Annotated in this window: 41 protein-coding genes, 8 tRNA genes, 1 pseudogene and 1 riboswitch (1 of these 51 running past the window's edge); of the genes and pseudogenes, 28 read left to right on the plus strand and 22 right to left on the minus strand. The window is 72.3% G+C overall.

Annotation, left to right across the window (positions count from 1 at the left end):
- Nucleotides 1-165: 165 nt before the first annotated feature.
- Together C3486_RS16625 and C3486_RS16630 are read left to right on the plus strand one after the other, a co-directional pair.
- Nucleotides 166-843, plus strand: a complete 678-nt coding sequence (locus C3486_RS16625; RefSeq protein WP_103833489.1) for a GntR family transcriptional regulator — start codon at nucleotides 166-168, stop codon at nucleotides 841-843.
- A gap of 58 nt (nucleotides 844-901) precedes the next feature.
- On the plus strand, nucleotides 902-1,552 hold the full coding sequence (locus tag C3486_RS16630) for a hypothetical protein (protein WP_103833490.1): 651 nt from the start codon (nucleotides 902-904) through the stop codon (nucleotides 1,550-1,552).
- Between the two features lie 199 nt (nucleotides 1,553-1,751).
- On the opposite strand, the gene C3486_RS16635 is transcribed toward C3486_RS16630, so the two are convergent.
- Nucleotides 1,752-2,516, minus strand: coding sequence for an SLATT domain-containing protein (locus C3486_RS16635; protein WP_103833491.1), 765 nt, complete (start codon nucleotides 2,514-2,516; stop codon nucleotides 1,752-1,754).
- 550 nt (nucleotides 2,517-3,066) lie between these two features.
- On the opposite strand from C3486_RS16635, the gene purD reads away from it, so the two are divergent.
- From purD to C3486_RS16655, 4 genes are all read left to right on the plus strand, one after another.
- Complete coding sequence (gene purD, locus C3486_RS16640) at nucleotides 3,067-4,344, plus strand: phosphoribosylamine--glycine ligase (RefSeq protein ID WP_103833492.1); 1,278 nt, start codon at nucleotides 3,067-3,069, stop codon at nucleotides 4,342-4,344.
- A gap of 430 nt (nucleotides 4,345-4,774) precedes the next feature.
- Nucleotides 4,775-6,679 carry a hypothetical protein gene (locus C3486_RS16645; RefSeq protein ID WP_258052815.1) on the plus strand — a complete coding sequence of 635 codons (1,905 nt, stop codon included), beginning with the start codon at nucleotides 4,775-4,777 and terminating at the stop codon, nucleotides 6,677-6,679.
- A gap of 435 nt (nucleotides 6,680-7,114) precedes the next feature.
- Nucleotides 7,115-8,593 carry a N,N-dimethylformamidase beta subunit family domain-containing protein gene (locus C3486_RS16650; protein WP_103833493.1) on the plus strand — a complete coding sequence of 493 codons (1,479 nt, stop codon included), beginning with the start codon at nucleotides 7,115-7,117 and terminating at the stop codon, nucleotides 8,591-8,593.
- A gap of 120 nt (nucleotides 8,594-8,713) precedes the next feature.
- Nucleotides 8,714-9,628, plus strand: coding sequence for a phosphoribosylaminoimidazolesuccinocarboxamide synthase (locus tag C3486_RS16655; protein WP_103833525.1), 915 nt, complete (start codon nucleotides 8,714-8,716; stop codon nucleotides 9,626-9,628).
- Nucleotides 9,629-9,681: 53 nt separating this feature from the next.
- Here C3486_RS16655 and C3486_RS16660 read toward each other — a convergent pair.
- From C3486_RS16660 to C3486_RS16675, 4 genes are all read right to left on the minus strand, one after another.
- Nucleotides 9,682-9,757, minus strand: a tRNA-Gly gene (locus C3486_RS16660).
- 173 nt (nucleotides 9,758-9,930) lie between these two features.
- A tRNA-Gly gene (locus tag C3486_RS16665) sits at nucleotides 9,931-10,003 on the minus strand.
- Between the two features lie 74 nt (nucleotides 10,004-10,077).
- Nucleotides 10,078-10,149, minus strand: a tRNA-Gly gene (locus tag C3486_RS16670).
- Nucleotides 10,150-10,344: 195 nt separating this feature from the next.
- On the minus strand, nucleotides 10,345-10,665 hold the full coding sequence (locus C3486_RS16675; protein ID WP_103833494.1) for an Lsr2 family protein: 321 nt from the start codon (nucleotides 10,663-10,665) through the stop codon (nucleotides 10,345-10,347).
- A gap of 324 nt (nucleotides 10,666-10,989) precedes the next feature.
- Between C3486_RS16675 and purS the strand changes: the two genes are divergently transcribed.
- The 6 genes from purS to purM all read left to right on the plus strand — a co-directional run bounded on the left by purS (nucleotide 10,990) and on the right by purM (nucleotide 18,148).
- Nucleotides 10,990-11,259 (plus strand): phosphoribosylformylglycinamidine synthase subunit PurS, encoded by a 270-nt coding sequence (gene purS, locus C3486_RS16680; protein ID WP_103833495.1) that lies wholly within the window; start codon nucleotides 10,990-10,992, stop codon nucleotides 11,257-11,259.
- The gene (purQ, locus tag C3486_RS16685; protein WP_103833496.1) at nucleotides 11,256-11,936 is read left to right on the plus strand and encodes a phosphoribosylformylglycinamidine synthase subunit PurQ; all 681 of its coding nucleotides are present in this window, start codon (nucleotides 11,256-11,258) and stop codon (nucleotides 11,934-11,936) included. Before purS ends, purQ begins: the two co-directional genes overlap by 4 nt.
- Nucleotides 11,933-14,182, plus strand: coding sequence for a phosphoribosylformylglycinamidine synthase subunit PurL (gene purL, locus C3486_RS16690; RefSeq protein WP_103833497.1), 2,250 nt, complete (start codon nucleotides 11,933-11,935; stop codon nucleotides 14,180-14,182). The genes purQ and purL overlap by 4 nt, the downstream gene beginning before the upstream one ends.
- 150 nt (nucleotides 14,183-14,332) lie before the next feature.
- Complete coding sequence (locus C3486_RS16695) at nucleotides 14,333-15,124, plus strand: maleylpyruvate isomerase family mycothiol-dependent enzyme (RefSeq protein ID WP_103833498.1); 792 nt, start codon at nucleotides 14,333-14,335, stop codon at nucleotides 15,122-15,124.
- 360 nt (nucleotides 15,125-15,484) lie between these two features.
- Entirely contained in the window at nucleotides 15,485-17,041 is a 1,557-nt protein-coding gene (gene purF / locus C3486_RS16700) for an amidophosphoribosyltransferase (RefSeq protein WP_103833499.1), read from the plus strand.
- A gap of 33 nt (nucleotides 17,042-17,074) precedes the next feature.
- Nucleotides 17,075-18,148, plus strand: coding sequence for a phosphoribosylformylglycinamidine cyclo-ligase (gene purM / locus C3486_RS16705; protein ID WP_103833500.1), 1,074 nt, complete (start codon nucleotides 17,075-17,077; stop codon nucleotides 18,146-18,148).
- Nucleotides 18,149-18,247: 99 nt separating this feature from the next.
- On the opposite strand, the gene C3486_RS16710 is transcribed toward purM, so the two are convergent.
- Nucleotides 18,248-18,496 (minus strand): DUF3073 domain-containing protein, encoded by a 249-nt coding sequence (locus tag C3486_RS16710; protein WP_030623483.1) that lies wholly within the window; start codon nucleotides 18,494-18,496, stop codon nucleotides 18,248-18,250.
- A gap of 323 nt (nucleotides 18,497-18,819) precedes the next feature.
- The gene (locus C3486_RS16715; protein ID WP_258052816.1) at nucleotides 18,820-19,962 is read right to left on the minus strand and encodes a Glu/Leu/Phe/Val dehydrogenase dimerization domain-containing protein; all 1,143 of its coding nucleotides are present in this window, start codon (nucleotides 19,960-19,962) and stop codon (nucleotides 18,820-18,822) included.
- Nucleotides 19,963-20,236: 274 nt separating this feature from the next.
- Between C3486_RS16715 and C3486_RS16720 the strand changes: the two genes are divergently transcribed.
- On the plus strand, nucleotides 20,237-21,073 hold the full coding sequence (locus C3486_RS16720; protein ID WP_103833501.1) for a hypothetical protein: 837 nt from the start codon (nucleotides 20,237-20,239) through the stop codon (nucleotides 21,071-21,073).
- 628 nt (nucleotides 21,074-21,701) lie between these two features.
- Nucleotides 21,702-21,908, plus strand: a complete 207-nt coding sequence (bldC, locus tag C3486_RS16725; RefSeq protein ID WP_003949541.1) for a developmental transcriptional regulator BldC — start codon at nucleotides 21,702-21,704, stop codon at nucleotides 21,906-21,908.
- Nucleotides 21,909-22,417: 509 nt separating this feature from the next.
- Here bldC and C3486_RS38560 read toward each other — a convergent pair.
- The 3 genes from C3486_RS38560 to hrpA form a co-directional block, all read right to left on the minus strand.
- Nucleotides 22,418-22,759 carry a DUF6274 family protein gene (locus C3486_RS38560; protein WP_103833502.1) on the minus strand — a complete coding sequence of 114 codons (342 nt, stop codon included), beginning with the start codon at nucleotides 22,757-22,759 and terminating at the stop codon, nucleotides 22,418-22,420.
- Nucleotides 22,760-22,977: 218 nt separating this feature from the next.
- Nucleotides 22,978-23,052 (minus strand) — tRNA-Asp (locus tag C3486_RS16735).
- A gap of 162 nt (nucleotides 23,053-23,214) precedes the next feature.
- Nucleotides 23,215-27,258 carry an ATP-dependent RNA helicase HrpA gene (gene hrpA / locus C3486_RS16740; protein WP_103833503.1) on the minus strand — a complete coding sequence of 1,348 codons (4,044 nt, stop codon included), beginning with the start codon at nucleotides 27,256-27,258 and terminating at the stop codon, nucleotides 23,215-23,217.
- Between the two features lie 155 nt (nucleotides 27,259-27,413).
- Between hrpA and C3486_RS16745 the strand changes: the two genes are divergently transcribed.
- Complete coding sequence (locus C3486_RS16745) at nucleotides 27,414-28,643, plus strand: ABC transporter permease (RefSeq protein WP_258052817.1); 1,230 nt, start codon at nucleotides 27,414-27,416, stop codon at nucleotides 28,641-28,643.
- A gap of 70 nt (nucleotides 28,644-28,713) precedes the next feature.
- On the opposite strand, the gene C3486_RS16750 is transcribed toward C3486_RS16745, so the two are convergent.
- The 5 genes from C3486_RS16750 to C3486_RS16770 all read right to left on the minus strand — a co-directional run bounded on the left by C3486_RS16750 (nucleotide 28,714) and on the right by C3486_RS16770 (nucleotide 31,454).
- Nucleotides 28,714-29,358 (minus strand): hypothetical protein, encoded by a 645-nt coding sequence (locus tag C3486_RS16750; RefSeq protein ID WP_103833504.1) that lies wholly within the window; start codon nucleotides 29,356-29,358, stop codon nucleotides 28,714-28,716.
- 114 nt (nucleotides 29,359-29,472) lie between these two features.
- Nucleotides 29,473-29,546, minus strand: a tRNA-Phe gene (locus C3486_RS16755).
- Nucleotides 29,547-29,568: 22 nt separating this feature from the next.
- Nucleotides 29,569-29,643 (minus strand) — tRNA-Asp (locus C3486_RS16760).
- A gap of 39 nt (nucleotides 29,644-29,682) precedes the next feature.
- Nucleotides 29,683-29,755: transfer RNA gene (locus tag C3486_RS16765), tRNA-Glu, on the minus strand.
- 82 nt (nucleotides 29,756-29,837) lie between these two features.
- Nucleotides 29,838-31,454 (minus strand): metallophosphoesterase, encoded by a 1,617-nt coding sequence (locus tag C3486_RS16770; protein WP_103833505.1) that lies wholly within the window; start codon nucleotides 31,452-31,454, stop codon nucleotides 29,838-29,840.
- A 367-nt stretch (nucleotides 31,455-31,821) separates the two neighbouring features.
- On the opposite strand from C3486_RS16770, the gene C3486_RS16775 reads away from it, so the two are divergent.
- The 4 genes from C3486_RS16775 to C3486_RS16790 all read left to right on the plus strand — a co-directional run bounded on the left by C3486_RS16775 (nucleotide 31,822) and on the right by C3486_RS16790 (nucleotide 36,096).
- Nucleotides 31,822-32,172 carry a metallopeptidase family protein gene (locus tag C3486_RS16775; protein ID WP_103833506.1) on the plus strand — a complete coding sequence of 117 codons (351 nt, stop codon included), beginning with the start codon at nucleotides 31,822-31,824 and terminating at the stop codon, nucleotides 32,170-32,172.
- A 288-nt stretch (nucleotides 32,173-32,460) separates the two neighbouring features.
- On the plus strand, nucleotides 32,461-33,123 hold the full coding sequence (locus C3486_RS16780) for a hypothetical protein (protein ID WP_146075007.1): 663 nt from the start codon (nucleotides 32,461-32,463) through the stop codon (nucleotides 33,121-33,123).
- Between the two features lie 452 nt (nucleotides 33,124-33,575).
- Nucleotides 33,576-35,792, plus strand: a complete 2,217-nt coding sequence (locus C3486_RS16785) for a DEAD/DEAH box helicase (protein WP_103833508.1) — start codon at nucleotides 33,576-33,578, stop codon at nucleotides 35,790-35,792.
- A 231-nt stretch (nucleotides 35,793-36,023) separates the two neighbouring features.
- Nucleotides 36,024-36,096, plus strand: a tRNA-Lys gene (locus tag C3486_RS16790).
- A gap of 89 nt (nucleotides 36,097-36,185) precedes the next feature.
- Here C3486_RS16790 and C3486_RS16795 read toward each other — a convergent pair.
- Complete coding sequence (locus C3486_RS16795; RefSeq protein WP_103833509.1) at nucleotides 36,186-38,345, minus strand: LuxR family transcriptional regulator; 2,160 nt, start codon at nucleotides 38,343-38,345, stop codon at nucleotides 36,186-36,188.
- 464 nt (nucleotides 38,346-38,809) lie between these two features.
- On the opposite strand from C3486_RS16795, the gene C3486_RS38035 reads away from it, so the two are divergent.
- The 3 genes from C3486_RS38035 to C3486_RS16810 all read left to right on the plus strand — a co-directional run bounded on the left by C3486_RS38035 (nucleotide 38,810) and on the right by C3486_RS16810 (nucleotide 43,475).
- Nucleotides 38,810-41,236, plus strand: coding sequence for a hypothetical protein (locus C3486_RS38035; protein ID WP_258052818.1), 2,427 nt, complete (start codon nucleotides 38,810-38,812; stop codon nucleotides 41,234-41,236).
- A 61-nt stretch (nucleotides 41,237-41,297) separates the two neighbouring features.
- Nucleotides 41,298-41,984, plus strand: a complete 687-nt coding sequence (locus C3486_RS16805; protein ID WP_103833510.1) for a hypothetical protein — start codon at nucleotides 41,298-41,300, stop codon at nucleotides 41,982-41,984.
- A gap of 375 nt (nucleotides 41,985-42,359) precedes the next feature.
- On the plus strand, nucleotides 42,360-43,475 hold the full coding sequence (locus tag C3486_RS16810; RefSeq protein ID WP_258052819.1) for a PP2C family protein-serine/threonine phosphatase: 1,116 nt from the start codon (nucleotides 42,360-42,362) through the stop codon (nucleotides 43,473-43,475).
- Between the two features lie 114 nt (nucleotides 43,476-43,589).
- On the opposite strand, the gene C3486_RS16815 is transcribed toward C3486_RS16810, so the two are convergent.
- The gene (locus tag C3486_RS16815) at nucleotides 43,590-44,699 is read right to left on the minus strand and encodes a DUF2332 family protein (protein ID WP_103833512.1); all 1,110 of its coding nucleotides are present in this window, start codon (nucleotides 44,697-44,699) and stop codon (nucleotides 43,590-43,592) included.
- Between the two features lie 245 nt (nucleotides 44,700-44,944).
- Nucleotides 44,945-45,114: riboswitch (cyclic di-AMP (ydaO/yuaA leader) on the plus strand.
- A 434-nt stretch (nucleotides 45,115-45,548) separates the two neighbouring features.
- On the opposite strand from C3486_RS16815, the gene C3486_RS16820 reads away from it, so the two are divergent.
- From C3486_RS16820 to C3486_RS16830, 3 genes are all read left to right on the plus strand, one after another.
- Nucleotides 45,549-46,586 carry a M23 family metallopeptidase gene (locus tag C3486_RS16820; protein WP_374936880.1) on the plus strand — a complete coding sequence of 346 codons (1,038 nt, stop codon included), beginning with the start codon at nucleotides 45,549-45,551 and terminating at the stop codon, nucleotides 46,584-46,586.
- Between the two features lie 397 nt (nucleotides 46,587-46,983).
- A complete protein-coding gene (locus tag C3486_RS16825; RefSeq protein ID WP_103833513.1) occupies nucleotides 46,984-47,415 on the plus strand; it encodes a VOC family protein in 432 nt (143 codons plus the stop codon).
- Nucleotides 47,416-47,657: 242 nt separating this feature from the next.
- Complete coding sequence (locus C3486_RS16830; RefSeq protein ID WP_103833514.1) at nucleotides 47,658-48,632, plus strand: aldo/keto reductase; 975 nt, start codon at nucleotides 47,658-47,660, stop codon at nucleotides 48,630-48,632.
- Between the two features lie 182 nt (nucleotides 48,633-48,814).
- Here the strand turns inward: C3486_RS16830 and C3486_RS16835 are convergent, their stop codons facing one another.
- Nucleotides 48,815-49,114 carry a hypothetical protein gene (locus C3486_RS16835; protein WP_181138578.1) on the minus strand — a complete coding sequence of 100 codons (300 nt, stop codon included), beginning with the start codon at nucleotides 49,112-49,114 and terminating at the stop codon, nucleotides 48,815-48,817.
- 140 nt (nucleotides 49,115-49,254) lie between these two features.
- Between C3486_RS16835 and C3486_RS38785 the strand changes: the two are divergent.
- Nucleotides 49,255-49,713: pseudogene (locus tag C3486_RS38785) on the plus strand (YDG/SRA domain-containing protein); the annotation flags it as partial.
- Between the two features lie 176 nt (nucleotides 49,714-49,889).
- Entirely contained in the window at nucleotides 49,890-50,198 is a 309-nt protein-coding gene (locus C3486_RS38790; protein ID WP_374936881.1) for an HNH endonuclease, read from the plus strand.
- A gap of 70 nt (nucleotides 50,199-50,268) precedes the next feature.
- Here the strand turns inward: C3486_RS38790 and C3486_RS16845 are convergent, their stop codons facing one another.
- The 4 genes from C3486_RS16845 to C3486_RS16860 form a co-directional block, all read right to left on the minus strand.
- The gene (locus C3486_RS16845; RefSeq protein ID WP_258052820.1) at nucleotides 50,269-51,579 is read right to left on the minus strand and encodes a PrsW family intramembrane metalloprotease; all 1,311 of its coding nucleotides are present in this window, start codon (nucleotides 51,577-51,579) and stop codon (nucleotides 50,269-50,271) included.
- 316 nt (nucleotides 51,580-51,895) lie between these two features.
- On the minus strand, nucleotides 51,896-52,846 hold the full coding sequence (trmB, locus tag C3486_RS16850) for a tRNA (guanosine(46)-N7)-methyltransferase TrmB (protein ID WP_103833530.1): 951 nt from the start codon (nucleotides 52,844-52,846) through the stop codon (nucleotides 51,896-51,898).
- A 302-nt stretch (nucleotides 52,847-53,148) separates the two neighbouring features.
- A complete protein-coding gene (gene lhgO / locus C3486_RS16855; RefSeq protein WP_258052821.1) occupies nucleotides 53,149-54,564 on the minus strand; it encodes an L-2-hydroxyglutarate oxidase in 1,416 nt (471 codons plus the stop codon).
- A gap of 381 nt (nucleotides 54,565-54,945) precedes the next feature.
- A complete protein-coding gene (locus C3486_RS16860) occupies nucleotides 54,946-56,523 on the minus strand; it encodes an MFS transporter (protein ID WP_103833517.1) in 1,578 nt (525 codons plus the stop codon).
- Nucleotides 56,524-57,226: 703 nt separating this feature from the next.
- Here C3486_RS16860 and C3486_RS16865 point away from each other — a divergent pair.
- Nucleotides 57,227-57,671, plus strand: the 5' end (the start) of a protein-coding gene (locus tag C3486_RS16865) for an asparagine synthase-related protein (RefSeq protein ID WP_103833518.1). 1,646 nt of this gene lie beyond the right edge of the window; 445 of the gene's 2,091 nt are visible here — the first part of the coding sequence; it begins with the start codon at nucleotides 57,227-57,229; its stop codon lies beyond the right edge, outside the window.

Below are 57,671 nucleotides of genomic sequence, written 5' to 3' on the forward strand. Positions count from 1 at the left end.
GGCGCCAGAGCCCCGGGTGCCCCAGTGCCAAACCACCCCGGCGCCAAAGCCACTCCCATCCGCCCCTCTTTCGTCACGACCGCCCCATCCGCCTCCCGTGACGCTCGCCTATCGTGAGAGTGAGGGCCGCGTTTCTCCGCGCGGTCGCGGAAGGAGACGGACACGATGCCCGCCGGGCCGGTCAGTGGAGTCATCCAGCGCAGCACGCTCCGACAGCAGATCGCGGACGCGCTGCGCGACGAGGTGCTGGCCGGACGGCTGCCCGCTGGCCGTCAGTTCACCGTCAAGGAGATCGCCGAGCAGTACGGGGTCTCCGCGACGCCCGTGCGCGAGGCGCTGCTGGACCTGGCCGCGCAGGGCCTGCTGGACGTGGAGCAGCACCGGGGGTTCTGCGTGCACACGTTCACGGCCGCGGATTACCGGGCCATGGTCGAGGCCCGCACGCTCGTCGTGGAGGGCGTCTTCCGTACCAGCGCCGAGGAGCTGGTACGCAGCGTCACCTCGGACGCGCTGGTCTCCATCCGGCGGCGTGCCGAGGAGGCGGAGCGGTCGGCCCGGTGCGGCGATCTCGATGTCCTCATCGGCTACGACCTGCGGTTCTGGCGGGAGTTCGGCAACCTCGTGGGCAATGCCTACATCGCGGAGTTCCTGGACCGGATGCGCATCCAGGGCTGGGTGTTCGCCGTACCGATGCTGCGTGCCAAGGCCGACCTGCGCAGGCATCTCTGGCAGGGGCACCAGGAGCTGGCGGACGCGGTCGTGCACCGTGACGTGGCCACCGCGCAGCGCCTGGTCCGCGAGTACAACGCCCATGCGCTCGCCCTCGTGGAGAACCTCGCCTAGCACTACGCTGTGCCGACCATCGGCTGTGTCGGCCGGACCCGAACGGAAGCGAGAACTCGTGGCATGTGACCTGTGGCTGGTCCCCCTCGTCGATGTGCTGTGCCACAGCCCCGACAATCCCTTCTCCGAAGAGCTCGCCGCCTACGACAAAGCGCTGAACGACGCGGGACTGCCACCCGTGCCGGTGCTCAATTACATGCCGGGGCTTTCCGGGGACGTCGCCCCGGTCGCCGGATTCGACTATGACGCGCTGCATTTCCTGCGCCGTGCGTACCTGCTCCAGATCTGCGGGCTCGCCGTCACGCCGGTGGACGAACTGGGCGGGGATTACGAGCAGTTGCTGGAAATGTTCGAGAGTACGGCCCAGGAGTCGCATCTGGTGTGGCATTACGACCACGCGGGTGCGTATGTGCCGGTGGACTTCCCGCATCCGCTCGCGAACGAGGAACTGCTGGCCGGGGGAGGCCCGTTGGGGTCGTCGCACGGGCTGCTGCGGGAGCTCGAGGTGGTCGCGCCGGCCATCGGCATCGATCCGGCGAACCCGCCCGCCGCGCCGGCGCCGCCGGAGGGGCCCACCACGCTGGAGGAGCGGGCGACGGGGGCGGCCGCGGACGACGGGCCGTTCGCCCGGGAACGGCACGTGTGGCTCGGCCTGCACGCCGCGGCGACCCGCAGTCTCGGCCAGGGCTCGATGATCGTCTTCAGCTGACCCACTCGTCATTCGTCCCCGGCCGACCCCGTCCGTTCCGCTGGTCGGCCCTGTCCGCCCCGACCGATCCCGCCCGGCCTCGGTACGGCCCGTACCAGCGCCGGACCGTACTGACGCCTGCCCGTACCGGCCGTACGTATCGCCACCCCGTCCCCCGCTCGCCGTCCCCCGCTCGCCGTCCTCCACTCACCGTCCCGCCTCACCGCGGCGGCTCCGGTGGTCGCTGGCGGGGCATGTTCGGGCGGGTTCCCGGGGGGAGGACGATGCGGCCGGTGCGGTCCGGGGCGGGCTCCGGGCGGGGCGTTCCCCACGGGGCCGGTGCCGCCTGGCTGCCCGTCGGCACCGGTCCGGTACGGAACGCCATCATCCAGTCGGCCGTCTCGGACCGTACGAGTTCGGCGATGTCCTCGTTGAAGCGGCGCAGTACGGTCAGGCAGCGTTCGGCCGCCTCGGAGGCGGTGCCCTCCGTGGGGCCGAGCACCTCCCGCACGCTCTCCGACGCCCAGTCGAACTGCAGGGCCTCCAGACGGCGCTGTACGGCCTGTGCGGCGGCCACGTCGCGCATCCAGCCGGCCGTCACCCCGAAGAAGCGGTCGCAGCCCGCGCAGACGGCGGCGATCAGCAGCGCCAGGTAGCCGTACTGGGTGCCGTCGTCGAAGACTCCGGTGAGGCCGAGCAGCGGCAGCAGGCCCCCTGCGGAGACACCGGCGGCGGCGCCGGCCCGCAGGATGCGGGCGGTGCGGCGCTTGGCGACGCGGTCGGCGAGGTACCAGTCGATGACGTGCAGCGCGCCCGTCTCGGCCCATTGGTACAGCTCGTCCAGGCGCTCGGCCGGTTCACCCCAGTCGCCGAGCGGGAAGGCACGGCCGGCGAGATCACCGCGACTTCGCCCCTGCGCGTCCTCGCCTTCCTCCCGAGGAGGCCCCTCGGGAGGCCTCTCGGGCTGCATGTCCGGCTGGCTCACCCGTGCACTCCCTGTTGAAGATACGTGCGGTGCGCGCGAGGCGACGGAGACGGCCGTGGCGCGCGACACCCTTCCTACCGCCGAACGGCTGGCGTTGCCGCCAGGATCGAGCTATTTCCGCCCGGAAGTGGCGCGGGATCAGGTATAGGCCTGTTCCCGGCCACACTCGAAAGAGTTGCTACACCCCATCGCCCCCGCCTAGGTACCTAGGACGGGGACAGCTACGCGTCTCTCGATCGGCTGTACGTGTTCGACGAGTTGTATCTGTTTATCCCTGTTTGGCGAGACCTGTGAGCATCTTCGACCGGACGTGCCTTGCTGAGTTCGCTTGGTCAGCGCGAATGACAGGAAGTGACAGCGAGTAACACGTTTCTACCGCGTTCCTGTCGCGGACTGCCTGTTACCTGGCACCTGTACCTGGCACCCGGCCCGCCCCGCCCCCGCCTTCAGCTCGCCCCCGTCCGCCTCGTCCCCCTCCCGACCCGTGCGGGACGTCTCGCCCTCCGGGCCGCCACCACGTGCCGCTGCCCCGGGCGATTAGGCTGCTCCTGTGAAGGTCCTCGTCATCGGCGGCGGCGCCCGCGAACACGCCCTGTGCCGCTCCCTGTCCCTCGACCCCGACGTCACCGCGCTGCACTGCGCCCCCGGCAACGCCGGCATCGCAGAAGTGGCGGAGCTCCACCCGGTGGACGCGCTGGACGGCGCCGCCGTGGCCGAGCTGGCCACGAGCCTGGCGGCGGAGCTGGTCGTCGTCGGCCCGGAGGCGCCGCTCGTGGCCGGTGTCGCCGACGCCGTGCGCGACCGCGGCATCCCGGTCTTCGGCCCCTCCGCCGAAGCCGCGCAGCTGGAGGGCTCCAAGGCGTTCGCCAAGGACGTGATGGCCGCGGCCGGCGTCCCGACGGCGCGCAGCTACGTGTGCACCACGCCCGCCGAGATCGACGCGGCCCTGGACGCGTTCGGCGCGCCGTACGTGGTCAAGGACGACGGCCTGGCCGCCGGCAAGGGCGTCGTGGTCACGGACGACATCGAGACGGCCCGGGCGCACGCGCTGGCCTGCGACCGCGTGGTCATCGAGGAGTTCCTGGACGGCCCCGAGGTGTCGCTCTTCGCGGTCACCGACGGCGAGACCGTCGTGCCGCTCCAGCCGGCCCAGGACTTCAAGCGCGCCCTGGACGGCGACGAGGGCCCGAACACCGGCGGCATGGGCGCGTACAGCCCGCTGCCGTGGGCCGACCCGAAGCTGGTCGACGAGGTGCTGCAGACCGTGCTGCAGCCGACCGTGGAAGAGCTGCGGCGCCGGGGCACCCCGTTCTCCGGCCTGCTGTACGCGGGCCTGGCGATCACCTCACGCGGCGTCCGCGTGATCGAGTTCAACGCGCGCTTCGGCGACCCGGAGACCCAGGTCGTACTGGCCCGGCTGAAGACCCCGCTCGCGGGCCTGCTGATGGCCTCGGCGACCGGCAACCTCGCCGCGCTGCCGCCGCTGCGCTGGAGCGACGGCGCGGCCGTCACGGTCGTCATCGCCTCGCACAACTACCCGGGCACCCCGCGCACCGGCGACCCGATCACCGGCCTGGACGCGGTGGCCGAGCAGGACGCCCCGGAGGCGTACGTGCTGCACGCGGGCACCAAGTACGACGCCGAGGGCCGGGTGCTGAGCGCGGGCGGCCGGGTGCTGTCGGTGACGGCCACCGGGGCCGACCTGGCCACCGCGCGGGACCGTGCGTACGCCGCCGTCGGCCGGATCTCCCTGGACGGCTCCCACCACCGGACGGACATCGCGGCGAAGGCCGCCGAGGACGCGAAGGGCGGGGAGCAGGCCGGCTGAGGTCACGCTCCGGGATCGTCGGGCCGCTGTCGGGCCGCCGGTCCCGGCCGCTGTGCAGAACCGGTCCTGCGCTGTGCGCGCGGGGCCGGCCCCGCAGGTTCGAGGAACCGGCCGCCCGGCGGCCGGTTCCTTGCTTTACCCAAAGCCATTCCATCGAGTGACCAAACCGGTTAACGGCTGACGTGCGGCGGTGTCCCAACTAGGGTTCCGCGCAAGCGTCCTGCGGTGTCCGTTCCGTTGACCGGCCCGGCTGCCCCTGAGACGTCCGGCAAGTGGCCCACCGGCATTGCGATGTCAGTGGCCGGTGCCAGAGTGGTGGGGAGTGAGCAACGCGCCGACGGCCGCGAGCGGTCCCGGTACGTTGTCCGGCTCTTCCGTCCCGTGTTCTCTCCGTCCCGTTCAAGCAGGACAGCAGGGGGTGTACAGGCTCGTGGCAGGTCCGGAGGCAGGCGAACAGGCAGCGCGCGCCCGGGCGCTCGCGGTGCTGCGGATCCGTGGTGCGGCGCTCGGTGCGGCCGTGCTGCCCGCCGCGCTGGCCGTGGTGCTCTTCGCCGGGGCCGCGACCGGTGGGCTCGGCGCCGGGGACTCCGGGGGCTGGGCCCTCGCCCGCTGGATCGTCGCGGGGATCGCGATGGCGGTGCTGCTGCTGGCGGCGCTGGTCGCGGCGGTGGTCGCCCGCGCCAGGCCCGCGCTCAGCCCCACGGTCCCGGTCGCCGAGGAGTCGGCGCCCGATCTGTACCGCCTGGTGCGCGACCTCGCCGACCGCCTGGAGGTCCCCGCGCCCTCCGCGATAGCCCTCACCCCCGACTGCGACAGCTGGCTGGAGGACCGTACGCACCGCGCGCAGGCCCCGCCCGGCCGTGCCGCGGCGCGCCGGTCCGGAGCCGGCCGGCAGGTGCCGGCGCCGGTCCTCGTCATCGGCTCGCCGTTCCTGTGGTGGATGCGGGTCGGCGAGCTGCGCGCCCTGCTGGCCCCCGTCGTCGCCGGTACGGGCCCTTCGGCGCACCCCGACATAGCGGCGGCGCGCCGCTTCGTCCGCGGCCTGGACGCCGCCGTCGCGGTCGCCGCCCGGGCCCGGGGCACGCTGCGCGGGATACCGCTGCGCTTCGTGGGCCGGGTGGCGCGGGTGCTGCTGCGCGGCTGCGGTGAGCACGCCGCGCAGATGGAGCGCGGGGTGGCGGCCGCGGCGTCCGAGCGGGCCCAGAGCGTGGACTACGGCCTGCGGATCGTCGCGCAGGAGCAGGTGGGCCTGGCGTACGCGGGCTGGGACCGGCTGCTGACCCGGGTCGCGCTGCCGGCCTGGCGGATGGGCCGCTGGCCCGCCCGGCTGGACGCCGGGGTGGTCTCCGCGCTCACCGAGCTCTCCCGCCGCGACCGGCTCGCCGAGGGCTTCACCTCCCGGCTGGGCGAGCGCCCGGCCTGTGACCTGCTGGACGAGCCAGGGGCCATAGACCGCGCCGCCTCCCTGCTGGCCGCCCGGCTCTTCCATGGCGGGCCCGCCGAGAGCGGCCCCGACTGGGCGCCGGTGGCCTGGGAGCGCTATCCGGAGGAGGTCGTCGACCGCAAGTGGCGGCTGGAGGCCGCCCGCCTGCACCGGGTACTGGACGACCTGCCCGCTCCCGGGTCCGCCGGCCCGGACCGGGGCACCGCCACGGCCGCTCCGGTACGGGAGGTGCGGGAGAAGGAGCCGGTGGGCACGAAGGGAGCCGTCCATGGCCCCGCCGCTGCGGAATCCGGCCCGGCCAGACGTGCCGCCGAGCCGTCGGCGGAGGCCGCCGAGGGCCTCGGCGGCCGGGTGCGGGTGGCCGCGGACGCCGTCCCGGCACCGGCCGACGGCGGGCCCGCGGTGGCTGGACCCACGCTCCTGCGGGTCATCGAGCGGCTGGCCACGGACGCCGACGCGAGCGATCTGGTCGCCGCGCGCCTGGTGACCGAGCTGGAGCGCGAGGAGCGGGACACCGCCGACCGCCGGGCCGCCGCCCGTACGGCAGGGCCCGCACAGGACACGTCCGAGGCCGCGGGCCCCGGGGTCTCCTGGGGCGACGGGCTGGTCGACGGCGGCGTTCCGCTGTTCCCCCTCCAGGCGCCCCGCTCGGGCCGCGAACTGCTCGCCGACCACGTCACGGCGATGGTGTGCTGCGCCGCCGTGGACACCGCCGGCGCCGCTCCGGGCCTGGACTGGCTGGACGGGCCCGCGCTGCTCGTCGACGGCGCCCGCCGGGCCGACGTGGGCCGCCCGGTCCGCAGCCTGGTGGACGACGGTGACGCCGAGCCGCTGCGCGACTGGCTCGGCGAGATCGGCGTCCGCCCCGACAAGCCGGTACGCCTCGTGTAGCCACCGCCACCGTCACCGCCACCAACACCGCCATCGATCACCTCGTCACTGCCACCGGCCACCCGTCAGAGCCACCGCCACCGGCCGCCCCGCTCACCCGTCACGGCCCGCACGCCGGCGCACAAGGCCATGGGCCCCGCCCGCCCCCGGCGTATCGAACGCACGCCTGCCCCCATGTTTCGGGGCTACGGCAGGTTGTTCGCCCCGAGTTCGCCTTTCGGTCGTTCTCGCCCGTAAATTCACGACGAAGGGTGACGGTCCAAGTGCGTAATGTGATGTGCTGGGGGTACTCGCCGCTTCTCTTACGAACGAACTTGTACACGTGGGCTCGTACACCCGGGCTCTACCCCGCCCGTACAAGGGCGTTCGCACGGCGGGCAGCACGGCACAGCCGACGGGTGACCGAGCGGCGGGGCGAGGGAGGGGAGTGGGAGCGTGGGCACACAGCAGATTCGGCGATGGGAGTCGGGGGCGCTCGCGCATGCCGTGACGGACCCCTTCGGCCAGGGCCCGCTGCCCTGGCTGCGCGGCAGTGAGAACTACTTCGACTCCGGCAGGGTCGTCCCCTGGTACGTCGATCCGGTCCTCACCCATGACGAAGCGCCCGTTCCGCTGCCCCGCTCCTGCGCCGGCCCCCGCACCGCCGACGACGTACGCCGCCAGATCAAGGGCTTCGCCGCGACCGGGGCCGTGGCGCCCGGCGAGGCCATCGACTTCAGAATCACCGTCGACCCGCCGCAGCCGTTCAGCATCGACGTCTACCGCATCGGCCACTACGCATCGGCCGGTGCCGCCAAGATCACCACCAGCCCCCGGCTCTCCGGCATCGTCCAGCCGCCGCCGCTCACCGCCGACCGCACGGTCTCCTGCCACCACTGGTGGCTCTCCTGGCGGCTCCAGGTCCCGGAGTACTGGAACGTCGGCGCGTACGTCGCCGTGCTGACCACCGAGGACGGCTACCGCAGCCACCTCCCCTTCACCGTCCGCGACGACCGCCCCGCCGACCTGCTCCTGCTGCTCCCCGACGTCACCTGGCAGGCGTACAACCTCTACCCCGAGGACGGCCGGACGGGCGCCAGCCTCTACCACGCCTGGGACGAGAACGGCGCGCTGCTCGGCGAGGCGGACGCCGCCGTCACGGTCTCCTTCGACCGCCCCTTCGCGGGCGCGGGGCTGCCGCTGCACGTCGGACACGCGTACGACTTCATCCGCTGGGCGGAACGGTACGGCTACGACCTCGCCTACGCCGACGCGCGCGATCTGCACGCCGGCCGGGTCGATCCCTCGCGCTACCGCGGCCTGGTCTTCCCCGGCCACGACGAGTACTGGTCGGTGCCCATGCGCCGCGCCGCCGAGCGCGCCCGCGACACCGGCACCTCCCTGGTCTTCCTCTCGGCCAACACCATGTACTGGCAGGTGGAGCTGTCCCCGTCGCCCTCGGGCCCGGACTCCCTGCTGACCTGCCGCAAGCGCCAGGGCCCCGGGCGCCCCGCGCTCTGGCGCGAGCTGGGCCGGCCGGAGCAGGAGCTGCTGGGCATCCAGTACGCGGGCCGGGTGCCCGAGCCGGCGCCGCTGGTCGTCCGCAACGGCGACCACTGGCTCTGGGAGGCCACCGGCGCCCACGAGGGCGACGAGCTGGCCGGGCTGGTCGCGGGCGAGGCCGACCGGTACTTCCCGCGCACGAACCTCCCCGAGCACACCAGCCGCGTGCTGCTCGCGCACTCCCCGTACCGCGACGGCGACGGCGTCCGGCGCCACCAGGAAACGTCTCTCTACCGCGCCCCCAGCGGTGCCCTGGTCTTCGCCTCCGGCACCTTCGCCTGGTCCCCGGCGCTGGACCGGCCGGGCCACATCGACGAGCGGATCCAGCGCGCCACCGCCAATCTCCTCGACCGCATCTGCAAACGCGACTGAGCGACGACGGAACACCTGCGGCGCCCGGCGCACCCCGCGTCGGCCCACCCTGGAGCGCTGCCGGGCGCTCCCATGCGGGAGAATCGGAAGAACTCCTGGATCTACCTACGCGGAGGCAGCGTGTCCGGATTCGTTGAAAAGCCCGAACCCGTGGAGGTGCCGGGCCTGGTCCATCTGCACACCGGCAAGGTGCGCGACCTCTACGAGAACCCCGACGGCGATCTGGTCATGGTCGCCAGCGACCGCACCTCCGCGTACGACTGGGTGCTGCCCACCGAGATCCCCGACAAGGGCCGGATCCTCACCCAGCTCTCGCTGTGGTGGTTCGAGCAGCTCGTCGACCTGGCGCCGAACCACGTGCTGTCCACCGACGTCCCGGCCGGCGCCCCCGCCGACTGGGAGGGCCGCACCCTGGTCTGCAAGTCCCTGCGGATGGTGCCGGTCGAGTGCGTGGCCCGCGGCTACCTCACCGGCTCGGGCCTGAAGGAGTACGAGGAGTCGCGCACGGTCTGCGGCCTCGCGCTCCCCGAGGGCCTCCAGGACGGCTCCGAGCTGCCCGGCCCGATCTTCACCCCGGCCACCAAGGCCGAGGTCGGCGAGCACGACGAGAACGTCTCCTACGAGGAGGTCGCCCGTCAGGTCGGCGCGGAGACCGCGGCGCAGCTGCGCCAGGCGACCCTCGCGGTGTACGGCCGGGCCCGGGACATCGCCCGCGAGCGCGGCATCATCCTCGCGGACACCAAGTTCGAGTTCGGTTACGAGGTGGGCGAGGACGGCTCGCAGACGCTGACCCTCGCGGACGAGGTGCTGACGCCGGACTCCTCGCGCTTCTGGCCGGCCGACCAGTGGCAGCCGGGCCGCGCCCAGCCGTCCTTCGACAAGCAGTTCGTCCGCGACTGGCTGACCTCGCCGGACTCCGGCTGGGACCGCACGGGCGAGCAGCCGCCGCCCGCGCTGCCCGCGGAGATCGTGGAGCGGACCCGCGCGAAGTACGTCGAGGCGTACGAGCGGCTCACCGGCCTCAAGTGGGCCTGAGCGGCACGGAACACGAAGAAGGCCCCGGTCGGAGGACCGGGGCCTTCTTCGTATGGAGCGGACGACGAGGCTCGAACTCGCGACCTCAACCTTGGCAAGGTTGCGCTCTACCAACTGAGCTACGTCCGCAATCTCCGGCGCCGGAGCGCTCGGTACGTGCACCACTATAGCCAACCTCGCGGGGTGCTCGTGCCCGTCCGGCGGGGAGAGGAGGGGAATGTGGCCACGGACACAGATCGTTTTCCGCTGCCGCCGGGTAAGCAGAAGACCCCGGTCGCGATGACCGGGGTCTTCTTTCCCTGAGCGGACGACGAGGCTCGAACTCGCGACCTCAACCTTGGCAAGGTTGCGCTCTACCAACTGAGCTACGTCCGCATGCATCCGACCGGCTTTCACCGGGCGGCGCGACAGCTACTCTACCTGATCCGGAGACCGGTCGAGACCGTCAGAGCGGGTGACAGGGATTGCACACTGCGCCTCCCCCTTGGAAAGGGGGCGCTCTACTACTGAGCTACACCCGCGTGACTCCTCGGGGCCCGGCCTTTCGGCCTCGCCCCTCGGCGTGCTCCAGACTTTAGCTGATCAAGGGGGGTGCCGCGCAAGTCCGGTGCCCACGGGGGTTCCGGCGCCGCCGGCGGAACCGGGCGGCGACGGTCCCGGGACGGCCGCGGCCGCCGGCTCCGCGGGGGAGGCGGCGGCCGCGGGCCCCTCGGCCGTCAGCTGTTGGCGGCCTCGAACGCCTCGTAGACCTTCTTCGGGATGCGGCCCCGCGGCGGCACCTCCATCTGGTGCGAGCGGGCCCAGGCCCGGACCGCGGCGGGGTCGGCGGCCACCGGGGTGTGCCGGTAGGCCTTGCCGGACTTCGCACGCTTGCGGCCGGCCTCGACGTACGGTGCGAGCACCTCACGGAGTTTCTTCGCATTGGCGGGATTGACGTCGATCTCGTACGTCTTCCCGTCCAATCCGAAGGTGACCGTCTCTGCGGCTTCTCCGCCGTCGATGTCATCGGAGAGCGTGACCACTACGCGCTGCGCCACGGATATCGGTCCTTTCGTGCAGCATCTCGGTGCTGACATGGGGAGATGCTGCAGATCCGGATGTCAGGGATCAATGCTTTTTCATTTGTACAGCGATGGGCAATGCATTGGGAAGCCCAGTTAATTTCCTCAGCGTGTCATCGCGCAATCCGGACTGCAGACCTTTTCGAGGATTTTTCCCGGGTGTTCACAACGGCCGATACCTGAACGTGATCGCGTGCGTACAGTTCTATGCGCGTAGATTTTTCGGCAAGGTACTGTGAAGGAACCGAGTCGGGGTCCGGGGTGTCCCCGGATAAACCCAGCCGCACCACACAACCGGGAGTGCCAGTGGCACGCGTCGTAGTCGACGTCATGCTCAAGCCCGAGATCCTCGACCCGCAGGGACAGGCGGTGCAGCGTGCACTGCCGCGTCTGGGCTTCGAGGGCATCTCGGATGTACGTCAGGGCAAGCGTTTCGAGCTTGAGGTGGAGGGCCCGGTCGACGAGGCCGCCCTCGCCCGCATCCACGAGATGGCCGAGACCTTCCTCGCCAACACCGTCATCGAAGACTTCGTCGTACGGGTCGACGAGCCCGCCGGAGCCGGCTCATGAGCGCTCGGGTCGGAGTCATCACCTTCCCCGGCACGCTGGACGACCGCGACACCCAGCGCGCGGTCCGGCTCGCCGGCGCCGAAGCCGTGCCGTTGTGGCACAAGGACAAGGACCTCAAGCAGGTCGACGCCGTGGTCCTGCCCGGCGGCTTCTCCTACGGCGACTACCTGCGCGCGGGCGCCATCTCCCGCTTCTCGCCGGTCATGGAGACCGTCATCGAGCAGGCCAAGGGCGGCCTGCCGGTCCTGGGCATCTGCAACGGTTTCCAGGTCCTGACGGAGTCCCACCTCCTCCCCGGCGCGATGCTGCGCAACAACCACCTCCACTTCATCTGCCGCGACCAGAAGCTGCGGGTGGAGAACGCCGACACGGCGTGGACGGCGGACTACACCGCCGGCCAGGAGATCAGCGTGCCGCTGAAGAACATCGACGGCCGTTACGTCGCCGATGAGCGCACCCTCGACGAGCTGGAGGCGGAGGGCCGGGTCGTCTTCCGGTACCTGGACGTCAATCCCAATGGCTCGCTGCGGGACATCGCCGGCATCACCAATGCGGCCGGCAATGTCGTCGGCCTCATGCCGCACCCCGAGCACGCCGTCGAGCCGCTGATCGGTACGGGCCGTACCGACGGCCTCGGATTCTTCACCTCGATCCTGAAGAAGTTGGTCAACGCATGACGCTGGACACGGTCAAGCACGCGGCCGAGACCCCGGACACCGACCAGCCGTGGGCCGAACTCGGCCTGAAGCAGGAGGAGTACGAGCGCGTCCGCGAGATCCTCGGCCGCCGCCCGACCGGCGCCGAGCTCGCGATGTACTCGGTCATGTGGTCCGAGCACTGCTCGTACAAGAGCAGCAAGGTCCACCTCCGCCAGTTCGGTGAGAAGGCGCCGGAGACCGACGCGCTGCTCGTCGGCATCGGCGAGAACGCCGGCGTCGTGGACGTCGGCAACGGCTACGCGGTCACCTTCAAGGTCGAGTCGCACAACCACCCGTCGTACGTCGAGCCGTACCAGGGCGCCGCGACCGGCGTCGGCGGCATCGTCCGCGACATCATCGCGATGGGCGCCCGCCCGGTCGCCGTGGTCGACCCGCTGCGCTTCGGCGCGGCCGACCACCCCGACACCAAGCGCGTCCTGCCGGGCGTGGTCGCGGGCATCGGCGGCTACGGCAACTGCCTGGGCCTGCCCAACATCGGCGGCGAGGTCGTCTTCGACTCCTGCTACCAGGGCAACCCGCTGGTCAACGCCGGTGCCATCGGCGTGATGAAGCACGAGGACATCCACCTCGCCAAGGCTTCGGGCGCCGGCAACAAGGTCATCCTGTACGGCGCCCGGACCGGCGGCGACGGCATCGGCGGCGCCTCGATCCTGGCCTCGGAGACCTTCGACGACAGCAAGCCGTCGAAGCGCCCGGCCGTCCAGGTCGGCGACCCCTTCCAGGAGAAGCTGCTCATCGAGTGCACCCTGGAGGCGTTCGCCGAGAAGCTGGTCGTCGGCATCCAGGACCTCGGCGCCGCCGGTCTGTCCTGCGCCACGTCCGAGCTGGCCTCGAACGGCTCCGGCGGCATGCGCGTCGAGCTGGACGACGTGCCGCTGCGCGACTCCACGCTCTCGCCCGAGGAAATCCTCATGAGCGAGTCGCAGGAGCGCATGTGCGCGGTGGTCGAGCCGGAGAAGGTCGACCGCTTCCTGGAGATCTGCGAGAAGTGGGACGTGACCGCCACCGTCATCGGTGAGGTCACCGACGGCGACCGGCTGGAGATCTTCTGGCACGGCGAGAAGATCGTCGACGTCGACCCGCGCACGGTGGCCCACGAGGGCCCGGTGTACGAGCGTCCGTACGCGCGTCCCGAGTGGCAGGACACCCTGCAGGCCGACGACGCCGCGAAGCTGGCCCGCCCGGCCAACGGCGACGAGCTGCGCGAGCAGGTCCTGAAGCTGGTGGCGCACCCGAACCAGGCCTCCAAGTCCTGGATCACCTCCCAGTACGACCACTTCGTGCAGGGCAACACCGTGCTGGCCAGCCCGGAGGACTCCGGGATGATCCGCATCGACGAGGAGTCGGGCCTGGGCGTGGCCATCGCCACGGACGGCAACGGCCGCTTCGCGAAGCTGGACCCGTACCACGGTGCGCAGCTGGCGCTCGCCGAGTCGTACCGGAACGTGGCCGCGACCGGCGCCAAGCCGCTCGCCGTCTCGGACTGCCTGAACTTCGGCTCGCCCGAGGATCCGGCCGTCATGTGGCAGTTCGCCGAGGCCATCCGCGGTCTCGCGGACGGCTGCCGGCAGCTGGGTACGCCGGTCACCGGCGGCAACGTCTCGCTCTACAACCAGACGGGCGAGGCCGCCATCCACCCGACGCCGGTCGTCGCCGTCCTCGGCGTGATCGACGACGTGGCCCGCCGGACGCCGGTCGCCTTCGCGGAGGAGGGCCAGCTCCTCTACCTGCTCGGCGACACCCGCGACGAGCTGAGCGGCTCGGCCTGGGCCCAGGTCGTCCACGACCACCTCGGCGGGCTGCCGCCGCAGGTGGACCTGGAGCGCGAGCGGCTGCTCGCCGAGATCCTGATCTCGGCGTCCCGCGACGGCATGATCGACGCGGCGCACGACCTGTCCGACGGCGGTCTGGTCCAGGCGCTGGTCGAGTCCTGCCTCAAGGGCGGCAAGGGTGCCCGCATCGTGATCCCCGAGGGCCAGGACCCGTTCGTCACGCTGTTCTCGGAGTCCGCCGGCCGTGCGGTCGTCTCGGTCCCGCGCAGCGAGGAGCTCCGCTTCACCGACATGTGCGGTGCGCGCGGCCTCCCGGCGACCCGTATCGGCGTCGTCGACGGTGACGAGCTGGACGTGCAGGGCCAGTTCAGCATCGCGCTGAGCGAGCTGCGCACGGCGCACGAGGGCACGATCCCGGGCATCTTCGCCTGATCGTCCGCGCCTGAACGGCGGTACCGCGGCCCCACCGGTGTCTCCGGTGGGGCCGCGGCGCGTTGCGGTCGGCGCGCGGCCCGTTGGGGTCGGTGCGCGGCCCGCAAAACGGTGTGGGCGGCCCGTACGGCGTGCCTTAGGCTCGCGCTCATGTCTCCCGCGAAGAAGCGCCCGCGCAGTTACGACTCCGCCAAGATCCGTGCCGCGGTGACCGCACAGCTCGGCCACGTACAGGACGCCGTGCACGCGCTGGCGCCCGAGGACATGGCACGCCCGACCCGGCTCGGCGACTGGACCGTGCGGGAGCTGGTCGCGCACTTCGCCATGGCGGTCGAGCACATCCCCGCCGGGCTGGAGCGGCCGGCGGCGGCGAAGCAGGAAGTGGTGCTCGCCGAGTGGCCGTTCGCGCCCGCCGTTTACGCCGCCTCCGTCGACGAGTACGTACGGAAGTCGGCGGCCGAGCACGACCCGGTCGCGCTGCTGGACCGGGCGGCCGAGCGGTACGCGGCGCTGGTGCCCGGCGCCTCCGACGACCGGCTGATGGCGGTCAGGCCCGGGGCGATGCGGCTGGGCGACCTGCTGGTGACCCGCTGCCTGGAACTGGTCGTGCACGGCGACGACCTCGCCGCCGCCACGGGCAAGGAGATCCCGTTCGACCGGCAGGCGCTGGCCGCCACGACGCGGCTTCTCGCCGACTCGCTGGCCACGAAGGCACCGGGCGGCTCGGTGGAGGTGCGGGTGCCGCCCTTCGCGGTCGTGCAGTGCGTCGAGGGGCCCCGGCACACCCGCGGCACCCCGCCGAACGTCGTGGAGACGGACCCGCTGACCTGGATCCGGCTGGCCACCGGCCGTGCGGAGTGGACGGCGGCGCTGGCGGACGCGGCGGTCAGCGCGAGCGGCGAGCGCGCTGACCTCGGCCCGTACCTGCCGGTGCTGTCCTGACGCGTACGGCCCGCCCGCCGGGCCGTACGGCTCAGTAACGACTCTTTGCTGCAGGAAAGTGGCGGCCGTGCGTGCGGCGGCAGACCGGGAGGAACCCGGTAAATGCCGCGCACGGCCCCCGCCCCGTGCGCCGTGGCCGGGAAGTGACGCTTCTCACCCCTTGTAAGGAAGGGATCAAGGAACCGCGGGGCGTCCGGAGGGCTCCGCATGGTGCCTTCGGGGGTGCTCACCCCCCAGGAATGGCGGGTCCACGCAGCCCCGCACGGCTTCAGTGATCAGGCGTTCACGTCAAGCACACGCCCGGGCTCCGCGACCATCCCCGGTTCGGATGAATCCCGTACCTGCCCTAGACTTCTTGATGTGCGTGGTGACGGACGACTCAACCACGACCTGCTCCCCGGTGAGAAGGGTCCCCAGGACGCCTGCGGCGTCTTTGGTGTCTGGGCCCCGGGAGAAGAGGTCGCCAAACTCACCTACTTCGGGCTGTACGCGCTGCAGCACCGTGGACAGGAGTCTGCGGGCATCGCAGTGAGCAACGGCTCACAGATCCTGGTCTTCAAGGACATGGGTCTCGTCTCGCAGGTCTTCGACGAGACTTCCCTCGGCTCTCTCCAGGGCCACATCGCCGTGGGCCATGCCCGCTACTCCACCACCGGTGCGTCCGTGTGGGAGAACGCCCAGCCGACCTTCCGTGCCACCGCGCACGGCTCGATCGCGCTGGGCCACAACGGCAACCTGGTGAACACCGCCGAACTGGCCGAACTGGTTGCCGACCTGCCCCGCGAGGGCGGCCGGGCCACCCAGGTCGCGGCCACCAACGACACCGACCTGGTGACGGCGCTGCTGGCCGGCCAGGTCGACGAGGACGGCAAGCCGCTGACCGTCGAGGAGGCCGCGCCGCGCGTCCTGCCGAAGGTCAAGGGCGCCTTCTCGCTGTGCTTCATGGACGAGCACACCCTGTACGCCGCTCGTGACCCGCAGGGCATCCGCCCGCTGGTCCTCGGCCGCCTGGAGCGCGGCTGGGTGGTCGCCTCCGAGACCGCTGCGCTGGACATCTGCGGCGCCAGCTTCATCCGGGAGATCGAGCCCGGTGAGATGGTCGCCATCGACGAGGACGGCCTGCGGACGACCCGGTTCGCCGAGGCCCGCCCCAAGGGCTGCGTCTTCGAGTACGTCTACCTGGCGCGCCCCGACACCGACATCGCGGGCCGGAACGTCTACCTCTCCCGCGTGGAGATGGGCCGCAAGCTGGCCGCCGAGGCCCCGGCCGACGCGGACCTGGTGATAGCGACGCCGGAGTCCGGCACGCCGGCCGCGGTCGGCTACGCCGAGGCCAGCGGCATCCCCTTCGGCTCCGGACTGGTCAAGAACTCCTACGTCGGCCGGACCTTCATCCAGCCGTCGCAGACCATCCGCCAGCTGGGCATCCGCCTGAAGCTCAACCCGCTCAAGGAAGTCATCCGCGGCAAGCGCCTGGTGGTCGTCGACGACTCGATCGTCCGCGGCAACACCCAGCGCGCCCTGGTGCGCATGCTCCGCGAGGCCGGCGCCGCCGAGGTCCACGTCCGGATCTCCTCGCCGCCGATCAAGTGGCCGTGCTTCTTCGGCATCGACTTCGCGACCCGCGCCGAGCTGATCGCCAACGGTCTCTCGGTCGAGGAGATCGGCAAGTCGCTGGGCGCCGATTCGCTCGCGTACATTTCCATCGACGCCATGGTCGAGGCGACGACGATCGCCAAGCCGAACCTGTGCCGCGCCTGCTTCGACGGCGAGTACCCGATGGACCTGCCGGACCCGGAGCTGCTGGGCAAGCACCTGCTGGAGTCGGAGACCGAGGGCCGGGCGACGTCCGACGTGGACGGCGTCCAGACGCTCACCGCCGGGGTCGGCGGCGCCGACGCGCTGCGTCGCCCGTAGAACCCCTGCAAGACGACACGAAAGCTCTCAGCCATGTCTGCTGAATCTCCTGCCGGTGCCAGCTACGCGAGTGCGGGCGTCGACATCGAAGCGGGCGACCGCGCCGTCGACCTCATGAAGAAGTGGGTGAAGAAGGCCACCCGTCCCGAGGTCGTGGGCGGGCTCGGCGGCTTCGCCGGCCTCTTCGACGCCTCGGCACTCAAGCGGTACGAGCGCCCGCTGCTCGCCTCCGCCACCGACGGCGTGGGCACCAAGGTCGACATCGCCCGCAAGATGGGCGTGTACGACACGATCGGCCACGACCTGGTCGGCATGGTCGTGGACGACCTGGTCGTCTGCGGTGCCGAGCCGCTGTTCATGACCGACTACATCTGCGTCGGCAAGGTCTACCCCGAGCGGGTGGCGGCCATCGTGAAGGGCATCGCCGAGGGCTGTGTGCTGGCCGGCTGCGCGCTCGTCGGCGGCGAGACCGCGGAGCACCCGGGCCTGCTCGGCGAGGACGACTTCGACGTCGCCGGGGCCGGCACGGGCGTGGTCGAGGCCGACCGCGTGCTGGGCGCGGATCGCATCCGTAAGGGTGACGTGGTGATCGCCATGGAGTCCTCCGGTCTTCACTCGAACGGGTACTCGCTCGTTCGCCACGTGCTCTTCGACCGGGCCGGCATGGCGCTCGACCAGGAGGTGGCGGAGTTCGGCCGCACCCTGGGCGAGGAGCTGCTGGAGCCCACCAGGATCTACTCCCTGGACTGCCTGGCGCTCACCCGCACCACCGATGTGCACGCCTTCTCGCACATCACCGGCGGCGGCCTCGCGAACAACCTCGCGCGGGTCATCCCGGACGGGCTGCACGCCACCGTCGACCGCTCCACCTGGACCCCCGGCGCGGTCTTCGACCTGGTCGGCAAGGCCGGCTCGGTGGAGCGCCTGGAGCTGGAGAAGACGCTGAACATGGGCGTCGGCATGATGGCCGTCGTGCCCCAGGAGTCGGCGGACGTGGCGCTGGCCACCCTCGCGGACCGCGGGCTGGAGGCCTGGGTCAGCGGGGAGATCGTGGAGCGCGGCGATCATGCCGAGGCCGTGGCCCTGACCGGTGACTACGCGAGCTGACGCGAGCCCCCTCCCGCAGGGCAGCACAGAACCCGGTCCGGGCGAAGCGCCGGACCGGGTCCGTGATGCTGCTGTTGCTGCCTTGAACGCGCGGCGGCGTCAGGCGCGACGACGCTGGTCGGACGAGTCGCCCTCGTCCTCCTCATCGTCATCGTTGTTGTACAGGTCGGCGTACCGTGCGTACGGGTCGTCGTCCTCGTCATCCTCGAACGGCTCACCGTTCGGCGGCTGCTGTGCCGGCGTTGCACCCAGCTCTTCGGCCAGGCGTGAGAGATCAGTCCCACCGCTGTTGTACTTCAGCTGGCGGGCGACCTTCGTCTGCTTGGCCTTGGCCCGGCCGCGCCCCATGGCTCGACCCCCTCAACGACGGGGCTCGACGGCCCCAGAGTCTTGACACGCGTTCATGATTCAGAGCGGACTCTCGACGGAGAGTCCGGCCCGTAGGGCTTTAACGGTACCTGCTTCCGCGGCCATACGGTACGTCGCCCGCACCACCGGCCGCCCGGCATGACTCGCGGGACGCCCCGTACCCGCTGGTCAGCTGCGATTTTAACGTGTCGCTTCCGGCGACCCGCCGGTGGGTGGTGAGGGATGTCTCCTTCACCAGCCACCGAGCGTGTCGCTGTAGGAACCCCACGGTCACCGAGGGGGTCCCGCCGGGGTGGCGGAGATCACGCGGAGCGTGCCTCCGCCATCCGGAGTTCGGCCAGCCGGTCGGCCGCAGCGGCCGGCGGAATGCCGTCCGCCTTCGCACGAGCGAATATTGAAAGCGTCGTGTCGAAGATCTTTCCTGCCTTCATCCTGCACCGCTCGAAATCAAACCCGTGCAGCTCGTCCGCCACCTGGATGACACCGCCCGCGTTGACCACATAGTCGGGTGCATAAAGGATTCCGCGGTCCGCCAGGTCCTTCTCCACGCCCGGGTGTGCGAGCTGGTTGTTGGCGGCGCCGCACACCACCTTCGCGGTCAGAACGGGTACGGAGTCGTCGTTCAGTGCCCCGCCCAGCGCGCACGGCGCGTACACGTCCAGGCCCTCGGTGCGGATGAGCTCCTCGGTGTCGGCGACCGCGCGGACCTGCGGATGGTTGGCCAGAATTCGATCCACCGATTCGGACCGAACGTCCGTGATGACCACCTCTGCCCCGTCTTCGAGCAGATGTTCGACAAGGTGCCTGCCGACCTTGCCGACGCCCGCGATGCCCACCTTCTTGTCGCGCAGGCTCGGGTCGCCCCACTGGTGCTGCGCGGCCGCGCGCATGCCCTGGAAGACGCCGTAAGCGGTGAGCACGGAGGAGTCGCCGGCGCCGCCGTTCTCCGGCGAGCGGCCGGTGGTCCAGCGGTTCGTCCGGGCGACGACGTCCATGTCGGCGACATAGGTGCCGACGTCGCAGGCCGTGACGTAACGACCGCCGAGAGAGGACACGAAACGGCCGTAGGCGAGCAGCAGCTCTTCGGTCTTGATCACCTCGGGATCGCCGATGATCACTGCCTTGCCGCCGCCGTGGTCCAGGCCCGCCAGCGCGTTCTTGTACGACATGCCGCGTGCGAGGTTCAGCGCGTCCAGCACGGCCTCCTCCTCGGAGGCGTACGCGTGGAAGCGGGTGCCGCCCAGGGCCGGGCCGAGCGCGGTGTTGTGGATCGCGATCACGGCCTTGAGGCCGCTGGCGCGGTCCTGGCAGAGCACGACCTGCTCGTGTCCGCCCTGGTCGGACCGGAACAGGGTGTGCAGCACACCGTCGGTGCGGGCTGCGGAAACCCCCGGCACGGAGTGCTCGGGGGAGGGACGTACGTCGGTCACTGTGGTGACTCCCATAGTCGCGGTGGACGCCCTCGGGTCGTTCCCCCCGCTTGTGGCAGGGGAAGCGGGGGGAGGGCCGGTCGAGGGCAGCGTATGACCTTCGGCGCCCGTTGATCGGCACAGTGCGGAGGATCACCCCTTAGTGGGGTACGGGCATGGGACGATTTGCGCATGCCGGGCCGCTCGCGGGGAGGCAACTCCCGGCACCGCGCAGCCGCTTGGCAGACTCCCGGGTGGCGGGCCTTCCTCGCGGCCCGCCGCCGGAGACCGACGGAAGAATGGAGCGGGCGTGGCCCTGGCGTCATCGGTGATGGTCCCGTACGCGGCGTATCTACGGGTCTACGAACCGCTGGCAGCGTTCCCCGAGCCGGAGCGCTCGCACTGGGCGCGCTACGCCAAGCGCGACTCCACGCCCACCGCCCAGGACGAGCTGCGGCGGTCGCTGGCCGACCTGCTGCCGACCCCGCCGGTCGCGGTGCCCGTGCACGAGAGCAGCGACGCGTTCATCGCGGTCGAGGACGGCGTGACGTGCGTGTGCCCCTGGCGGACGCGGCTGCGGGGCTGGCAGGCGCTGGAGGAGCTGCCCGAACGGTTGCCCGGTCCGGTGCTGGACGCGGCCCTGCCCCCGGTCGTCCGCCGGCAGGCCGCCGCCGACTACGAGCGGTGGCTGGATCGCAACCCTGACGCGCGGCCCTGGATCCGCACGGCGACCTGGCACGTGCCCGTGCGCTGGTTCGTGCTCTTCGCCGACGCGGAGCGTGAGTACACGAAGAGTGACCAGGGGCTCGTGCTGCGTTACCGCACGCCGATGGTCGAGGCCAGGCGCCGGGTCGCGCGCGGGCTGCGCACGCTGCGGGAAACGCTGGAAGAGGGCCCGCTGATCGACGGCCTGGTAGATGTGGGGCGCTGGCTGGAGGAATTCCACCCCCGCGCTCTCGTGGAGCTGGACTACGGAGGACTGGTGCACGCCGTCCCCGAAGGGCAGCTCGCCGAGGACCGTTCCGCCGCCGATGTGGCGGAGGGGCTCGCGGCGCTGCGTGAGGGCGACGGGGAGCGGGCCGGCGCGGCGTACGAGAAGCTGTCGGACCGCTGGCGTGAGATCCGGGAGCGGCAGTACGCCAGCTGACGTCGGACATTGGGTGATCATTTTCGGAGGCACGCGTAGTGATGGCGCGCGCCCCGGTTGTGCGCCCCCGGCGGGCATACCGGCGCATGCCTACGGGCTGTGGGCCGCAGGCGATCCCTGAGCTGTGGTGGAGGGTTTTCTGTGCGGTGTTGTCGGATTCCGGCACACTGGTTCGGAGGTACAGGACGTAGGTCCCGATCCGGGGCATTGCGAACAACAGTGACCTAACGCACTGACTTCGGGCCTTGCCACCAACTACCACCCTCGTGCCAAAATAGGACAAGGAGCCTGACTGGGGCTCCTTCCGTCCAACTAAGGGCGGATAGATCGGTATTGCACTCCTTGGTGGGACTGGTGACGCCTGATCACGTTGTGACTGATCGTCACAGGGGCGTGACTGTCCGCTATGGCACGGTCCATCGGCTTCCGCCGAGGTTGAACACCTGAGAGGGCAATTCCATCGGTTTGGCCGACGCGGCTGGACAGATGGTGTAGTTGTAGTGCCGAGGACAAGCCGTTCGTCCTATAACCGACTCGGCCCGCGTCCGCCATTTCGGGCAACGCGGGTCAAGGTGCAGAATTTAGAGGAAAGAACCGTGATGGTTCGGTTCTCCCGAGGAGGCCGCTCATGACCGCTCGCACCCCTGACGCCGAGCCGCTGCTGACCCCTGCCGAGGTTGCCACGATGTTCCGTGTCGACCCGAAGACGGTGACCCGCTGGGCCAAGGCAGGCAAGCTCACGTCCATCCGGACTCTCGGTGGACATCGGCGCTACCGCGAGGCTGAGGTCCGCGCACTGCTCGCGGGTATCCCGCAGCAGCGCAGCGAGGCCTGAAAAACCGCATAACCGGGCATTTTCGGGTCCCCCAACCCGACTCGTGCCCACAGAGCACCACATAGCTCCTTATGACGCGGAGCCTGCCCCAACAGGCCCCACACCCGCAGCACATGGGTACGTCATCGATCGCGCTGGACTCCGCCGGGTCCAGCGCGATCTTTTTTGTGCGTTCCTGTTGCCCCCGGACCGCCGGCCGGGCCCGCCGGTCCGGGCAGCGCCGCGGGTCCGGCGGTAGCTCTTGGTCACCGCCCACAGGGGACTCTCGGGCAGCAGTCCCGGTACTCGCCGGTACAGCCCGGAGGCTGCCGGGTGGGCGGTGCAATTGCACATATTAAATTGACCACCTGTAGGCGGGGCGTAAGTTCCGCTGATCCCAAAATCCGTACGGTGACACCCGTCACAGGCGCCACCGGTTGTCCCGTCGGCGCCCGCTGCGGTAATGCACAGCGGCCTCCTCGCACACCAACAGCCTCTCACCGCAAGGCTGCTGAGGGAGGCGCCATTGGTCACCCGGGGAGCGGACTTTCGTCCCTGCCGCGGAGTGCGGGCGCGGAAATGACGGCACGAGGGGCCGCCCGGAGCGCCGACGGCCGCGAGGAGGGCGTCACGGGCCGCGTGCGGGCCCCGGAGGCGGTCCTGGGCGAGGAAGAAAGGGCGGCGGCGGGAGCGGCCGCGGAAGGCCCCGTAGAGACGATCTTGGTCTGTGGAGGCTCCGGAGTGCGGTCGAGCGCCAGCAGCAGGAGCCTGAGGCACACGGGACAGCGCCGCGTCGCGTGCCGGAAGGACGCGGCAGCGGACAGATGGGCCCGGAGCAGTGCGGCGGTCGCGTGCCTTTCCGAAGCCGCCATGGCGCGCACCTCCCGTGCCCGGTCCTGCTTCGTGCGTACCGACGGCAGATGACGCGGTCAAGGGCGGGGGAGCGGACGGGAGGTCGTCGTCGCCGGGCGGAGCGGCCGGCGCCCGGTCCCGTCCGGTCGCCGAGTGCGGGAAATCCGGTTGCCGCGTACGCCGAGGCCTAGTACGACGAAAGGGCCCGCATCCTGACCGGATGCGGGCCCTTCGATTGCGGTCCTGACGGGATTTGAACCCGCGGCCTCCACCTTGACAGGGTGGCGAGCACTCCAAACTGCTCCACAGGACCTTGCTGCCTGCGCCCTCTCGGGTGCCTGCGAAGCAAGACTCTACAGCAGGTCAGGGGGTGCGGTCGAACTCGCTGCCGGAGAAGGCCCTGGTCGTCGCCCGGCAGTGACCCAGCGCACAGCGCGCAGGGCCCCGGACGCCCGCCGCGCCGCGCCCCGAAGGGCTACGGCGCGGCCGCGTCCACCGCCTTCACGATCCGCTTGTCGGAGACCGGGTACGCCGTGCCCAGCGCGTGCGCGAAGTAGCTCACCCGCAGCTCCTCGATCATCCAGCGGATCTCCAGCGCCTGCTGGGGCACCGGCCGCCCCGCCGGGAACTGCTCCAGCAGCCAGGCGTATTCGTCCTGCATCTCCTTCACCTTCGCCATCCGGGAGCGGTCCCGCTCGGCGTTGGTGGGCATCTGCTGCAGCCGGCGGTCGGCCGCGACCAGGTACCGCATCAGATCCGGCAGCCGCTTGGCGCCGTGCTCGGTGACGAAGCCCGGCTTGATGAGCGCCGACAGCTGCTCCCTGACGTCCTTGACCGAGTCCAGCAGCACCGGCGAGGTGGTGTCCTTCAGCCGCCGCTCGCACGCCTGCCAGGCGGCCAGCACCTCGCGCACCTGCTGGACGGTCTTCATCGTGGCGTCGACCAGGTCGGTCCTGACCGCGTCGAAGAGCTTCCGGAAGCCCTCCTCGTCCCAGGCCGGGCCGCCGTGCGCGGCGATCAGCCGGTCGGCCGCCGCGGTCACGCAGTCGTCGAAGAGCGATTGAATTGAGCCATGCGGATTGCTGGACAGCGCCAGCTTCTGCTGATTGGTGAGCTTGCTCTGCGCGAACTTGGCCGGGTTGGACGGGATGTTGAGCAGGATGAGGCGGCGGGTGCCGGCCCACATCGCGCTCTTCTGCTCCGCCTCGGTGTCGAAGAGCCGTACGGCGACCGAGGAGCCCTCGTCCACCAGTGCCGGGTACGCCTTGAGCGGCTGGCCGGCCCGCCGGGTCTCGAAGGTGTGCGGCAGCGTGCCGAGGGTCCAGGAGGTCAGGCCGGTGCGCTGCTCCATGCCGGCGGGGGCCGGGCCGCCCCGGCCGCCGTCCTTGCCGGCCCCGCCGGACCGCTGCCCGCCCTGTTTCTGCGCGGCCTGCTCGAACGCCTTGGAGATCGCGGCCTGCGTCTTGGGCTTGAGCTTCAGCCGCAGCGCCTCGAGGTCCTTGGCCTCGGCGAGCTTGCGCCGCCGCTCGTCGACCACCCGGAAGGTGATCTTCAGGTGGTCCGGCACCTTGGACCAGTCAAAATCAGCCGCGTCGACGGGCACGCCGACCATCCGCTGCAGCCCCGCCGCCAGCGACGCCGTCAGCGGGCCCTGCAGGGGCACCGTTTCGTCCAGGAAGCGCGCCGCGAAGTTCGGCGCCGGCACGTAGTTGCGCCGGATCGGCTTGGGCAGCGACCGGATCAGCTCGGTGACCAACTGCTCGCGCAGGCCCGGGATCTGCCAGTCGAAGCCCTCGGCGGACACCTGGTTGAGGACCTGGAGCGGGATGTGGACGGTCACGCCGTCCGCGTCGGCGCCCGGCTCGAACTGGTACGTGACCCGGAACTTCAGCTTCCCCTGCCGCCAGGAGTCCGGGTAGTCGTCCTTGGTGACGGCCTCGGCGGTCTCGTTGATGAGCATCGAGTGCTCGAAGTTGAGGAGTTCGGGCTCCTCCTTGCGCTTCTTCTTCCACCAGGAGTCGAAGTGCGCACCGGATACGACGTGTTCGGGGATGCGCTGGTCGTAGAAGTCGAAGAGGGTCTCGTCGTCCACGAGGATGTCGCGGCGCCGGGCCCGGTGCTCCAGCTCCTCGACCTCGCCCAGCAGCTTGCGGTTGTCGTGGAAGAACTGGTGGTGGGTCCGCCAGTCGCCCTCGACCAGCGCGTTGCGGATGAACAGGTCGCGGGAGGTCTCCGGATCGATCCGGCCGTAGTTGACCTTGCGCTGGGCCACGATCGGCACGCCGTAGAGCGTGACCCGCTCGTACGCCATGACCGCGGCCATCTTCTGTTCCCAGTGCGGCTCGCTGTACGTCCGCTTCACCAGGTGCTGGGCGAGCGGCTCGACCCACTCTGGCTCGATCTTCGCGTTCACCCGCGCCCACAGGCGGGACGTTTCGACCAGCTCCGCCGACATGATCCAGCGCGGCGGCTTCTTGAAGAGCGCCGAGCCGGGGAAGACCGCGAACTTGGCGCTGCGGGCGCCCAGATACTCGTTCTTGGCGTCCGTGTCCTTCAGTCCGATATGCGAGAGCAAACCGGCGAGCAGGGACGTGTGGATGTGCTCCGGTGCCGCGTCCTGCTCGGAGAGGTGGATGCCCATCGTCTTGGCGACCGTACGCAGCTGCGTATAGATGTCCTGCCACTCGCGTATCCGCAGGTAGTTCAGGAACTCATTGCGGCACATCCGGCGGAACGCCGACGAGGACAGCGCCTTCTGCTGCTCCCTGATGTACCGCCAGAGGTTCAGGTACGCCAGGAAGTCGCTGGTCTCGTCCTTGAAGCGGGCGTGCTGCTGGTCGGCCTGCTGCTGCTTGTCGGCGGGCCGCTCGCGCGGGTCCTGGATGGACAGCCCCGCGGCGATGACCATGACTTCGCGTACGCAGCCGTTGCGGTCGGCCTCCAGGACCATCCGCGCGAGCCGCGGGTCCACCGGCAGCTGGGAGAGCTTGCGGCCCGTCTGCGTGAGCCGCTTCTTCGGGTCCTTCTGCTTCGGGTCGATCGCGCCCAGCTCCTCCAGGAGCTGCACGCCGTCCTTGATGTTGCGGCGGTCCGGCGGGTCGATGAAAGGAAACTTCTCGATGTCGCCGAGGCCGGCCGCGGTCATCTGCAGGATGACCGACGCGAGGTTGGTCCGCAGGATCTCCGCGTCGGTGAACTCCGGCCGGGACTCGAAGTCCTCCTCGGAGTACAGCCGGATGCAGATGCCGTCGCTGAGCCGGCCGCAGCGGCCCTTGCGCTGGTTGGCGCTGGCCTGCGAGATCGGCTCGATCGGCAGCCGCTGGACCTTCGTGCGGTAGCTGTAGCGCGAGATGCGGGCCATGCCGGTGTCGATGACGTACCGGATGCCGGGGACCGTCAGCGAGGTCTCCGCGACGTTCGTCGCGAGGACGATCCGCCGGCCCGAATGGCGCTGGAAGACGCGGTGCTGCTCGGCGTGCGACAGGCGCGCGTACAACGGCAGTACCTCGGTCTCGCGCGCCAGTGCGCCGCCCCGGTTCAGCCGTTTGGTGAGCGCGTCAGCGGTGTCCCGGATCTCGCGCTCGCCGGAGAGGAAGACCAGGATGTCGCCGGGCCCCTCGGCCTGCAGCTCGTCCACGGCCTCGCAGATGGCGCTGATCTGGTCGCGGTCCGCGTCCTCGGAGCCCTCCTCCAGCAGCGGGCGGTACCGCACCTCCACCGGATACGTACGCCCGCTGACCTCGATGATCGGGGCGTCCCCGAAGTGCCGCGAGAAGCGCTCGGGATCGATCGTGGCCGAGGTGATGACGACCTTGAGGTCCGGCCGCTTCGGCAGCAGCTGGGCGAGGTAGCCGAGCAGGAAGTCGATGTTGAGGCTGCGCTCGTGCGCCTCGTCGATGATGATCGTGTCGTACTGGCGCAGCTCGCGGTCCGTCTGGATCTCGGCGAGCAGGATGCCGTCCGTCATCAGCTTGACCAGCGTGTCGCCGCCGACCTGGTCGGTGAAGCGGACCTTCCAGCCGACCGCCTCGCCCAGCGGGGTCCTCAGCTCTTCGGCGACCCGCTCCGCGACCGTGCGGGCGGCGATCCGGCGCGGCTGGGTGTGGCCGATCAGGCCCTTCACCCCGCGGCCCAGCTCCAGGCAGATCTTCGGGATCTGCGTCGTCTTGCCGGAGCCGGTCTCACCGGCGACGATCACGACCTGGTGGTCGCGTATCGCCTCCAGGATGTCGTCCTTCTTCTGGCTGACCGGCAGCTGCTCGGGATAGGTGATCTCCGGAACGGCGGCCCGGCGCTGCGCGACGCGGAGCTCGGCTTCCTCGATGCCCTCGGCGATCTCGGCGAGTACGGCCGCACGCGCCTCGGGCTTGCGGATCCGGCGCGCGCCGTCGAGACGGCGGCCGAGGCGCTGCTGGTCACGCAGCATCAGCTCGGGCAGCTGCGCCAGGAGTGCGGGCAGGGCGGGGGCACCCTCGGGCGTGGCGCCCCTGGGCGCGGCGGAGGCAGGCTGACTGGACATACGCGATCCAGGATCTCACCTCGCGGAAAAGACTGGCGAACGAATTGCGGCCGCACGGCCCCGGGAGGGCCGGGCCCGGCCGGATCCGGGCGTTCCCCGGGCCGTCGGCGCGGGACGCTGAGAATGTCCGGGATGGGTGCTTTAGCGTTGTTCGTATGTCCGATGATCACGACGCCGCGCCCGCCGACCGTGAGGGGCCCGCCGACGGTGAACCCGCCGGTCGTGAGGCGCCCGCCGACCGTGAGGCGCCCGCCGCGAGTGGCGGGCCTGCCGGCCACGAGGTGCCCGCCGACCGTGAGGCGCACGGCACACCCCGCGTACCCGGCACACCCGGTGCGCCCCACGCCCACGGCGCGCACGCCCGGCACCGGACCGCGGCCGAGAAGTGGGTGGCCTTCAAGAAGTCGCCGTTCCTGCCCGCGACCGTCCTGATCTTCATCCTCGCCGCTGCCGCCGGCCTCTTCGCGGGCTCGTACACCTTCTCCATGGCCAACCCGACCCCGCACCGCATCCCCACCGCGCTCGTCGGCTCCCCCGACGGCCGCGGCAAGGCGTTCGTCCAGGGCATGGAGAAGGCCCTGAACGCGTCGCTGGAGCTGCACGAGTACCGGACGTACGACGAGGCCCGCGAGGCGATCGACGAGCAGCGGGCGTTCACCGTCATCAGCGTGACCGGCTCGGGCGTACGGATGGACCTCTCCAGCGCCTCGGGCGCCACGGTGGGCCAGCTGCTCCAGCAGACGGCGCCGCAGGTCGGCAAGAAGACCGGCGTACCCGTCACGATCAAGGACATCAAGCCGCTGCAGCAGGGCGACCCGCGCGGCCTGGCGATCTTCTACGTCTCGCTCGCCGCGGTGATCGTCGGCTTCGTCGGCGCGATCCAGCTCAGCGTGCACGCCCGCGCGCTCAACCCGGCCGAGCGGATCGCGTACACCCTCGCCTACAGCCTGCTCGGCGGATTCACCATCGCGGCGGTGGTGGACTGGCTGCTGGGCGCGCTGACCCTGCCCTTCGTGCAGTCCTGGCTGATCCTGGCGTTCACGATGTTCACGAGCGGCATGGTCTTCACGATGTTCAACACCCTGCTCGGCCGCTGGGCGATGGTGCCGACCTGGGGACTGATGGTGCTGCTGGGCAACCCCTCGTCCGGCGGCGCGGTCTCCTGGCCGCTGCTGCCGTCCGTCCTCGGCCACATCGGCCGGTGGCTGCCCCCGGGCGCGTCGGTGAACGCCCAGCACACCGCCGTCTACTTCCCCGGCCACCAGCACGTCTTCCCGTACCTGGTGCTGGCCGGCTGGTCCCTGCTGTCCTGCGCGGTCTTCTGGACCTGGCGCCACCGCCACCCGGGCGGCCGCCCCACGGGCCCGTCCCACGCGGCGGACTGACACCGCACCGACACCCGCACCGGGCCGCGCGCACGGGGGCCGCCCGGATGAGGCATGCCCGCGTACCGCGTCATCCGCCGTGGCTGTCCGCTCTCGCCCGGCCTGTGCCCGGCGCGCTCCCCGGTACGTTCCGCTGCCCGTCGGCGTCGGGCTCGCTGTCGAGCGTCCCCAGGGTTTCGGCCGTCACCCTCAAGTACTCGCCATAGGGGGTTCCCAGTGCGTCCATGGCTTCCTGGAAGGCGGACTGCTGAGCTGAGTGATCCCCACCTGACAGACACTCCTCGTGCCAGGACTTGAGCCTTTCGAAAGCCTGGTTGGCGGCGCGGCGCAGGTCCTTGGCTTCGAGCACCACCTTGCGCGGACCCCAGAGCCGCAGGTCGAAGACCGCTATCTGCAAATCCGTGACGGTGCGGTCCGCGACCGGCAACCGTTCGGCGGCCAGTGCGGTGTGCCCGCCTCTAAGGGCGTCCGCGCAGGCTCGAAGGCTGTGCAGAACCTCGACGTACATGTGGTTGGTGTGGATGTAGGCCTGCCGGCGCTGCTCCCGGATCCATTGCCGGTGCTCCGCTTCGGACTGTCCCTCGACCTGCGTCCGGGCGGCCTCCACGGCTTTGTGTGCGCCGAGCCGAGCCCCCCGGAGGCCGGCAAGGGCGCCGGCCAGAGCACCGACAGTGCCGGCCAACCCGGCCACCACGGCTGCCACACCCTGATCCATGGCCTCATGATCTCGGACACTGGCCGCCGGTACATGGTCTTTTCGCACGAGCGCATACGAGAACGCCCCCTCCGGAATGACCCGGAGGGGGCGAATGCCCTGATAGGGCGGCTGTGGCTGGGGCCGGGGTCGAACCGGCGACCTTCCGCTTTTCAGGCGGACGCTCGTACCAACTGAGCTACCCAGCCACGCAGCCTCGAAAGGCTGCAGCGGTCCTGACGGGATTTGAACCCGCGGCCTCCACCTTGACAGGGTGGCGAGCACTCCAAACTGCTCCACAGGACCAAGCTTTGTGCGAGCACTAGTCTCGCACAGGGTGTTGCGTGCCCCCAACGGGATTCGAACCCGTGCTACCGCCTTGAAAGGGCGGCGTCCTGGGCCACTAGACGATGAGGGCTGATGGCCCACCTGGGCGCTTTGTCGGCGCCGTCGGGGACGTGAGAAGCATATGGGATGGGGGGACGGTTCGCCAAAACGGTTTACGAGGAGGGGCTCGGTGAGCCCTTCGACGGCGTGCCCGACGGGGTGGCGCCGGGCCGGTTGTCGGCCGGGAGATGGCGGCTGACCTCGGCCTTCGACAGGCCCAGCCCGCCCAGCGTGATCTCGTCCCAGGCCTGCAGGCGGCGCGTCTTCCGGTCCAGGTAGAGCACCGAGGCCTGCACCTGTTCGGGTGTCGCGCCCTCGACCGCGCGCAGTCCGCCGCCGCCCGTGGAGCCCTCGACCATCAGCCGGGTGCCCTTCGGCAGCACCCGCGTGTCGCGGTGGTGGACGTGGCCCGCGAGCACCAGCGGGACCAGCCCGTCGGTCTCGGAGGCGGCGACCGGGTTGTGCGCCAGGGCGATGTCCGCCGGCGTACGGGCCCGGGCGAGCGTGCGCAGCGACTCGGCCAGGCGCCGGCCCGAGGCGCGCTCCGCCTTGTCGCCGGACGCGGCCACCGAGCGGTCCGGCGTGAACTGCGGGTCGCCGATGCCCGCGATCCGCAGCCCGCCGGCCCGCACGGAGGTGCCCTCGTCCACGACCTTCACGTTCTTCAGCTTCTTGCCCCGCGCGAGGTACTTCTGCGTCTTCATCGAGTCGTGGTTGCCGCGGACCCAGACGTACGGGGCGCCGAGCTTGCCGATGGGGTCCAGGAAGCGGTTCTCGGCGGCCGTGCCGTGGTCCATGGTGTCGCCGGTGTCGATGATCACGTCGATGTCGTACTGCTGCACCAGGGACCTGATGATCTGCCAGGCGGCCGGGTTCAGGTGGATGTCGGAGACGTGCAGGACGCGGACGGTGGTGGGGTCCGGCTGGTACGCGGGCAGCGTGGAGGTCGCGTCGTAGAGCTTGGTGACGTTGGTGACCAGGCGGGCCAGCTCCTTCTGGTAGACGTCGAACTCGCTCACGATGGAGCGGGCGTTGCCGACCACGGAGGGCGCGGAGGACAGCAGCCCGGAGAAGCGCGGCTCCAGTACGGACTTGGGGTTCCAGGTGGCGTACGCGAGGCCGCCGGACGCGGCGAGCAGCACGAGCGCGAGGCCGCCGGCGGCGAGCGCGCGGCGCGGTCTGCGGTAGACGACGAGGCCCAGCGCCGTCGCCCCGGAGACCACCGCGACGCAGGACCGGAAGGCCAGGTCGGCGGTGCCGCGCTCGACGTCCCGGGTGACCTCGGCCTGCAGCCCGGAGAAGCGCTCGGGATGGTCGACCAGGGCCTGGGCGCGCGCCGGGTCCAGCTGGTCCACGTCCACGTCGAGCCGTATCGGCGCGTGGTGGCTCCGCAGCTCCAGGGCGCCCAGCGGGGACACGTTGATCTTCGTGCCGCCGCTGAGGGACGGGCGCAGCGCCATGGTCGTGTCCACGGGGCCGACGGGCGTGCGGATGCTGCCGACTATCAGCAGGCCGAGCCAGGCGCCGAGGAGCGTCACGCAGATCAGCCCCAGCGTGCGGGCGTACGGGTGCGGCGGGTGCGTCAGCGTGGAGGTGGGGGCCTGTCGGTGGGCGCGGTAGTGCCGCAGGACGGCGGCGGGGGCGCTCCGGACGCGGTCGTACGCGGTGCGGAGCAGCCGGAGCACGGAGGAGCCGGGGGACGGCCCCCCGGACGGCGCGGTGCGGGCCATTGTGCCCATATGCCCGGGCGCGGGGCCCGTTATGCCGGGGGATGCGGCATACGTGGGTGACGGCGCGGATCTCCGGGCGTGCGGGTGGTCGTGTGCCGGAGCGTGTGCGGTGCCGGTGTGCTGGGCGTGCGCGGTGTCGGTGCGCTGGGCGTGTGCGGTGCCCGTGTGCCGGGCGTGCGCCGCGGTGGGGTGCCGGAGTGCGCGCGGGTGGGGCAGAAAGACGGGCGCGGCGGGGGGGGCGGGGTGCGCGCGGGGCGCAGTAAGGAGGCGGGCGCGGGGCGGCGTGCGCACGGGTCCCGGCGGCCCCTGGCGGCCGCGTTCGGTGTGAGGGCGGGCCCCGCGCGGTCCCGTGACCCACAATGGGCGCGTGCTGGAGATGACGCGCGAGGAGTTCGAGGAACTGGTCGGCGAGGCGCTCGACCGGATCCCGCCGGAGCTGACCCGTCTGATGGACAACGTCGCCGTGTTCGTCGAGGACGAGCCCCCGGCGGACGACCCCGAGCTGCTCGGGCTCTACGAGGGGACGCCGCTGACCGAGCGCGGCGAGTGGTACGCGGGCGTGCTGCCGGACCGCATCACGATCTACCGGGGCCCGACGCTGCGGATGTGCGACACCCGGGAGGACGTGGTCGCCGAGACCGAGGTCACGGTCGTGCACGAGATCGCCCACCACTTCGGCATCGACGACGCCCGGCTGCACGCCCTCGGGTACGGCTGAGGGGCACTACGGGGGCCACGTGAGGGGCACTACGGGGGCCACGTGAGGGGCACTACGGGGCGCCACGCGCCGCCCGCCCCGGTACGCGCGTTCGGCCGCACCTTCGTGCGCGCCGAGCCGCACCTCGGTAGCGGACTCTCCGCCCGCACCGGTGCGGAGGGCGCGGGGCGCTCCGGGCGCGGGGGCGGGCGCCCCCGGGCCCCCGCCCGGGCGTGTCCTCCGGCGGGCGGTGGGAGTTGGGCAGTGCACCTGTCCCGCGTGTCCGCTCCGGAACCGGAGGTCCCGCCCGTGCCCCGCCCGCTCCCCGTCAGCCGTCCGCCCCGGTCCGCCGCGCCGCTGCCGCCCTCGGTCTCGACCGCCTCGTCGCCCGCTTCCACCGACGCCTCCGCCTCGCCCCGTACGGCGGCGCGCACCGCCCGTTCCCTGGCCCGTACGGCTGCCGCGGCCGCCGTGGCCTCCGCCTTCGCGATGTCGCTGACCGGCTGCATGAGCGTCAGCGACCACCCGCCGAAGCCCAGGCCCTCCGGGCCGGCCGGCCACCACGGCAGCGACGCGCAGCCGGACGGCGGCTCGGCCCAGGCGCCCGACGGCGGGCCGCGCCGGATGGGCCGGTCCGCCGGCCCCATGGCCGACGAGGACCCCGCGGTGCCCACGGACCGCGCGAAGCCGTCGGCCGACGGGAAGCGCACCCCCGGGGTCACGGAGGGCAGCAGGAAGCCGCGCGCCGGCCGTACCGGCTCGGAGAGCCCCACGCAGGGCAGCCCGTCCCGCCCGGCCCCGCCGCGGCCCACCGGTTACCCGAAGCCCACCCCCACCCCCTCCCGTACGACCGAGGCGCCGGACCCGACGCCCACCCCGAGCCAGGACCCGCCGCCGAGCAGCCCCGAGCAGACCGGGTCGCAGTCCGGCTCGCCGGCGTCGGCCGGACCGGCGAGCGGCGGCACCCAGTAGGCGGCCACCGGCCGGCCCGGTGGGGGCCGGGGGCTCAGCAGACGGCCGGCGGCCCGGCAGGGCAGCTGGAGGGGTTCAGCAGACGGCCGGAGGGCGGCTCGGCAGGGCAGCTGGAGGGTTCCAGCAGACGACCGCAAGGGCCCAGCATGGCGGCCGGAGGGCGGCTCGGCAGGGGCGCTGATCGGCCTTTGAGCGGCGAAAACCGGACGACCGGCGGTGCCGGGAGCGTCAGGGCGGCACCGCATTTGCCTCGAGGGGGATCGGGTGCGTATGGTGGTAGATCGTTTGATCCCATTTGCCCGGCGCCCACCGGATCCCCTTCACCGAAGAGGACGAAGCGCGCCGCGTGGCGCGTTCTCTCCTTGCCGTGGCTGACCGCATAGAGGCGGTCTTTTGTGAAACAACACGGAGTTTGGGCGCGTGCCGAGACTCCGGAAGGTTTCGCATTTCGCATGTCCATTTCCACTGACCAGTCCGCCCTGCCCGCACACGACGAGCAGGCGCCCCTCACCGACGACCAGGCCGTGAGCCAGGACGTCGCCGCCGAGGCCGTCGCCGACGAGCCGCAGGCCGCCGAAGAGCCGCAGATCACCTTCGCGGACCTCGGCCTGGACGAGAAGATCGTCCGCAAGCTGGCGCAGAACGGCGTCACCACCCCGTTCCCGATCCAGGCGGCGACCATCCCGGACGCCATCGCCGGACGCGACATCCTCGGCCGTGGCCGCACCGGCTCCGGCAAGACGCTCTCCTTCGGCCTGCCGCTGCTGACCCGCCTGGCCGGCGGCCGCACCGAGAAGAAGCGTCCCCGCGGCGTCATCCTCACCCCGACCCGTGAGCTCGCCATGCAGGTGAGCGACGCGCTGCAGCCGTACGGCGACGTCCTCGGCCTGAAGCTGAAGGTCGTCTGCGGCGGCACCTCCATGGGCAACCAGATCTACGCCCTGGAGCGCGGCGTCGACATCCTCGTCGCCACCCCGGGCCGGCTGCGCGACATCATCAACCGCGGCGCCTGCTCGCTGGACGAGGTCGAGGTCGCCGTCCTGGACGAGGCCGACCAGATGGCCGACCTGGGCTTCCTGCCCGAGGTCACCGAGCTGCTGGACCTGGTCCCCACCGGCGGCCAGCGCATGCTCTTCTCCGCGACCATGGAGAACGAGATCGGCACCCTGGTCAAGCGCTACCTGAACAACCCGGTCAGCCACGAGGTCGACGCGGCCCAGGGCGCGGTCACGACCATGACCCACCACGTGCTGGTCGTGAAGCCGAAGGACAAGGCGCCGGTCACGGCCGCCATCGCCGCCCGCAAGGGCCGCACCATCATCTTCGTCCGCACGCAGCTGGGCGCCGACCGCGTCGCCGAGCAGCTGTGCGACGCGGGCGTCCGCGCCGACGCGCTGCACGGCGGCATGACCCAGGGCGCGCGCACCCGTACGCTCGCCGACTTCAAGGACGGTTACGTCAACGTCCTGGTCGCCACCGACGTCGCCGCGCGCGGCATCCACGTCGACGGCATCGACCTGGTCCTGAACGTGGACCCGGCCGGCGACCACAAGGACTACCTGCACCGTTCCGGCCGCACCGCCCGTGCGGGCCAGTCCGGCACGGTCGTGTCGCTGGCCCTGCCGCACCAGCGCCGGCAGATCTTCCGCCTCATGGAGGACGCGGGCGTGGACGCCTCGCGCCACATCGTGGGCGGCGCCGGACAGTTCGACGAGGACGTGGCCCGCATCACCGGCGCCCGCTCGCTGACCGAGGTGCAGGCCGAGTCGGCCGCGAACTCCGCCAAGCAGGCCGAGCGCGAGGTCGCCGAGCTGACCCGCGAGCTGGAGCGGCTGCAGCGCCGCGCCGCCGAGCTGCGCGAGGACGCCGACCGGCTGACCGCCAAGGCCGCGCGCGAGCGGGGCGAGGACCCGGAGGCCGCGGTACAGGCCAAGGCAGAGGCGGAGGCCGCCGAGGCGGAGAGCGCCGCGGAGCCCGAGGTGTCGCTGCCGGCCCAGACCGCGCGCACCGCCGACGCGGACGACACGCAGCGCCGCTCCACGTACCGCGACGAGCGGGGCAACTACGAGCGCCGTGACCGCCGGGACGACCGCGGCGGCCGTTCCTTCGAGCGCCGCGACGACCGCGGTGACCGTGGCGGTTTCAACCGTGACCGTCGCGACGACCGTGGTGGCCGTTCCTTCGACCGGAACGACCGTGGTGACCGGGGCGACCGTGGCGGTTTCAACCGTGACCGCCGGGACGACCGTGGTGGCCGTTCCTTCGAGCGCCGCGACGACCGTGGTGACCGCGGTGACCGCGGTGGCTTCAACCGCGACCGCCGGGACGACCGTGGTGGCCGTTCCTTCGACCGGAACGACCGTGGTGACCGGGGCGACCGTGGCGGCTTCAACCGCGACCGTCGCGACGACCGTGGTGGCCGTTCCTTCGACCGCAACGACCGCGGCTTCAGCCGTGACCGCCGTGACGACCGCGGCGGCCGCCCCTTCGAGCGCCGGGACCACCGTGGCGGCGACCGTCCGTACAACCGCGACCGCCGCGAGGACCGCTTCGGCCGCGACAACGACCGTCGCCCGCACGGCCGCCGGGACGACCACCGCGGCGGCAACGCCGGCGGCCGGTCCTTCGACCGCCGTGCGGACAAGCCGCGCTGGAAGCGCAACGGCTGACCCGGGCGCGGCGCCCGGCGCCGCAACGCCCGTACGCGGCTGAGCCGTCGGCCGTCGGAACCGTGCTGAGCTGCCCGTACGCAGCAGGCAGACCGGTGGGCCCGTCCCTTCTGGGGCGGGCCCACCGGCCGTTCGCACCGGCCGGCGCACGACCGCTCCGGGCCACTTCGACCCCGCCGAGTGACAATGCCTTCCAGCTGTGGCACGAGCGCGGGCTATGCTGCTCGGTGCGGGCCATTAGCTCAATTGGCAGAGCAGTGGACTTTTAATCCATTGGTTCAGGGTTCGAGCCCCTGATGGCCCACCGCAGAAGAACGGGGGAGACCCCGCCGGCCTGCTGCGCGGCGTCCCCGTCGGCTTGGCCGGCGGGGACGCCGCGCGTTTGTGGCCGGGTCAGGGAGACGGCGCAGCGGCGTGGCGGAGGGCCTGGGCGATGCCGGTGTCCAGGTCGGTGGCGCAGCCGGCCTCGAAGGCGTGCCGGTAGGCGTCCTCGCCGAGGGCTTCACGGGTCCGGCGTTCGCAGGTCTGGCGGGCGGCCACCACCGCGGGGACGCCCGCCTGCGGCCGGCCGAGCGTCTCCCACAGCTGCGTGGCCAGACCGAGCAGCCAGGCGGCCTCCGTGTTCTGGCCCGTGGCGGTGGCGGCGCAGGCCAGCGCTTCCAGGGCCATGCCGGTGCCCACGCCGTCGCGCAGTCGGCGCTTGACCAGCAGTGCGGCCCGGGCGTGCTCCTGGGCCTCCTCGAACCGGCCCAGCGCCAGCTCGGCCTGGGCGCGGACGAAGTCGCCCCAGGCGCGCATGCTGCGCTCGCCGCTGCGGTCGCAGGCGGCGCTCAGCTCGTCCAGCCAGGCGATGGCTTCCTCGAAGCGGCCGGCGGTGACGAGCGAGTGGGTGCCGAAGACCAGGGCCGCAAGGGGGAGCAAGGTGAGCGGCCGCTCGCGCCAGTCCGTGGCGAGCAGGGCCTCGGCCCGGGGCACCACCTGTTCCGGATCGCCGCGCAGTACCCATACCCGCAGCTCGGTTGCGGCCGCGTAACTCCGCTCGGTGTCGCCGAAGTGCGCGGCCAGGGCGGTGCACTCGGCGGCCCGTTCCTCGAGCGCTGTCAGATCGCCGAGGTAGACCAGCACCGGACCGCTGACGTACAGGGCCTTCACCCGGGTCGCGGAGGGAGCGGTGTCGGCGGCCAGAGCCTGGTCCAGGTAGTGCCGGCCCTCTTTGACGAACCCGCAGCCGTACCAGAAGAACCACAGCGCCGCGGCCATCTCCAGCGCGAGATGGCCCTCGGCACGGCCCTCGGCTTCGGCCAGGCTGTACTCCAGCGCCGTGCGGAGGTTGTCGTGCTCGGCGGTCATCCGGTCGAACCAGGCGAACTGGTCGGGCCCGATCCAGGCGGCGTCGCCCCGGCGGGCCAGGGCCAGGTAGTGATCCCGGTGGCGGCGGCGCAGTGCGTCCTCCTCACCGAGGTCGCGCAGCCAGTGCGCCCCGTACTCCCGGAGGGTGTCCAGCATCCGGTAGCGCTCGCCGCCCCCGGTGGGCTGCCAGATCAGGATCGACTTCTCCGTCAGCGTGCCCAGTACGGCCGGGCTCTCCCAGGCCGGGAGGTGGTCGTCGGCGCAGACCTGCCGGGCCGTCTCGGCGTCGAAGCTGCCGGCGAAGACCGACAGCCGGGCCCACAGGAGCCGTTCGGCGGGGGTGCACAGCTGGTGGCTCCAGCCGATGGCCGTGCGCAGGGCCTGGTGCCAGGGAGGTTCGGCGTCGGAGGTGATGCCGTCGGTGTCGCCCAGGACGGCGAAGCGGTCGTCCAGCCGGGCGGTCAGTTCCCGTACAGGCAGGTCGCGCAGGCGGGCCGCGGCCAGCTCGATCGCCAGCGGCAGCCCGTCCAGCCGCCGGCACAGCCGTACCAGCTCCGCGTGGTCGTCCTCGGTGACCGTGAAACCGGGCACCGCCTCCTGCGCGCGCAGGGTCAGCAGGACCACCGCGTCCGCCGTACTCGCCCGCGCGTCGCCGTCCTCGGGTACGGGCAGCGGATCGATGGTGAGGATGCGTTCGCCCACGACGTCCAGGACGCGGCGGCTGGTGGCCAGGATGCGCAGGCCCGGCGCGGCCCGCAGCAGCGCCTCGGTGACCAGCGCGCAGGCGTCGGTGAGGTGCTCGCAGGTGTCCAGCACCAGCAGCAGCTCCCGCTCGGCCAGGTACTCCGCCAGCACGTCGATCATCGGGCGGGTGGTCTGGTCGGCCAGCGGCAGCGCCTCGGCGATGGTGTGCGCCAGCAGGACGCCCTGGCGCAGCGGCGAGAGCTCCACCAGCCACGCCCCGTCGCGGAAGCGGGGCTGGAGGGCTGCGGCGGCGTCCAGCGCCACCCGGGTCTTGCCCACCCCGCCGACCCCGGTGAGCGTCACCAGCCGGGCCGGCGCCGCGCCCGGAGCGCCCTCGAAGATCCGGCCGATCTCCGCCACTTCAGCGCGGCGGTCGACCATCTCCGTCCGCGGTGCGGTCAGGTTGCCCACCCGCCGCTCTTCGCCCGGCTCCCCGCCCCGCCAGCTGTTCGCCGCCACAACGATTGCCTCCTCGGGCCGGGCCCAGGCCCGTTGTGTGTGCTGAGGACGGCAGCCTGCACCAGGTGCGCCGCGTGGCGCGACGGCTGACGGCAAACCGCCCGTATGTGCCGCACGGCGGATCGTGGCGGATCGCAAGAGGTCGTGGAGGGTCGGGCGGCGGCCCCTTCGGCGCGCGATCTTGAGCACCCGGCCGGGCCGAAGGTGCGAGGGGAAACGCTCTCCCGGTCGGGTGGGAACGGGCATCGGCGGCGGCTCGTGCGGTCACGCCCCGGACGGCGTTTGTCATGGCCGCTTCCTGATTGCGATCATGAACCGGCGAACGACTGGGCCGCCCGGCCGCCGGGGAAGTACCGGGGCTCCCGGCGGCGGGACTCGGAGAGTGCACGAATGACGGGGCGCAGCCCGCGACCGCAGGACAGTCCGGAAGCGGCAGCACTGAGGACGACGGGGGCGCCGGCCGCATGAAGATCGAGCTGAAGCCCGATCAGATACCCCAGTTCACCGGCGATCTGACGCAGCTGGACAAGGACCACGCGGCGCTGAAGGCGGACGCCGGGCACCTCCGCGGTACGGGCTCGGACGTGCACTCCCACTTCCAGGGGCTGTCGGCGTACTACAAGGCGCCGGAGGCGGAGAAGCTGTTCGCCTCGACCAAGCCGGTCAAGGACCGTGCCGACGCCTTCGCCGGTGACCTGGAGACGGTCGCCTCGGCGCTGTCCGCGTACGCCGACGAGATCCGCCCGCTGGTGCCGAAGCTCGCCAGGCTGAAGACCGAGGCACAGGACTTCATCCGGGACCACAAGGACGACGAGGACGGCGACTACGACGGCGACCTGATCGCCGAGCACAACCGCATCCTCAACGACATCACCGCCACCGTCGCCGCCTTCTGGGCCGCCGAGCGCACCTGCCACAACAAGATCACCGCGCTGTGGGGCGGCACGCAGATGGTGGCCGGGGACGGCTCGGGCAAGGAGAACCAGTACGGCTTCTCCGCCGACGACATGGAGAAGTCCAAGGAACTCCCGTGGGGCGAGCCGGTGGAGGAGAAGCACCACTGGTGGGAGATCGGTTACTGGCTGAAGTCCTTCTTCTGGGACGGCCTGATCGTCGACGGGATCTGGGGCACGATCAAGGGGCTGGGCACGCTGCTCGGCTTCAACGGCTGGGAGGCCGCCGGCCGGGCGTGGAAGGGCCTGGGGCAGCTGATCACCGGCCTGGCGATCAGCGTCGTACCGGGTGTGAACGTGGCCTTCTGGTCGCAGCCGGACGACCAGCTGCCGTCCTGGCTGCGGGACTCGCGTACGGCGATGAAGGAGACCGGCAAGGCGCTGGTCGCCTGGGACCAGTGGGGCGAGAACCCGGGGCGGGCGGCCGGTGCGGTCACCTTCAACGTGCTCACCACGGTCTTCACCGGCGGCGCGGGGGCCGCGGCGGCGGGTGCCGGCCGGGCGGGCGCGGTGGCCAGGGCGCTGTCCGCGGCGGGCCGGGCCGGCCGGCTCATCGACCCCATGACGTACGTGGGCAGGGCGGCCGGGGCCGGCCTGTCCCGGATCGGCGACGCCGTCCGGGGTCTGCGGGGCGCCGGCCGGGTGGAGGTGCCGGACCTGGCGGCGGACGCGGCACGGCTGCCGGACGACGCCACCCGGCTGCCGACCGGGCCCGGCGAGCCGGTCCGGTACTTCGACGGCGAGGGCCGGCTGCTGGACGCGCACGGCAACGTCCTCCACGAGGCGGCCGACGCACCCAGGGAGCGCGTACCGGACGTCCGCCCGGCCTCGGCGGACGCCGTGCCGGAGGCCGCGCCCCCGGCCCGTGAGCCCGCACTCGTCGGCGCGGGCACCCACGCGGCCGACGCCACCCCGCCCGCCGGGGGCGGCCACACCCCGCCCCCGGCCGACGGCTTCGTGGGCGACGGGACGCGGGCCCCTGAGGGCGGCGCGGGGTCGCCGCACGAGGGCGGTGCGGGGGCGCCGCACGAAGGTGGCGCGGAGTCGCCGCACGACGGTGCTGCGGGGGCGGCACACGAGGGTGCTGCGGGGGCGTCGCATGAGGGCAGCGTGGGGTCGCCGCACGAAGGTGACGGCGCGCGGCCGCACGAAGGCGGTGCGGGGTCGCCGCACGAGGGCGATGCCGTGCGGCCCCACGAGGGCGGTGCCGGGGAGCCGCACGAAGGTGACGCGCCGCCGCATGGCCATGGGGGCGGGCCCGACGGGGACGGCCGTCCGGCCGACGGTGCTGACGGCACGGACGGTGCGTCCGGGGGCGATGCCGGAGCGTCGGAGCCGGGTGGGCTGCCGCCGAAGGGGACCGGGGGCGACGACCCCGAGGTCATCCGGCAGGACGACGACTTCGGCGCCACGCACAACACCTTCGGACTGCGGAAATCCCGCTTCGACCCGGACATCGGCATCGTCCCGGCCAAGCCCGACGGCACCATCACCCCCCTGGAGCACGTCCTGGGCGGCGCCAACAAGGACGCCAAGGAGGCCAGCCAGTTCACGTCGTTCGCCCCGCGGGACGGCACCGGCAAGGTGTACGGCGCGCACGAAGTGAGCGTCGACTACCGGCGCCTTCAGGCGGACATCGACGCCGGACGGGTACGGGACGTGGAGATCTGGCGCCCCGAGCGGATCCAGCAGGACATCGCCGGGGAGATCAACAAGGCCGCCGGCAAGGAGGTCGACGTACCGGCCGACCTGAAGCCCTCCGACACCGACGCGGTGACCCGGTTCGTGAAGGAGCTGGGCCTCAGCAAGAGCAAGACCAGCAAGGTGCAGAGGCGCGTGATGGCGCTCCTCAATACGCGCCGTGATGGAGAATGGCTGATCAGCGGCATCGTGCCCAAGGAGTACGTCAAGGGGCCCTACCCCACCGCCCGGACGTGAGGCCATGCCCGCCCCGCGCACGGCCGCAGCACCCGAGAGCAGTACAGGAGCAGAGCACCGAATGGCCGACAGCACGCGTTCCGGGGAGCCCGGCGAGCGGATCGTGAGGCTCCTCTTCACCGACTTCGACGGTGACCGCGCCGACCCCGACGACGTCATCAGCGACGGACTCGACGGCGGCTACGCGGACCGCACCGAAGCCCTGACCGAGGTGCTGGGCGACCGGAACGAAGGACCGTACGAGCGCTTCCTCGCCTGCCTCGCGCTGACCAGGTGGGGCGACGCGGCCGGCTATGCGGCCGTCGCCGGAGCGGCGGCGGCCCCGGAGGCGGTGGACTGGCGCGGGGCCTCGTACGACAGGCTGCACGCCCAGGACGACACCTTCGGGCTGCTGGCCGAGGCGGTGGGCGAGAGCGCCGACATGGTCGACGAGCGCGGCACACGGGACGAGCGGGTGCGCGCCGCGCAGGCGCTGCTGGCCGTCGCCGACCGCGTCCAGTTCGACCGGCGGGTCAGCGCCCTGCTCCGCGCCGACCTGATGGCCGCGTGCCTGCCCGCCTTGCGGGACGCGGTGGACCGCGGCGTCCGGCGGCTCGCGGAGCGCGAGCGGCTCGGTTTCGACCTCGGGCTGCAGCTGGCCCTGATGATCGCCGCGGCCCGCGCCTACGACGCGCCGTGGGCCGCCGACGCCGAGGCGCGCCTGACGGCGGCCGAACCGGGCGAGCGCGCCCTGCGGGAACTGCGGTAACGCGCACCGCGGTAACAGGGTGACTGCGGCAGCGCGCACCGCAGGAATTGAGGTGACTGCGGGGCGCGTGAAGCATGCGCCCGGCGCGCGGCCATGGGCATGTGCTCGGTGCGCGGCCATGGGCATGTGCTCGGTGCGCGGCCGTGGGCATGTGTCCGGCGCGCGGCCGTGGGGCTGCGCGGTGCGGGCCCCGGACCTGAAGGCGACCCGTTCGCGATGCGTGCCGCGCCCGGGGATGACCCGTCCGGCCCCCGACCGGTCGCCGTGCCGCGTCCCGGCGGACACCCTGGGACGGCGGTGCTGACGGGCGCGTGAACAGGCACGGGAAGCGGCGCGGGAAAGAGGCCGGTACGGATGGGGCGAGGCGGGACGGGCATGCCGGGAGAGCGGGAACGGCAGGCCCGGCGGGACGGGCTGCCGCGGTTCGGCCGCCGGCTGGTCTGCTGGCTGCCCGGCGTGTTCCTGGTCGGCGGCCTCGCCTTCGACCTGCTGACCCCGACGCAGTACACCGCGGCGCCCTTCTTCTCGGCGGCTCCGCTGGTGGCCGCTCCGCTGTACTCCCTGCGCCTCACCGCCCTGACCGCCGGTCTGTCCGTACTGGCCGAGCTCGGGGTGGTCGCCTTCCACGGCCGGAACGGCGGCTACGCGTCGTACACCGAGGCGGTGACCGTCCTGGTCGTCGCCGTCCTCGCGCTCGCCATCAACCGGGTCGTACGGATGAGCGATGCCCGGCTCGCCTCCGTGCGGGACGTGGCGGAGGCGGCCCAGCGGGCCGTGCTGCCGCTGCCGCCGGACCGCATCAGCGGCCTGGACGTGGCGGCGCGGTACGAAGCGGCGCAGGCGGACGCCCGTATCGGGGGCGATCTGTACGCCGTGCAGGACACCCCGCACGGCGTACGGCTGATCGTCGGCGACGTACGGGGCAAGGGCCTGGAGGCGGTGGAGGCCGCCGTGATCGTCATCGGTGCCTTCCGGGAGGCCGCCGAGCAGGAGTCCACGCTGGAGGCGGTCGCCGGACGGCTGGAACGGGCGCTGCAGCGCGAGGGCAGCCGGCGGGAGGGGCTGGACCAGTTCGAGGGGTTCACCACGGCCGTGCTCGCCGAGGTGCCGTCCGAGGAGCGCGGGGTGCTGCGGGTGCTGAACCGCGGCCATCCGGCGCCGCTGCTGCTGTGCGCGGACGGCACGCTGCACACGCTGGAGCCGCGCACCCCGGCGCTGCCGCTCGGGATGAGCGAGGTCGCGGGCTGGCCGGACCGGGCGGACGAGTCCCCGTTCCCGCCCGGCGCGACGCTGCTGCTGTTCACCGACGGGGTGACCGAGGCGCGGAACACCGCCGGCGCGTTCTACGAGCCGGCCGTCCGGCTCACCGGGCGGACGTTCACCGGCCCCGACGCGCTCCTGGACGCCCTCGTGGACGACGTCGCGCGGCACACGGGAGGCAACACGGCGGACGACATGGCCCTCCTGGCACTCCGCAGACCGGAGGGCTGAGGCCGCGGCCCCGCCTGATGGGCGCGCCCCGGCTCAGTACTCCCGTGGCCCCGAGACCTGCCGCCCGGCCTCCCTCTGTCTCTGCCCCCGCTCCCGCTCCCCCCCCCGCTCTTGCTACTGCTCCTGGTCCCGCCCCCGGGGCTCCGCCAGCCACTCCACGCTGCGCCCGCGCCGCCCCGTGAAGGCCACCGGCCGGCCGTCGACGGCGAGGGTGAGCCGGTACGGATCGGCGGGCCGCGGTCCCGGCAGCCACGGCAGTACGTCGTGGTGCTCCAGGGAGACCCAGTGCCCGGGCCGGTCCGCCAGCAGCGACCGCACGACCCGTACGAACTCCTCCCGCCGCTCCAGAGGAAGGCGGCCCAGCGCATCGGTGTGGAAGACGACCAGCGTCGCCTCGCGCGGCGCCCGTGCGGCCAGTGCCGGGAGCTCGTCCAGCAGGTCGCCGCGTACGAGGGAGGCCGGTGGCGCTCCGCGCACGGCCTCGAGGGCCGATCCAACGCCCGGTCCGACCCCCGGTCCGCCGCCCGCCCCGGCGCCCGGTCCGACACCGCCTTCGGCACCCGTACCGCTTCCGGCATCCGTACCGCTTCCGGCCTCCGGCCAGTCCAGGGCCCGGAGCCAGCGGACGTCGTCCGGATCGGCCGCGTCCAGGGGGTCGGGCCCGATCCCGGCCCGCCAGACGATCCGCGGCGGCGCCGCCGGCACCGGCGTGCCCGGGGACGTACGGCACGGAAGGACCACCGGGCTGCCCGGGCCACCGGTCTCGGGCCCGCCGTCGTACCGGTAGCGGTACCGGTCCGGGTACAGGCACAGCCCGGCCGACGCGCCGGCCTCCAGGAGCGCGAGCGGCTGGGGGAGACCGGCGAGGAGCGGGAGGAGCGCGGCGCACCGCGCGGGCTCGTCGTATTCGGCGGACCGCCGCGTCAGGACGTCGCGTACGTCGTCCCAGTGCCGGATGGTCCACTCGCGCCAGGTGCGGTACGCGAAGTCGCCGCGCGGCCCCTGTGCGGCGTGCGGGCCGTCGAGGTAGCGGACGGCGGCGAGCAGGAGGCCGGGCTGCCGCTTGTCGCCGGGCGGCAGCGAGGCGCCGAGGAAGTCGCAGAACTCCGGGTCCCGACTGATCCGGGCGGTCAGCTCCTCATGGGCGTCCGACTCGCCCCGGGCCTGCTGCCACGAGAAGTCCGCGTACCGATCCGCCACTGCCTGCGCGCTGTTGACGACCATGATCAGACGCTACTGCTCTCACTGTCCGTAATTGCTACGCACCCCTCCGCATAACAACTGACAAACGATCAGCCCGGTACGGGTTTCCGATGCTCGGTCAACTCGCCCGTATTTGCCCACGGGTGGACGCATAAGTCCTGGTCAAAGCGCGTACGGATTCCGGGGAACGCTTGGAATCCGGCCGCCCCGTCTATTACTGTCCGATAACGCAGCGCGGTCGTTTCAGCCGTCGCAAGTGGCGGCACCGCGCGCCGACGCCGAATCCCAACAGCGCACTTCAGTACCGCACCACCTGCCAAGGGAACCGGGGAACCACCACCTTGGGGTGAATCGGGCGACTCCTCGGAGCCGCCCGTAGGAGACCTTCCTGCTCCGAACCCGTCAGCTAACCCGGTAGGCGAGAAGGAAGGAAAGGAGTGCGCCCTCGTGGCGTCCAACAAGCCTGCCCCCGACCCGTCCCGCCGGACCGCGTACGAGCCCTTTACGGCGCCCGAGCCCCGCACGGCGCGAGAACCCCTCACGACCCACGAGGGCGCGGCCTACGACCCGTACGCCTACGCGGGCCACGAGGCGCCCGGCACGCACGCCGATGCGTCGTTCACCGGTACCGCGCCCCGCGCCGCCGCCCCGTTCCCCACCGTTTCCACCGCTTCGGACACCGCGAGCTTCGCTGCCGTGTCCGACACCGCGTCGTTCCCCGCTGTGTCCGAGACCGCGTCGTTCCCGGCCGTGTCCGACACGGCCGTCTTTCCCGCCGCGGGCGGTGCCGGGGCCGGTGATGCCGACACGTTCCACGGCGGCGGCCTTCCGCACGCGGACCTCTCCCACGGCGGCGCCGCGCACGCCGGCATCGCCCAAGCCGGCCGCGCGCACGAGGGCCTGAGCGACGGTCAGGACGACGGACCGTGGGAGGAGTGGAACCCCACGGAGGAGTCCGTACGCCCGGTGCGCGGCCGGCACCGCGTGGCCAAGCAGCGCGGCGGACTCGCCCGCAGCAGCACGGTCCTGGGCGTCGGCGTGATGGCGGCGGTCGGCGCGGGCGGCATCGCCACCGCGCAGGGCAAGCCGCAGGTCTCCATATCCATGCCCGACCTGGGCGGCATGGCCGAGCACGTGTCCGAGAAGCTCCCGGCGGCCGAATCCCTGCCGGGCATCGGCGAGCTGGTCTCCCACGACTCCGCCGACGCGGCGGACGCGCAGGGCGGACCGCTCACCCGGGCCGCCGGCGCCGAGCAGGCCCAGGGCGGGGGCGAGGCACTCCGCGCCCGCATCCTGGAACAGGCCGAGCAGGCCCAGCACTCCGCCGACCAGGAGGCCGGCGAGGCGGCCGAACGGGCCGCCGTGGCACGGGCGGAGAAGGCCGCGGCCGAGCGCCGGGAGCAGGCCGAGACCGACAAGAAGAAGGCCGAAGCCAAGGCCAAGGCCGAGGCCGAGGAGGCCGCGCGCAAGAAGGCGGCGGCCGAGCGCGCCGCCAAGCTCGCCGAACTGGCCAAGAGTTACACCCTGCCCGTCTCCTCCTTCACCCTCACCGCCACCTTCGGGCAGGCCGGCGACCGCTGGGCCGCCGACCACACCGGCCTGGACTTCGCCGCCCCGACGGGCACCCCGGCCAAGGCCGTGCACAGCGGCACGATCACACAGGCCGGCTGGGCGGGTTCGTACGGCTACCGCATCGTCGTCACGCTCGACGACGGCACCGAGCTCTGGTACTGCCACCTCTCCTCGATGGTGAAGACCTCGGGCAAGGTGAACACCGGCGACGTCATCGGCCGGGTCGGCGCCACGGGCAACGTCACGGGCCCCCACCTCCACCTGGAGGTCCGCCCCAGCCCGGACTCCCCGATCGACCCGATGCCCTGGCTCCGCGATCACGGCCTGAAGGTCTGAGTTCGGCCGATCCGCCGCCCGCGGGCTTCCGGCCGCCCGCCCCGGGCACTTGTCTGCCGTTGCCGCCGCCTCGTGCGCCCCGGCCCCTGCGGGGGCGCACACAGCAGGAGGGGAGAGGCGGTGGCCGACGGCCGGGTCTCCGCGTGCACGGGCCGCCGGCCCTCCGTACGCGGACCCGCACACTCCGGCGGCCCCGATGCCCCACACATCGGGGCCGTCGGCCTTTCATGTGGCTGGGGAAGGGGCATTCGCGCCCTACGAGAGGCAGGGGGCGGTCCGCCCGCGCAGAATGGAAGACCCCGTCACCGCACTCGGGGCGGCCCCGCCATCGTGCCCGGGGCGGTACGGCCATCGCGCCTGGGCGGCACGGCCCCGGCGCCGAGCGAAGGACGGCCCCGTGGAGTGGACCCTCGAAGTCATCACCGTCCCCGTCACCGACCTGGACCGCGCGAAGGCGTTCTACGCGGAGCGGTGCGGCTTCACGGTCGACGTCGACGCAAAGGTCCGCGAGGGCGTACGGATCATCCAGCTGACCCCGCCCGGCTCCCGCTGCTCGATCGCGCTCATCCAGGGCATGCCCGCCGCTCCCGGCCAGGCCGGCATGGCGCCGGGCGCGCTCCAGGGCCTCCAGCTGTGCGTGGTGGACATCGAGGCGGCCCGCGCCGAACTGCTCGGGCGCGGCGTCGACGTCGGCCCCGTCCAGCACCTCGGCGCGGACGGCTGGACCGAGGGCCGCGGCGAGACCTGGAACTCGTTCCTGTTCTTCAAGGACCCCGACGGCAACGGCTGGACGGTCCAGGAGGCCCCGGCCCCACTGAGCGCCCGTTAGCAACCACCAGCGCCTGCTGACAACCACCAGCGCCTGCTCACGACCACCAGCGCCTGCTCACGACCACCAGCGACCGCTAGCGACTACTAGCGACCGCTCACGGCCACCATCGCCCCATGGCGACCGTACTGGCCAGGGCGCGGATGGCGCGGCTGGCGCGGATCCGTCCTCCGTTGACCCACCCGGGTGGGGCACGCAACGGAAACGGAATATCTCCCCGACCCCGCCCGCTGAACGACAACATGGCCACTTCTACACCCGCATCCGCGCCCGGTCCGGTGCCCGCCTCCAAGCCGCTCGGCTCGCTGTCCGTCTCCCCGCTGTCGCTCGGCGGCAACGTCTTCGGCTGGACCGCCGACACGACGACGTCGTTCGAGGTCCTGGACGCGTTCACCGCGGCCGGCGGCAACTTCGTCGACACCGCCGACGCGTACTCCTTCTTCGCGCCCGGCAACAAGGGCGGCGAATCCGAGGCGATCATCGGCGACTGGCACACCGCCCGCGGCCGCCGCTCCGACCTGGTCATCGCCACGAAGGTCGGCGCCCTCCCCGAGCGCAAGGGCCTGTCCGCCGCCACCATCAAGGCGGCCGTCGACGAGTCCCTGACCCGCCTCCGCACGGACTACATCGACCTCTACTACACCCACTACGACGACGAGTCGGTCGAGGTCTCCGAGATCATCTCCACCCTCGACGAGCTGGTGAAGGCCGGCAAGGTCCGCGAGATCGGCGCCTCCAACATCTCCCCGGAACGCCTCCGGGAGTCCCTGGAGTTCTCCGACCGCGAGGGGCTGGCCAAGTACGTCGCCGTCCAGCCGCACTACAACCTCGTCTCCCGCGACACGTACGAGGGCCCGCTGCGCGACGTCGCCGCCCAGCACGGTCTGGGCGCCATGCCGTACTACGGCCTCGCCTCCGGCTTCCTGACCGGCAAGTACCGCCCGGGCACGGACGTGGAGAGCGCCCGCTCCGGCAAGGCCGCCGAACACCTCGCCACCGAGCGCGGCCGCCGCGTCCTCGCCGCCCTCGACGAGGTCGCCGAACGCCACGGCGCCGAGCAGGCCACCGTCGCCCTCGCCTGGCTCGCCGCCCAGCCCACGGTCACGGCCCCCATCGCCAGCGCCCGCACCGTCGCCCAGCTCCCGGCCCTCATGGCCCTCTCGACCCTCCGCCTCACCAAGGAGGACGTCTCCCAGCTGACGGAGGCCTCGGAGTAACCCGCGACCTGGCACGCACTCGCGCCACACACCGAGGGCGGCCGCGTACAAACCGTACGCAGCCGCCCTCGACGCGTTCCCGCCCCTGCGGCCCCCTCTCCTGAGGTTCTGGCCTCTGGGATTCTGGCTCCCCGAGGTGCCGGCCCTCCGGGCCCCCTCCCCTGAGGTTCTGGCCTCTGGGGTCACTTCCGGTCGACGGCCAGCCAGGACGCCGCCGCCACGGCCCCGGCCACGGCGAACACCGAAGGCCACGCGCCCACCTTCTTCGCCAGCGGATGCGACCCGGCGAAGGCCGCCACGTACAGCCCGCTCAGCGCGGCCGCCGTACCGTTCCCGCCCTTCCGCTGCCACTCCCGAGCGGCCACGGCCCCGGCCGCCGCCAGCGCCACGCCCCCGAGCGGCCGCTTCTTCGTCCACCGAGCCACGCCGTACCCCCCGACCAGCCCACCAGCCGCCACCACACTCGCCGGAACCCGAGCCATCACGACAACCTCCACATCATGGGACCTTTCGGCCGATGCTACGACCGGGCATCTGGGCGCCCGTCGGAGGGCGGAGTGATGCCGCTCACTCCGCGCCCTATTTCGGTCTGAAATGATCACAACGTTGCCACGATGAGTCGATGGCGAATGAAACGTTCATTGGGCACGTGGACGGGGTGGTCCCCGGGACCGTCTTCGGCGACAGGGAAGCCGTCAAGGCGGCGAAGCTGCACTACCAGCACCAGTCCGGTATCTCGATCAACAAGGATTCGGACGGTGCCTGGGTCGCGAACGCGATCGTCCTCAACGGTGGCTACGAGGACGACGAAGACCACTGGGACTGGATCCGCTACACCGGTGCTGGCGCCCGCGATGAGCGGAAGAAGCAGATCGCTGACCAGGACTGGGACTACAAGGACAACGCGGCGTTGAAGCGGAGCCACGAGCGTGGGCACCCCATCCGCATCATCCGTGGGCACAAGGGCGACAAGCAGTACTCGCCCAAGGAGGGCTACCGGTACGACGGTCTCTACGAGATCACCGACATCCGCATGGTGCCGGGGAAGTCCGGCTGGCAGATCTGCCAGTTCGACCTGTACCGCCTGACGGACTCACAGCAGGAACTCACCAAGGCCGAGCAGGACATCGCCGCGCTCTTCGACTTCGACGCGGAGGAGAAGTTTCCGGAGACGCGTACGACGACCGTGCAGCGCATCGTGCGGGACACCGCGGTCGTACGGCGCGTGAAGGAGATGTACGACCACACGTGCCAGGTGTGTGGCATCCGCCTCGTGGGCGCGGGGGCAAGGCATACAGCGAAGGGGCGCACATCCGGCCGCTGGGGAAACGGCATCGGGGGCCTGATGTGGAGCAGAACGTCCTCTGCCTTTGCGCCAACTGCCACGTGCGCCTCGACAACGGTGCCCTCTACATCTCGGACGACTGGCGGGTTGTGGACCGCGCGGCCGCCGCGCAGCCGGATGCCGTCTTTCCCGAACTCACCCGGTATCCCGGGCACAACCTCGGCATCGACTACATCAGGTACCACCGCACGTGGTGGGACGAGAAGCTGTCCACGTCCTAGCGCCCTCCCTGCCACGGGCCAGCCCCGCGTGGCGGTGCCGCGTTAGTCGGGCCGGAGCCCGGGGTCGCGGTTATTCGGGGGGTGGGGTGTGGCGGGTGTGGTGGGCGTGGGTGAGGGCTGGGTGGGCCAGGGGTTTGGTTTGCCAGAGGTGGTGGAGGAGGGTGCGTTCGCGGGTGTGGAAGTCGGGGGTGGGGCCGGTGCGGTGGGCGCGGCGGCGGAGGAAGGCGAGGGACGTGGCCACGGCGGCGTACTCGGAGACGGCGCGGGCCGCGGCCGGGCCGTGGGTGCGGCGGGCGATCGTCCGGGCGAGGGCGCGGGTCTTGAGGGAGGAGAGGGTGAGCGGGTCGGTCGGGGTGAGCCAGCCGGCGGCCGCGTACGGGGGGAGGTAGGTGCGCAGGGAGAGCAGTTCCTGGCGGCGGGACCAGACCGCGAGGCAGGAGACGGCCGCGAAGACCGGGACCATGAAGAGCCCGTAGACGGCCAGGAAGCCGAAGCTGCCGAGGGAGGACGCGCTGTTCCATATGGAGTGCAGCAGGATCGCCGTCGTGAGGCCGAGGACGGGCAGCGCCAGGCGCAGCGCGCGGTGGTGCGGGTAACGGGTCGCGGCTATGCCGAAGGCCAGGCCGGTCAGGACCGTGAAGAGCGGGTGCGCGAACGGCGACATGATGACGCGTACGAAGAAGGTGCCCGCGGTGAGCGAGTCGGCGAGCCCGGCCAGTGAGTGCAGGCTGAGGGAGCCGAGGGAGAGGTCACGGCCGACGGCGTTGCCTAGGTAGAGGACGTTCTCGGTGAAGGCGAAGCCGGTGGCGGTGAGGCCGGCGATGACGATGCCGTCCGTGATGCCGTCGACGTGCCGTCTGCGGAAGACGAAGAGCAGCAGGATGGCGGCGGCCTTCGCCGACTCCTCCACGACGGGCGCCACGACCGTACTGCTCCAGGTCTCGGCGTCGGCGGGCGAGACGCTGGCGATGTTCGTACTCAGCCACTGGGTCGCGAAGCCGTTGGCGACGATCGCGACGAGCGTCGCGGCACACGCGCCCCAGGCGAAGGCGAACGCGAGGTTGCGCCAGGGCTCCGGCTCCACGCGGTCGAGCCAGCGGAAGACCGTGACGAGAACCGGTACCGGGAAGACGGCGAGTGCGAAGCCGACCAGGAAGCCCTCGGTGCCGGTCTGCCGGCGGACCATGGTCAGGATGGCGATGCCGGACAGGGTCAGCAGCGCTACGAGGGTGAAGAGCGAGAGGACGCGGAGCCAGGCTCGGCGGGAGGCCGAGGCGGGGGCGGAAGCCGGTGACTCCCGGCGCGTGAACAGCAGGCGGGCGAGGACGCCCCGGTGGCAGCCGCGCGTACCGGTCGTGGTGCCGTCCGGGGCCGGGGGCATGGCCGGTGGCCCGCTCGGCGGTCCGTACGAGGGACCCGAGGGGCGGTCCGGTGACGGCTGTGACGGGTGCACTCTTCGACAGTAACCACCAGGTGGCGGCGGCGCGCGCACTCACGTACCCGGGCCGATAGCTGTCGGTACCGGGGGCGAATACGGGGCGGATTCCGGTCGGATTCCGGTCGGCTTCCGGTTGGGAAGCGGGCGGGAGCCGTCCGGAGCCGAGTGGGAGCTGTCCGGAGCGGGCGGGAGCTGTTCGGAACCGGGCGGGAGCCGTCCAGAACGTGCGGGGTGCCGGTCGCCCACCGGCCGTTGCCGGTCAGTCGGCGCGGCGCCGGAAGAGGAGGTCGTGGACGATGTGCCCCTTGTCCAGACCCTGGCCCTCGAACTTGGTGAGGGGGCGGAAGTCGGGGCGGGGCGCGTAGCCGTCGTGCAGGTTCTCCAGGGTCGGCTCGGCGCTCAGGACCTCGAGCATCTGCTCGGCGTACGGCTCCCAGTCGGTCGCGCAGTGCACGATCGCGCCCGGCGCGAGCCGCGTCGTGACCAGGGAAAGGAACTCCGGCTGGATCAGGCGGCGCTTGTGGTGACGCTTTTTGGGCCACGGGTCAGGGAAGTACACGCGCAGTCCGGCCAACGAGGCGGGGGCGAGCATCTCGCGGAGGAGGATGATCGCGTCACCGTTGGCCACCCGGATGTTGGACAGGCCGTTGCGCTCGGCGAGGGCGAGGAGGTTGCCCTGGCCAGGGGTGTGGACGTCGCAGGCGAGGATGCCGGTGTCCGGGTCGGCGGCGGCCATCTGGGCCGTCGCCTCGCCCATGCCGAAGCCGATCTCCAGGACGACGGGCAGGCCGTCGAACAGCTCGTCCAGGTCGATGCGGGAGAGGCCGTCGATGTCCAGGCCCCACTTGGGCCACAGGCGGCGGATCGCGTCGGCCTGGGAGGGCGAGACGCGGCTGCGGCGCGGCTGGAACGAGCGGATGCGGCGCTCGTGGTGCGAGCCCGCCGGGTCGGCGGCCGGGCCTGTGCCGTGCGGGAACATGGGCTCGCGCCCGCCGGGCCGGGTGCCTGCGGCGGGCGTCTGCGGGGCCGGCCGGCCCGCCGGCTGGTCGGCCGACTGCGGGGCCGAGTGCGGGGTCGGCCGGTCGGCCGGCTGCCGAGGGGCCTCCGCGTCGGGCGCCGACGGGACGGCGGCGCCACCCTCGCGCGTCTCGGTGGTGGCGGGGGCGGGCTCGGCTGGGGTGGCGGGGGTTCTCGGACACAGTGGGTCGATTCTACGGGCGGGTGGGGACGGGGCGAGGCGGGCGGGCAGGCCGGGGACGGGACGCGGTCCGGCCGCCCGGTGGGTGGGGCGGGGTGCGACGCCGGCTGCCCGGTGGTGGGTGGGGGCGCGGCCTCGGCGCCCGTCGGCGGGGTGCCGATGTGCCCGCCCCTCCCCAAGCTCTCGGTTCCGCTCGAGCAGGGGGCACCACCGCCCCAGCGGTCCGCGGCCCACAGCGGGGATTGCGTACGGCCGCCGGCTGCCCCAGCGGCCCCCGCTGCCCACAGCGGTGGTGGGAAAAGAGGCCGCGCGGGTCACCCCAGCAGTCGCAGTGCCCGTTCCGCTATTTCCCTGCCGATGGGGAGGGACGCCGTGGCTGCCGGGGACGGGGCGTTCAGTACGTGGATGGTGTGCGGGCCCTCCGTGATGAGGAAGTCGTCGACGAGGGTGCCGTCAGGGAGGACGGCCTGGGCGCGGACGCCGGCCGGGGCCGGGACGAGGTCGCCGGGCGTGACGGCCGGGAGCAGGCGGCGGACCGCGTCGGTGAAGGCGCGCTTCGAGAGGGAACGGTGCAGCTCACCCGTGCCGTACCGCCAGTGGCGCCGGGCTATCTGCCAGGCGCCCGGGTACGCCAGGGTGCCCGCCAGCTCGCCCGGCCGGACCGTGCGCCAGTCGTACCCCTCGCGGGCCAGGGCCGGGACGGCGTTCGGCCCGATGTGCACGTCGCCGTGGATGCCGCGGGTCAGATGGACGCCGAGGAACGGGAACGCCGGGTCGGGGACGGGGTAGACCAGGCCGCGTACGAGGGAGTCGCGCGCGGGGGAGAGGGAGTAGTACTCGCCGCGGAACGGGACGATGCGCATGCCGGGGGCGTCACCGGCCAGCCGGGCGACCCGGTCGCAGTGCAGACCCGCGCAGTTCACCAGGGCCCGGGCGCGGACGACCCGGCCGCCGGACGTACGGACCGCGACGCGGCCGGCGCGGCGGCCGATCGTGCACACGTCGGCGCCGTACTCGATGCGCGCGCCGGCCTCCGTCGCCAGGTCGGCCAGGCGTGCGGCGACCGCGCCGAAGTCGGCGATGCCGGTCGTGCCGACGTGGATGGCGGCGAGGCCGCGCACCTCCGGCTCGTACTCCAGGATCTGCGCGGGGCCCAGCTCGCGGACGGGGATGCCGTGCTCCCGGCCGCGCTGGATGAGGGAGTGCAGGCGGGGCAGCTCGGCGCGGTCGGTGGCGACGATCAGCTTGCCGGTGATCTCGTGGGGTATGTCGTGCTCGGCGCAGAACTTGGCCATCTCGGCCGAGCCCTCCAGCGCGAAGCGGGCCTTGAGGGAGCCGGGCGGGTAGTAGATACCGCTGTGGATCACGCCGCTGTTGCGGCCCGTCTGGTGGCGGGCCGGTCCCGGCTCCTTCTCCAGCACGACGACGCGGGTGCCGGGGGCTGCCCGGGTGATCGCGTACGCCGTCGACAGGCCGACGATGCCGGCACCGATGATCACCACGTCGCAGTCGGAGTGGCGGGTGGGGCCAGGCGTCGGGACCGCCCGCGCGGCATCGTCGGCATGCACGGCAGGAGCAGCGCCGGTATGCGCGGCACGGGTGGCAGGGGCAGCGGCCGCCCGCTCCGCTCCCACGGGCTTCCCCAGCCCCGCTTCCGCACGCCGCGCAGCCTGCGCGGAGCCCTCGGGTGCCTCCCCCTCGGGCCGCCCCTCCGCCTGCTCGAACGCCATCGCGGCAGCACCTCCCCATCACGAGCAACGTCACGTCACGACCGACATACCCATCATGACGGGGAGCACTGACATCCGACCGCTGCCGGCTTCCCCGCCGGGCCGCCGGGCAGGGTACGACCAGCGCGGCGGCCGCTACGGCGGGCCGCCGGGAGCAGCCGAAAGAGCCACCTGCCGACGGACCGGAGGCTGACGGCGCGGAGACCGACGGCGCGGAGACCGACGGCGCCGGCGGACCGGCCCAGCACCGGCGGACCGGCCCAGCACCGCCAACCCGAGCCCGCACCGATACCCCGGGCCCGCACCCCGGCGCGCGGTCCGCTCACCCGCCTCCGCTCGGCCCTGCCGCGGCAGGCCCGTACACGCAGCTCCGCCCCGGCCTCAGGCCTGCGCCACCAGCAGCGGCCTGGCCCGTTCGCGGAGCTCCACCACGCGGGGCTCGTCGCCGTACGGCTCCAGGCGGTGCAGGAGGTCGCGTACGTACTCCGTCGTGCGCGCCGAGGAGATCCGCCCGGCCACCTCGACCGCGCGGGTGCCCGCCGCGCAGGCCGCGTCCAGATTGCCCGACTCCAGCTCGGCCACCGCCGACACCACCAGCCGCAGGCCGTGCGAGCGCACGAACTCCTCGGTGGGGCGGGACAGGGCCTGTTCCGTGAAGCGCCGTACCTGGCGCGGAAGTCTCAGGTCGCGGTAGCACTCGGCGGCGTCGGCGGCGAACCGCTCGTACGAGTAGAAGTCCAGCCAGGACGGGTCCGGGTCGCCGTCCCTGGACCGTTCGAGCCAGCCCTCGGAGGCCTTCAGGGCGACCTCGCAGGCGCGGCCCTCGCCGGCCTTCGCCTGGGCTCTGGCCTCGACCAGCCGGAAGAAGCTCATCGTGCGGGCCGTGGCCAGCCCGCGGTTGCGTTCCAGCGCCGCCTGGGCGAGGTCGACGCCCTCGTCGGCGAAGCCCCGGTACGTCGCCTGCAGCGACATGGACGCCAGGACGTAGCCCCCCAGGGGCACGTCGGCCGCGGCGCGTGCCAGGCGCAGCGCCTGGATGTAGTACCGCTGCGCCGCCTCCTGCTGGCCCGTGTCGAACGCCATCCACCCGGCCAGCCGGGTCAGTTCGGCGGTGGCCCCGAACAGCGCGCGCCCCACCTCGTCGCTGTACGAGGCGAGGAGTAACGGCGCCGCGTCCACCCGGAGGCACTCCGGAACCATCGAGGAACGCCAGTCGCCGCCCCCGTACTTGGAGTCCCAGCGGCGCGCGTCCTCGGCCGCCTCGCGGAGCTTGGAGACGTCGCTGTGGCCGACGTGCTGCGGCAGCGGCTCGCTGCCGGCCGCCGCCTCCTTCGGTTCCTCCCGGCCGGTGGCTCTGTCCCTCGCGGAGACGGCGCCCGGCTTGCCCTCGGGCACGGCGGCCGGCCCCGAAGGAGCGCCGTCGGGGCCCGTGTCCGCCTCCGTGTCGTGCGGTCCGCCGCGGCCGGCCTCGGCTTCGGGCACGCCGCGCGCCACCGAACTGTCGGCCGGGGATATGAGCCAGCGGGACGCGGGCGTGGCGTACGCGCTCACGGCGAAGGAACCGGCCAGGCTCTGCCAGATGCCGCCGCCGCCCGCCCGGCGTCCGGCCAGATCCAGCCGGTACAGCTCGGTCGCGGACCGTACGGCCGCGCTCACGTCACGGGGGAAGGCCAGGCCGACCTCGGGCGCGGGATCGGCGTCGGCCAGCCCGATCTCGTGCAGCGGCACCGGACGGCCGAGCTTGCTGCCGATCGCAGCCGCAATCAGATGTGGCGCGGCACCCTGCGGGACCATGCCTTTCGACACCCACCGGGCGACGGACGTCTTGTCGTAACGAAGCGTCAGTCCGCGCTGCGCACCGAGGTCGTTGACCCGACGGGCGAGCCCGGCGTTACTGATCCCCGCGAGGGCGAGAACGGTGCCGAGTTTTTCGTTCGGCCCGCGAGTATCCCTGGACATGCGCACCCCTCGACCAAGCGACGGCCACCCCGTACTCCCCGGGGCATGCGTCCACCCAGAGTAGTTCGCTGAATCCCGACCGTTAAGGGCCGGTGTCTTGGATGGCGAGATTCATGTCCGAAGGGGAGGACGGGTGTGGGCATGTGCTCCGGGTACGTGTTGCCGTGCGCCCGTCCGTGCGCGCTGGCCGCCCCGCCGCGGGCACGTTTCCATGGAACCTGCGTGGGTCGGCCCGCTGCACTGGATCCAGTGGGCTGGGGGACACCGCCACCTCATTCCCCGCGGGTGGCGGTCCGGTCCGGGGGGTGAGTCCCACCTCCCGGACTGTCGCGATCACTTCCGCAACGCCTCGGGATCGGACCGTACAGCGGTCCGTACGGTCCGGGCGGCGGGCCATGAGCTTCGCCGACCGCCCCCGAGTGCGCCGGGTGAGCGCCGAGAGTGCTCCCCTCCGCAACGTATCGGTACGGAACGGACTTTGGCTGAATACCGTCACCCGCCGGTTTCTCGCCGCGCGCGTCGCGCGGGCTCTTCGGGGGGCGTGGCCGGGCACGTACACGCCGTCCCCGTGCCACCTCCCGTACGCCCCTGCCGTGGCAGAGTGTTCCGCACAACAGCAGTGCCGTGCGCCGTGCGGGGCGGCCGAGCGCCCCGTGGCCGGTGTACGGAGCGAAGCGACGGGGAGACGGGCGGGGAGGCCGCGATGCGCTGGTTGGTGGGGTGGAGCAGTACCGCCACGGGCCCGGACCTCACCGACGACAGCCGGACGGTGCTCCCCGTGGGCGCCCAACTCCTGTGGGACGGCCCCGATCCGCTGTGGGCGGTCGGCGACTGGCGCCCCGACGAGGTGCGCGTCGTGCAGGCCGACCCCGAGACCCGGATCGCGGTCTTCGGGGTCTGCGGCGCCACCGACGACCAGTTGCGCGTGGGCCTGCTGGCGGCGCGCGGCGGAGCGCTGCGTCACCTCACCGCCTGGCCCGGGAGCTACACCGCCGTCGCGCAGGTGGGCCGCCGGCTGACCGTCACGGGCGATCTGGCCGGTGCTCGGCCGGTGTTCCACACCCGGTGGGCGGGCGGCACGGCCTACGCGACCGCCGCGCTGCCGCTCGCCGACCTGATCGAGGCGAGCCTCGACGTCGGGCACCTCG

Source organism: Streptomyces sp. Ru73 (genome assembly GCF_002920575.1).
GTDB lineage: Bacteria > Actinomycetota > Actinomycetes > Streptomycetales > Streptomycetaceae > Streptomyces.

Bases quoted from the DNA above. Each gene is read 5' to 3' on its own strand.
- C3486_RS16625 (WP_103833489.1), top strand. From the start codon at position 166: ATGCCCGCCGGGCCGGTCAGTGGAGTCATCCAGCGCAGCACGCTCCGA.
- purQ (WP_103833496.1), top strand. From the start codon at position 11,256: ATGAGCGCTCGGGTCGGAGTCATCACCTTCCCCGGCACGCTGGACGAC.
- purL (WP_103833497.1), top strand. From the start codon at position 11,933: ATGACGCTGGACACGGTCAAGCACGCGGCCGAGACCCCGGACACCGAC.
- C3486_RS16695 (WP_103833498.1), top strand. From the start codon at position 14,333: ATGTCTCCCGCGAAGAAGCGCCCGCGCAGTTACGACTCCGCCAAGATC.
- purM (WP_103833500.1), top strand. From the start codon at position 17,075: ATGTCTGCTGAATCTCCTGCCGGTGCCAGCTACGCGAGTGCGGGCGTC.
- C3486_RS16710 (WP_030623483.1), bottom strand. From the start codon at position 18,496: ATGGGGCGCGGCCGGGCCAAGGCCAAGCAGACGAAGGTCGCCCGCCAG.
- C3486_RS16715 (WP_258052816.1), bottom strand. From the start codon at position 19,962: ATGGGAGTCACCACAGTGACCGACGTACGTCCCTCCCCCGAGCACTCC.
- bldC (WP_003949541.1), top strand. From the start codon at position 21,702: ATGACCGCTCGCACCCCTGACGCCGAGCCGCTGCTGACCCCTGCCGAG.
- C3486_RS38560 (WP_103833502.1), bottom strand. From the start codon at position 22,759: ATGGCGGCTTCGGAAAGGCACGCGACCGCCGCACTGCTCCGGGCCCAT.
- hrpA (WP_103833503.1), bottom strand. From the start codon at position 27,258: ATGTCCAGTCAGCCTGCCTCCGCCGCGCCCAGGGGCGCCACGCCCGAG.
- C3486_RS16745 (WP_258052817.1), top strand. From the start codon at position 27,414: ATGTCCGATGATCACGACGCCGCGCCCGCCGACCGTGAGGGGCCCGCC.
- C3486_RS16750 (WP_103833504.1), bottom strand. From the start codon at position 29,358: ATGGATCAGGGTGTGGCAGCCGTGGTGGCCGGGTTGGCCGGCACTGTC.
- C3486_RS16770 (WP_103833505.1), bottom strand. From the start codon at position 31,454: ATGGCCCGCACCGCGCCGTCCGGGGGGCCGTCCCCCGGCTCCTCCGTG.
- C3486_RS16785 (WP_103833508.1), top strand. From the start codon at position 33,576: ATGTCCATTTCCACTGACCAGTCCGCCCTGCCCGCACACGACGAGCAG.
- C3486_RS38035 (WP_258052818.1), top strand. From the start codon at position 38,810: ATGAAGATCGAGCTGAAGCCCGATCAGATACCCCAGTTCACCGGCGAT.
- C3486_RS16805 (WP_103833510.1), top strand. From the start codon at position 41,298: ATGGCCGACAGCACGCGTTCCGGGGAGCCCGGCGAGCGGATCGTGAGG.
- C3486_RS16810 (WP_258052819.1), top strand. From the start codon at position 42,360: ATGCCGGGAGAGCGGGAACGGCAGGCCCGGCGGGACGGGCTGCCGCGG.
- C3486_RS16815 (WP_103833512.1), bottom strand. From the start codon at position 44,699: ATGGTCGTCAACAGCGCGCAGGCAGTGGCGGATCGGTACGCGGACTTC.
- C3486_RS16830 (WP_103833514.1), top strand. From the start codon at position 47,658: ATGGCCACTTCTACACCCGCATCCGCGCCCGGTCCGGTGCCCGCCTCC.
- C3486_RS16835 (WP_181138578.1), bottom strand. From the start codon at position 49,114: ATGGCTCGGGTTCCGGCGAGTGTGGTGGCGGCTGGTGGGCTGGTCGGG.
- C3486_RS16845 (WP_258052820.1), bottom strand. From the start codon at position 51,579: ATGCCCCCGGCCCCGGACGGCACCACGACCGGTACGCGCGGCTGCCAC.
- lhgO (WP_258052821.1), bottom strand. From the start codon at position 54,564: ATGGCGTTCGAGCAGGCGGAGGGGCGGCCCGAGGGGGAGGCACCCGAG.
- C3486_RS16860 (WP_103833517.1), bottom strand. From the start codon at position 56,523: ATGTCCAGGGATACTCGCGGGCCGAACGAAAAACTCGGCACCGTTCTC.